Here is a 51,516-nt window from a genome sequence, read left to right as displayed (position 1 = left end):
CCCTACGAACAGCGATAACGTAGGGTGGGCACCCCGTGYCCACGATCACCGCATTAATACTCGACCGCCACGTCTTTCGCCCCCAGCTGCAGCTCGAGCGCATACTTCAACTCGTCCGACGGCGCCACCCGCCAGCCGTCGCCCAGCTGCACCACGCAGGGAATGCCCTGCGGCGACACGCGCAGGCTGACCGGCAGGCCGTCGTGCTGGCGGTAGGGCTGCAGGATCTCGGCCAGCTTGGCCGGGCTGACCGTGCAGGCGACGTCCATCTCCAGCTTGTGGCCGTACTGGATGCGCGCCTCGGCGATGCCGAAGGCCTTCTCGGCGGTGATGCGCAGGCCGCCGTTGAAGCGGTCTTCCGAGACCTTGCCGACCACCAGCAGGAATTCGTCTTCGCGGAAGATGTTCTTGTTGGCCTCGAACAGCTCGTTGTAGATCGTGACTTCGACCACCGAGGTCTTGTCGTCCAGGGTCACGATCAGGATCTTGCCGCGCTGGGTCAGCTGGGTGCGCACGCCGGTGATCACGCCGCACAGCATGCGCGGATCGCGCGACGGCTCCAGGTCCTTCAGCTTGGTCTTGGCGAAGCGCCGCACTTCGGCTTGGTACGAGTCGAACATATGGCCCGACAGGTAGTAGCCGAGCGCGGTCTTCTCTTCCGACAGCTTCTGGCGGTCGGTCCAGGGCGTGGCCTTCACATATTCCGGCGGGGCGACCAGGTCGGAGTCAATGCCGCCGAACAGGCTGACCTGGTTCGCCGCGGCCGCCGCCTGGCCGGCCGCTTCCATCGCGAAGCCGACGGAGGCCAGCAGCACCGCGCGGTCAACGCCGAAGCAGTCCATCGCGCCTGCCCGAATGAGGGATTCGATGGTACGGCGGTTGATCTGCTTGCGGTCCACGCGCAGGCAGAAGTCGAACAGGTCCTTGAACTTGCCGCCTTCGGTGCGCGCCGCGATGATGGCTTCGATCGCGCCCTGGCCGGCACCCTTCACGCCGCCCAGGCCGTAGCGGATGTTCGACACCTGCTTGCCGGTGACGGAGCGCGGCGGCCCTTCCGGGGTGAAGCGGAACTGCGATTCGTTGACGTCCGGCGGCAGGATGGTCAGCTTGCAGACGTCGATCGAATCCTCGACCAGGATCTTGATCTTGTCCGTGTCTTCCATGGCCAGCGACATGTTGGCTGCCATGAACGCGGCGGTGTGGTGGACCTTCAAATACGCCGTGTGATACGACAGCAGCGCATAGGCGGCGGCGTGCGACTTGTTGAAGCCGTAGCCCGCGAACTTCTCCATCAGGTCGAAGATCTCGTCGGCCTTCTCGGTCGACAGGCCGTCCTTGGCGGCGCCGGCGCGGAAGATCGCGCGGTGCTCCGCCATCTCCTCGGCCTTCTTCTTGCCCATCGCGCGGCGCAGCATGTCCGCGCCGCCCAGCGAGTAGCCGCCGACGATCTGCGCCATCTGCATCACCTGCTCCTGGTAGACCATGATGCCGTAGGTCTCGGACAGGATGGACTCGGTGCGCGGGTCCGGATAGTCGAATTTCTCGCCGTGTTTTCGCTTGCAGAAGTCCGGGATCAGGTCCATCGGGCCCGGACGGTAGAGCGCCACCAGCGCGATGATGTCCTCGAAGCGGTCGGGACGCGCATCCTTCAGCATGCCCTGCATGCCGCGCGATTCAAGCTGGAACACGGCGACGGTCTTCGCCTCGGTCAGCAGCTTGTACGAAGGCCGGTCGGTCAGCGGCAAGGATTCCAGGTTGAAGTTGGCGTCCTGCGGATCGAGCGCGCGGATGTAGTTCACGGCGCGGTCGAGGATGGTCAGGGTGGTCAGGCCCAGGAAGTCGAACTTCACCAGGCCGGCGGCTTCGACGTCGTCCTTGTCGTACTGCGAGACCACGCCGGCGTCGCCGCCCTGGGTGTACAGCGGGCAGAAGTCGGTCAGCTTGCCGGGGGCGATCAGCACGCCGCCGGCGTGCATGCCGATGTTACGGGTGATGCCCTCGACCTGCTGGGCAAGATCCAGCAGCTGCTTCACCTCTTCCTCGTTCTCGAGGCGCTCCTTGAGCAGCGGCTCCTCCTCGATCGCTTCGGCGATCGAGACCGGCTTGCCGGGCTTGAACGGAATCAGCTTCGAGATACCGTCGCAGAAGGTATAGCCGAAGTCCATCACACGGCCGACGTCGCGGATCGCGCCCTTCGCCGCCATGGTACCGAAGGTGGCGATCTGCGAGACCGCGTCGCGGCCGTACAGGTCCTTCACGTGCTGGATCACCAGCTCTCGCTTTTCCTGGCAAAAGTCGATGTCGAAGTCGGGCATCGAGACGCGTTCCGGGTTCAGGAAGCGCTCGAACAGCAGGTTGTATTTCAGCGGATCGAGGTCGGTGATCTTCAGCGCGTACGCCACCAGCGAACCCGCACCGGAGCCGCGGCCCGGGCCGATCGGCACGCCGTTGTTCTTGCCCCACTGGATGAACTCCGCCACGATCAGGAAGTAGCCCGGGAACTTCATCTTGATGATGGTGTTGTTCTCGAACTCCAGGCGCGCCTCGTAGCGCGGGCGTTCCTTTTCGCGCTGTTCCGGATCCGGGAACAACTGGATCAAGCGCTCTTCCAGGCCCTTCTTCGTTTCGGCGACCAGGAACTCGTCGATGGTCATGCCCGGGGTCGGGAAGTTCGGCAACTGCGGCTTGCCCAGCGTGAGCGTCACGTTGCAGCGCTTGGCGATTTCGACCGAATTGGCGAGCGCGCCCGGCAAGTCCTTGAACAGCTCGGCCATCTCGTCCTGGGACTTGAAGCACATGTTCTCGTTGAAGCGGCGCACGCGCTTGGCGTTGGCCAGCATCTCGCCCTCCGCGATACAGACGCGCGCTTCGTGGGCGATGAATTCTTCCTTCTTGATGAACTGCACCGGGTGGGTCGCCACCACCGGCAGCCCGAGGCGGTTGGCCAGCGCCACCGAATGGCGCACCTGCTGCTCCTGGTTGGGCTGGCCGGCGCGCTGGATCTCGACGTAGAAATGGCCGGGGAAGATGCGCGCCCAGCGCGTCGCTGCGGCTTCGGCCTTCTCGATGTCGCCGTTGTCGATGGCCTGGGCGACGTCGCCGAAGGGGCCGCCCGACAACACGATCAGGGCGTTCGACTGCGGCACCTCCGGCTCCAGGGTCGATACGGACGTTGCCAGCGCTTCCAGCCACTCGACGCGGATTTCCGCCCTGCCCTTGTACTGGTTGGTGAGCCAGGCCTTGGACAGCAACTCGCACAGCTGCAGGTAGCCGGTCTTGTTCTTGCAGAGGATCAGCAGGCGGAACGGCTTGTCGCGGTTCTCGTCATTGGTGATCCAGGCGTCGACCCCGACGATGGGCTTGAGACCCTTGCCGCGCGCGGCCTTGTAGAAGCGGACCAAGGCGAAGGCGTTGGCCAGGTCGGTCACCGCCAGCGCCGGCTGCTGGTCCTTCACGGCCGCAGCCACCAGGTCGTCGATGCGGACCAGGCCGTCGACGATCGAGTATTCGGAGTGTATGCGCAGGTGGGTAAAGGTCGGGGCAGTCATCCCATCATTTTACCGCGCCCTGACGAGTGACGGGATAGCTGACTTGCCTTTTGGAATGTCAGCGTAGCAATCGCGCACACTAAAAAGCCGGCCTTGCGGGCCGGCTCTTGACCAATTGAAAAGACCTCAGGCCTGCTTGCGGCGGCGCAGTAAACCGAGGCCGGCCATGCCCAAGCCCATCAGCGCCAGCGAGCCGGGTTCCGGCAGTGCGCGGGCATTGATGTCGCGCGCGGTGAGGACGACACCATTGTCGATATTGACCGTACGGAAGCCGACGGTGGTTAAGGAGGACAGACCGGTGGCTCCGGTAATGTGAGCATCGGCACCAGTCAGGGTGATCATTTCCTCATCGCTCGGATTCAACCAGAGGTCGAAAGCATTGTAGGTCTTGCTATTACCGGTCTTGTACAGGTAGCCCATCAGGTGATAGTCGGTGTTCGGCGATACGTTACTGTTCTGCAAAAAGGTGCCGCCGGTCCCGCTCATACGCAGGTAGATATCATTGGTGCAACCCGCTACATCGCCACCGCAATTGGCCTTCAGGCCAAAGCTGGGGCCGGTCGAGTTACCGAACCACAAAGCAAAGTAGTCATTGTTCTGCAGGGCGCCAGTGAAGGAAAAATTGAAGTCCAGGATCACACCCGACGTTTGCGCTGCTGGCAGGGAAAATGAGGTCACCTTGTCGCTTGCGCTGTTGACCTTATAAGTGGTTGAGCCGTCGACAAGCATTGTGGTGGCACTGGCCGAAGCGGTAGCGAAAATGAGTCCTGCGGCGATGGCGGAAAGTTTGAACATGTGTAGTAATTGAATTAATAAGATAGATTTCCATTAAGCAAAAAATGTGCCTGGAAGAAAATTTACTTATCTTTCAATCATTTGAAGATTCCCCACCGAAAAAGAATTTGTTCACTGTAAAGTTTTTCGACAGTAAAACAAACTAAAACGCTAACTTGAATTATTTTTTAAGAAACAAAATCTGGCATACGCATCAGCGGAAGAAATGACAAGCCTAAGGGCCACATACATAGCCGCGAAGAGCACTTGCCAGCCCGGCACTGGGCGGCAATTCAGGAATTTGTTGATTCGTCGCCTAATAAAATGTGGCGTGGCCATCCGCTCAGCTAGCTTGTGGCACCGGCGCCGGCTGCTGCATGCCATAACGGCGACGCATGCGCAGGAAGGGTTCTTCGATCGTGTTATAGCTCAGGGTTGCCAGCAGCCAGGTAGCGACATAGGTGATCAATATCATGATGGCTGCATCGATCCAGCCGTTGCCGACCAGCCTCACCATGCCGACCTGGGTGGCCAGCAAGTGCAGCAAAGCCATGTGCAAGAGGTAGAAGGAAAAGCTGACCTTGCCGCCATGGCAAAGCACGCGTTCGATGGGTGCCGGAAGGCGTGGCTGGAAGGATACCCAGGACAGGATGAATACCGCCCAACCGATGCTCTCGATCATCGACCAGAAGATCCAGAACACCGATTTCGGCGTCGCGCCGAAGGGTGCGTAACGGTGCAGCGCGGCGGTGTCGCAGACCACCAGCGCAAAGGAAATCAGCAGCAGCCAGGGCGAAAAAGCGTGCAGGCGTCCGCGGATCCGCGGCTGCTGGTACAGCATGGCGGCCAGCATGCCGATCAGGAACTGGTCGAAACGGCCGACGAAGGTACAGAAATACATCAGTGTGCTGTTTTCGTTGACGGTATAAGCGCTGAGTTTAAAAAAGAACATCAACAACAGCAGATTGAGCAGATAGCCCGGACCGCGTTCCATGGCAAAGCGCGCCAGGAAGGGGAACACCATATAAAACAGGAATTCCAGCGAAATGGTCCAGGCCGCGCCCGTGATCGGCGTACCCGAGGTCGGCGCGTGGCCGAGATTGGTCGCGAATAGATAAAGCAGATCCTGGGGCTGGAAATTGTCGCGCCCGATCGAGGTGGCGACCAGGAAGATGGTCAGGAATAAGGGAAAGATGCGCAGCACGCGGTTGCGCACGAAATCGCCGTAGACGATCGCGCGCTGGTGCAGGGCGATCTGCATGAACAGGAAGCCCGACAGGGTGAAGAACAAGCCGACCCCGGTATGCCCTTCCGTGATCAGGCCGGCCCACGGCGTTGCCAGCGCCGGGCCGCCGAGGCCCCGGTACTCGAGCTGGAAATGAAACAGGAAGACAATGGTCGCGGCCAGCCAGCGCAATTGATCGATGCGCGGGTTGTACTGCAGATTGAGCGAGTTCATAGGGCCGGCTGAGGTTGCGCAAAAAATAGCATTTTAATGCGAACTACCGCGAAACTACACCTTATCCACATCCCGGCTGACCTCACGGCGGCACTGTCTTATAATTGCTGGCTGTCTTCCTGTATTTGCTCCCCCAATGAACATGCACGTCAATATCGCCGCCTATAAATTCGTCACCCTCGACAACCTCGAAGAGATGCGCCAGCAATACCAGGCGCTGTGCAATGAGCTCGGCTTGAAAGGCACCGTGCTGCTGACGCCGGAAGGCATCAATATGTTCGTCTCCGGTCCGCGCGAGCACATCGACCAGTACCTGGCCTGGGTGCGCAGCGATGCCCGCCTGGCCGACCTGGAATGGAAGGAAAGCCTGTCGGCGGACCAGTCGCACCGCCGCATGCTGGTACGCATCAAGAAGGAAATCATCACGATGCGCATGCCCCTCATCAAGCCGGAACTGGGCCGCGCCCCGTCGGTGGAGCCGAAGACGCTCAAGCGCTGGCTCGACCAGGGACATGACGACGACGGCGTGCCGGTGGTGATGATGGAAACCCGCAACGCCTTCGAAGTGGACGTCGGCACCTTCGAAAACACGCTCGACTACCGTATCGAGAAGTTCAGCGAATTCCCGGACGTCGTCGCCAAACACAAGGATGAGCTGCAGGGCAAGACCGTGGTGACTTTCTGCACTGGCGGCATCCGTTGCGAAAAGGCCGCAATCCACATGCAGAACATCGGCTACGAGCGTGTCTACCAGCTCGACGGCGGGATCCTGAAGTACTTCGAGGAAGTCGGCGGCGATCACTACAAGGGCGACTGCTTCGTCTTCGATTACCGCACGGCGCTCAATCCAAAGCTGGAGCCGACCGAAACCGTGCAGTGCTTCGCCTGCCGCGCCGTGGTGACGCCACGCCAGCAACTGGCGCCCGAGTACGTGGTGGGCGTTTCCTGCCCGCATTGCTTCGGCCGCCAGGCCCAGGACCCGCAAGCGCAGGGCCAGGCACAGGTTTAAGGCTCCAGAATGACACACCGCCGGTATGTCCGGCGGTGATTTTTTATTTCATTCACGCGGCTTGCGTGCAATAAAATTTCATCTCTTGGGCGACTCGTCCTTCAGCCGAACAGCGGATGTGCGGGATCGGCAACGCCCACCAGGCCCACCGGATGGTCTGCCAGGCCGGTCGCGGCCTTGACCATGTTCTCGATGGTGATGTCGATATTGCCCGGGTCGACGGCAGCCGCGCCCGATCCGAGGTCATGGATGGCGGCAAGGTAATCCGATGCCATCTTGAGGCCGGCCGGGGTCGAATACGCCTGCTGTTCGGCGGGCTGGTCCAGGTGTGCCGTGAAGACGGTGGCGGTCGCCACCTTCCCGTTATAGGCGACACTGTCATTGCCCTGGGCCCCGCCGGCGATCTGGGTCACGACGTTATCGATGGTGATCGCATGCTTGTCCAGCAGATTGGCCCAGTAGTCGGCACCGGCAGTTTCCGCAGGGCGTCCGAACAGATGCTGGTAGACCGCATTGACGGTGGCGTGGCTGTCCATGCCCGCATAATTTGCCTTGTACTCCGCCGAAGCGGCAAAACTTGCCGAAATCAGCTGATAGCCGGTTGGATTATTCGCGAGGATATTGGTCCAATAAGCCAGGCCGGCAACGTCCGCCGGACGGCTGAAATAAGCAACATAAAGTTTCTGGACTTCTGTTTCGGTCGTAGTCGCCATCATGGCCTCCTTTTAGATAAGTGTAAAAAATATACCGTATCCGTTTTTTTGGAGGCGCACTCAACCGTGCTGCATACTTCGTAAGTTCTTGAAAGAAAAAGATTTTTTCCTAGAAATCCACTTCGCATAGGCTGAAGTGTTAAATATCTAACCCAACCGGTCTGCGCAAAAAAAGACCCCGGTGCTCGCGCAGCGGGGTCTTTTATCAGGAATGGCGCAGGATCAGTGGAAGTAAGCCGCCACCTCGCGCACGCTGGACGCATCCAGCGTACCGGCCGCGGCGCGCAGGCGCAGCAGGCCGATCAGGTAGGAATAGCGGGCCTGGGCCAGGTCGCGCTGGCTGGTGTACAGCTGTTGCTGGGCATTGAGCAGGTCGAGGTTGATGCGGACACCCCCCTTGATGCTCTGCTCCGTCGCCTTCATCAGCTCCTTGCCGGAGGCAACCGCCTTTTCCAGTGCTTCGATCTTGCGCACGCTGGACAGCACGATGCTGTGGGCTTTGCGCAACTCGACCATGACTTTGCTGGTGCGCGCGTCGTAATCCGACTGGGCGCGTCCATAGGCGTCGGCGGCCTGGCGCGCGCTGGCGCTGATCGCCCCGCCCTGGTAGATCGGGAGACTCACCTGCAGGCCGATCGCGCGGTCGACCGTTTTCTGGTTGTAGGTGTTGATCGATGCGGCATCGCTCTTGTCGTAGACGGCAGTGAGGTCGACGCGCGGATAATGCCCGGCCTTCTGCTTGCCGATTTCCAGGCGCGCTGACTCGATCGCCAGGCGCGCAGCCGCCAACTCATGGTTGTGCTCGCGTGCGATTCTGGCCCAGTCCTCGTAGCCGGCGGTCGGCAGCGCGGCCGGATTGAAACCGTCGCGCAGCTTGTCCAGTTGGCCCGGGTCCACGCCAATGATGCCGATCAAGGTTTCGCGCGCGGCGACCACATTGTCTTCGGCCTCGGTCACCTGGGCTTCGGCGATATCGAGCCGGGCCTGGGTTTCCAGCATGTCGGTCTTGGTGCCCTCGCCCTTCTCGAACAGGCGATTATTGACGTGCATCTGCTCCTTGTACATGTCGCGCGACACCCTGGACAGCGCCAACTGGTCCTCGGCAAACAAGGCGTCCATGTAGGCGCTGGCCACGCGCACCGCGACGTCGTCGCCGGCCGCCTCGTAGGCGGCTTCGCCCTGCTTCGCCTGCACCTTGCCCTGGCGGTAACGCGCCACGCCGTCCAGGTTCAGGATCGGCTGGCGCAGCTGTACCGCGCTGGTGCGGCTGATGTAGCGCGGCTGCGTCGGCGTCCAGGTTGCCGGAACCGATTGGCCGAAGATATTCGTATAGCCGGGCTGCCAAGTGTTGACGTCGGTGATGTTGCGGCTGGCCGAAAAACTCGCCGACACCTGCGGCAGCAGGTAGGAACGGCCGATCACGCGGTTTTCCTTGGCCGACTCCTTCTCGTAGAAGCTCATCTTGTACGTCGGGTCGTTCTTCAGGGCCGCCTCGTAGGCCTGCTGCAGCGTGATCGCATTGGCCTGGCCGGCGGCCAGCAGGGCCGATATTGCCGCGGCGAGCGCGGCAGCCGTGCGGCGCACGCCGCTCATATTGACTGGTCGCGCCACGCTTACTCCTCGCTCAGCGCCGAGCTGGCACGATCGAATACCGGCTTGAGCAGGTAGTTCATCATCGTACGTTCACCGGTCTTGACGAACAGCGACACCGGCATGCCGGGACGGATCGCCAGCTTGTGCTTGGCGATCAGCCTGGCGCCTTCCGGCGTCACCTTCACGCGCACCTTGTAGTAGGCATTGCCGGTACGCTCGTCCACGGTGCGGTCGGCCGCCACCTGGTCGACCTCGCCCGGGATGTGCGGCGTGCGGTTGGTGTTGAAGGCGGCGAACTGCAGCTCGGTCGGCAGGCCCGGATGCACGCGGTCGACCAGGTTGACCGGCAGCTGGCCTTCGACCACCAGCGGATCGTTGGTCGGTACGATGTCCATCATCTTGAAGCCGGGCTGGACCACGCCGCCCGGCGTGAACACGGCCAGGTTGACCACGGTACCGTCGGCCGGCGCCTTGACCTCGACGTTGGACAGTTCGAACTTCTGGGCCTGCAGGCGCGCCTGCTCGGTCTCGGCCTGCTTCTGCACCTCGGTCAGCTGGGTACGCACTTCCTTCTGGTAGTCCTCGACACGCTGCGATTTGCGCAGCATGAGTTCGGCAACCTGGCGCTGTGCGCGGCCGATGTTGCCGATGTCTTCCGAAATCGAGCCGGTCAGCTGGGCATAGGTGCGCTCGAGGTCGAGCAGGCGGTTGCGCGCCACATAGCCTTCCTTGGCCAGGTCGCGCATGCCGGACAGTTGCTCCTTGAGGAACTCGACCTGCTCTTTCTTGCTCTGGCGCGATTCCTGCAGACCCTGGATCTGGATCTTCAGGCCGGCGATGCTCTCATCGGCGCCTGCCAGTTCGTTCTTCAGCGACCCCTGGCGCGAGGCCAGCAGCTGGGTCTGCAATGCCATGATGTCCGCCACGCGCGGGTCGCTGCGGCGCTGCTCGAGCTCGGCCGGGAACTTGATCGCATGCGCGCCGTCGCGCTCGGCGCTCAGGCGGGCCATGATCGCCAGATCGGTCAGGTAGCCCGAATCGGTCATCTCGACCGCGGCCTTGGCGGTGATCGAATTCATGCGCACCAGCACCTGGCCGGCCTTGACGACGTCGCCGTCGCGTACCAGGATTTCCTGGATGGTACCGCCGCTCAGGTGCTGCACGGCCTGGCGGTTCGACTCTTTCGCCACGGTGCCGCTCAGCGGCACACCCTTGTCGAGCGGGGCGAACAATGCCCACAACAGGAAGCCGCCGAATCCCAGCAGGACGATCAGCCAGCCCACGCGCGCGAACGGGCGCGCATCGGTATTTACTTCCAGCGGCGTGACGTCGTGCGAGACGACTTCTTGCGGCTTATTGGAAATCAACTTCATCGATTACTTTCCTTCTTCGGTGGTAGCGTCGGCCGGGGTATTTCCCTGGGCCGCCGCGGCTTCCTGTGCGCGCTGGGCCGCGGCCTGGGCGGCGGCCATCTGGGCCTGGGCCGCAGCCACCTGGGCCTGGGCCGCGGCCTGGGCCTCGGCCGCCTTCTTGCTCGCCTCCTGCAGGGCGGCGAGTACCTGCGGGGTCGGCCCGAACATGTGGACCGCGCCGTCGCGCAGCAGCAGCAGCTTGGTGGTCACGTTCACGACACCCGGGCGGTGGCTGATCATGACGATGGTCTTGCCGCGCTGGCGCAGGTCGAGCACGGCTGCCAGCAAGGCTTGCTCGCCGACGTCGTCCAGGTTCGAATTCGGTTCGTCGAGCACGATCAGCGAAGGGTCGCCGTACATCGCGCGCGCCAGGCCGATACGCTGTTTCTGGCCGCCGGACAGGCCGGCGCCGCCGTCGCCCAGCTTCGTGTCATAGCCTTCCGGGAACTGCAGAATCATCTCATGGACGCCGGCGCGCTTGGCCGCCTGCACCACCTGCTCGGCAATCACTTCGCCGAAGCGCGCGATGTTTTCGCTGATCGTCCCCGCGAACAGCTCGACGTCCTGCGGCAGGTAGCCGACATGCGGCCCCAGTTCGGCCTTGTTCCATTGATAGATATCGGCGCCATCCAGGCGCACCTTGCCCATCATGGTCGGCCACACGCCGACCAGCAGGCGTGCCAGCGTCGACTTGCCCGAGCCGCTCGGGCCGAGGACGCCGAGCACGTCGCCCGGCGCGATCGCGAACGATACGCCCCTGACGACCGGCATCTTCGCGCCCGGGGGCGAGGCGGTAACACCGTCCAGGGTCAGGACACCCTGCGGCTTGGGCAGGGCCATGCCGGCCGGACGGGACGGATTCGCTTCGAGCAGGGCATCGAGGCGCTCGTAGGCGCTGCGGGTGCTGCTGAACGACTTCCAGACGGCGATCACCTGTTGCACCGGCTGCAGAGTACGGCCGAGCAGGATCGAGGCCGCGATCATCATGCCGGGGGTAATCTTGTTGTCCAGTACCAACAATGCGCCCAGGCCCAGCACCAGCGAGGACATCGACATCTGCACGAATTTGGTCAGCGCGGAAATCAGCCCCGCCTTCTGGCTGGCGTTGGCCTGCAGGCCGAGGAACTTGCCGTGCAGCTTGAACCAGCGGCTCATCAGGTTCGGCAGCATGCCCATCGACTCGATGACTTCGGCGTTGCGCAGGTTGTTCGTGGCCAGGGTATTGGCCTGGATCGACATCGAGTTCGCTTCCGCCAGCGGCTCCTTGGTGACGCGCTCGTTGACCACCGCCAGGATGATCAGCAGGATGGTGCCGCCCAGTGCAAAGAAGCCGAGAACCGGTTCGAAGACGAAAATGACGATCAGGTAGATCGGGAACCAGGGCGCATCGAAAAATGCGAACAAGGCATTTCCCGTCAAGAACTGGCGGAGATTGGTCAGGTCCGCCAGCGCCTGGCCGGCATTGCCGCCGGCCTGCTTCAGGTTCTGCTCGAATGCCGCCGTATAGATACGTTTGTTGAGCACCATGTCGAACTGCGCGCCGACGCGCACCAGTACGAAGGAGCGGATCAGTTCGAGGCCACCCATGAAGAGGTAGGCGCCGACAATCAGCAGGCTCAGCATCAGCAGCGTGATTTCGTTGCGGCTACCCAGCACACGGTCATACACCTGCAGCATGTAGAGCGAAGGCGCCAACATCAAAAGATTGATGATCGCGCTGAACGCGCCAACCGTGAAGAAGGTGCTCTTGAAAGACCGCAGCACCAGATCGATTTCGTTGCGTTTTTCTAGCAGTTTTTTCATAGGGCCTTGCGCACTTCAATCATTCCCGATCGCAGCACGCCATGATTCGAAGAAATTTGTCCGGGCACATTATGTACCAGATCTGTTCAAAAATGTGACGTGTATCACACTTTTTACGATATTCGGTCGCGTACTGGTCACAAAACCAGTCAGCCCTGCAGTTACAGGCAACAAAAGAAAAACCCCACTGCCTTGCGGCAGCGGGGTTTCGAAGACAGGCCGGTTGCCCGGCCCGGCATTCGACTGAATTACGACACGGTGATGATGCCGTTGTTCAGGTGCACTTTGGTCAGGTCAGTCACGCCGGTCAGGGTGATGGTGACCAGGTCGGTACCGCTGCTCGAACCGTAAGCCTTCTGCTCCAGAGTGATGAGAGCGTTGCCACCGGCATCCTTGGTAAGGAACGCTTCCAGCACAGCCGGGTCGCCCTTCGTCAGATCGGAACCCAGAGTGGTGTACTTGCTGCCGACGTACAGAGCGTCGTTGCCCAGCAGACCGAAGTTGGTGATGGTCGCGTTGGCGGTGCTTGCCACGTAGATGTCGGCGCCAGCGGTAGCCAGCGGAGCAATGCTGTGATAAGCGTCGACCTTGGTGGTGTCCAGGGTCACCGGCTGCAGCAGGTTATTGGCGGTGAACGCGTCGGTAGCGGCCTTGATCTGGCCGTTGACGGCATCCAGTTGAGCCTTGCTTGCGTTGGCAGTGGTCAGGTCAGCCAGGGCCTTGGTCATTGCCGAGATGGCATCGCTGTCGAGCTTGATATTGGCGGTAGCGTCAGCTTGTGCTTTCACCAGCGGATCGGCGTTGTCGTCGGTCTTGAAGGTGGTGACCAGTGCGTTGAAGCTATCGTACGCGGTCTTGGCAGTCGCGGTAGCGGTTGCCTTGGCGGTGTTGGTCGGGTCAGCGTCCGAGATCGCCTTGTTCGAAGTGTAGATCGCTTGCAGGCTCGACAGCTCGGTGGTGATCTGAGCCGAAGTCGGGGTTGCACCGGCGTCCAGCTTGACGATGGTCATTGCCGACGCGATGGCCTTCAGGTCGGCCTTGGCTTGGGTGGTCAGGTCGAGGCCGCTGACAGTTGCCTGGACGGTGGTTTGCGCGGTGGTTGCCGAGGTCAGGGACGCATCAGCAGCTTCCTTAGCGACGCTCGACGCCAGCAGAGCGGTCACGCCCGGGTTGGTGGTGTCGGTCACGCCGGTTGCCAGCACCAGGTTGCCCTTGCTGTCCAGGGTGATCAGGCCGGTCACGGTGCCGTTGTCGGCAACGGTCACAGCGGCGTTCTGCGCATTGAAGGCGCCCAGCTTGGCAGCCAGGTCGACGCCTGCAGCCTTGACTGCGGCGTTGGCGTTGTCCACGGCGGTCTTGGCAGCGGTCAGTTGTGCCAGAGCGTCGGTCAGGCCCGGAACCTTGGCGATAGCGGTGTTGGCATCGCTCAGGGCTTTCTGGTCGGCGGTCAGCTTGGCAGCCAGGTCAGCCTGGGCTTCTGCCAGCACGGCGGCCTTGACGGAAGCCGAGGTGGTGGAGTTGGCGTACAGGCCTGCTTCCGGGCTGGTGGTGGGGACGCCGTTGTTAGCAGCGGTGGCTGCGGCGTTCAGAGCAGCGTCGACCAGGCCAGCAACCTTGGTGGTAGCGGTGGTGACAGCGCCGGTCACGTCAGCGTCGGTCTTGGTGATCTTGCCGTCGGCCTTGCCGTCGAATGCGTCCAGGAAGTTGTTGTGCGCGGTGTTGGCGGCGTCCATGGCAGCCAGGCCGCTCTGCAGCGTGAACGGGGTGCCGGCAGCGTTGACCTTGGCGACGGTTGCGCCCAGGGCGTAGGTGTCGGTCGCGGCAGCGAACGAAGCGTTATCGGTAACGCCCGACAGGAATGCCTTGGCAGCAGCGTTGGCCTTGTCGCCCGAGTAGGCGTTGGTGGTGCCCAGCGCGTTGGTGAATGCCAGCGAAGCGGCAACCTTGTTGTTGTAGGCGGTCAGGTCCGAACCTTGCGCGCCGCCAGCAACTTGGGTCACGACTGCGTCGATGGTGATTTTCTTGGCATCCAGCAGGCCAGCCCAGTATGCCTTGCCTGCGTCTTCTGCAGGACGGCCGAACAGGTTCTGGTAGACGGCGTTGACGACGTCGGCGTTCGACATGTTGGCGTAAGCAGCCTTGTACTCGGCGGAAGCAGCGAAGCTGGCCGAGATCGCGGCCATGGTAGCTGCGACAGCTTTAGCGTCGCCCTTGGCGCCTTCCAGGACGCCTTCGTAGTATGCCAGACCAGCGGTGTCAGCCGGACGGTTGAAGTATGCGACGTACAGCTTTTGCAGATCGTTGTAGTAGGTGGTTGCCATTTATTGCTCCAAGTGGATCGATCGATCGATTATTGTCTCTATTGTTCAGCTGCAGGATGCCCTTGCTGTCCAACGGGCCGAATAATGACATGCGGAACATTCAAGCTGATGTGATGGCCATCACAAAACTTCAAAACTGCTTCAAAATTACGACAATTTTTTACATTGCCAGCAGTTTTTAACAATGCATATCTGCTTTTTTACTATGAGAGGAAAGACTTGCCCAAAAATTGGGCGCGCATTCCATCGCAGTCGATGTAACAATTGGTGAGAATTCAAAATGCCATCAGGGAAGAAAAACACTCACAATATTGCAGCTAAAAAAATGCCCCAGAAAACCGGGGCATTCTTTTCTGTGCCTTTAATTAATTCCTTAATTAATTCTTCAACCAGTAGGTCGCGCCGTTGATCGTGCGCTGGGAATCGATACGGCCATCGAAGATGTACGATGCGCTGCCCCCCTTGTCATTACTCAGCAAGCCTTGCACGTTCAGGAAGCCTGGGCGATCGTTGGCTTGGTCGCCGGCAAGGCGACCGTCGTCGCGAACCGTGCCGACCGCGCGGAAAGGAATCGATTCGCTGCCGCTGACGATGTCGAAGCCGGTCGCGAAGCTGCGGTTGCCGAAATCCACGGTCAGTGTCCCGTTGGCCACCGTGGCGCTGACGGCGGTACGAATGCCGTAGCCATAATTCGTATTGATGATGGCGTCGCTGTCGCGCAATGCGAAGCCGACGCTGCCGTTGTTCGGCGCGACGAACTCGGCGCCCTGGCTGCGCAGCAGCGCATAATCGCCGTTCTGCGCGATCAAGGTTCCCTTGTCCATCTCCTGCGCCAGGTAGATTTTTGGATTGAAGGCTTCGAAGCGCACCCAGCGTCCCCAGACGAGGCCACTGGGCGGCTGCTGCGGCGTACCCGGCAGCTGCGGCTGCTCGGGAACGACCGGTGGCGGCGCCGGCACCTCGGGCAGCGGCAATACCGGCGGCTTGACGGCCGGCTGGTCGACGTTCGCCGCCAGGGCCCCTACTTTCTTGACTTCCAGGCTGGGTCCTGCCGCGGCCCCGCCATCGACCTTGGCCACCGGCTCATCGTTACGCGGCGGCGACACCAGGTCGGGCGACAGCGGGCTGCCGCTCAACAGCTGCGGCGCAGCCTGGCCGCGCGTCACCTGCAGCAACTGGCCACGCTGGGCCGCCGACAATTCACGGCTGGCCGCACCCTGGCAGGGGCCGATTCCTTCCCGGCTGCAGGCATCGGCAAAACCGCTGACGACCACGGCGCCGGTCAGCACGGCCACGCGCGAGGTCTGCTCATCGGTGAAGACGGTAAAGTCGGTGCCGCGTACGCCAATCGCCGCCACCGGCGTATTGAAGCGGAAATTCTGGCGCGCCTGCTTGACGGCTTCGCCCGACTTGCTGCGCGCCACCCCATGCAGCAGCTCGAACTTGACCTGGGTATTGGCCGGGTTCGCTTTATCGATGCGATAGGTGGCGATGCGCGCCTCGCTGCCCGGGCGCAGGATGAACAAGCCGTTGTCGGCTGTCTTTATATAGATGTAGCCGTCGCTGCCTGTGGCCAGCAGCTGGCCTTCCTGCACCGTGCCGCCTTCTACCGCCGGCTGCTCGCCGACGCTTGCCTTGCCGGCGGCAAAAATGATGCGGCCGGCATCGGCTGCGCTGGCGGACTGGCCCAGGCAGGTAATTGCAACAAGGACAGTGGGAAATAGGTAACGCGGCATAGTAGGCTCTCTCCTGCCCGCGAGCTTAGCGGGTCTGGCAAGAAATTGGATGTGACAGCGATCACAATTATAATTGAACGCTTGAGTCCTCTTGTCACTAAATTGTCTTAACCCATTCTCACAGTGCACATAAGCAACTTTTCAGAGTTATAATTTTTCTTTAGTTACAATTCACAACGAACCGTTCATCCGCGTGGCAGCCCCTTTTAAACAATCCACTGCTACGCCGCAGTCATCCCGCCGTGCCGCTCTCGTTCGCTGGCTGATCGCGGCGGTGGCGGTGCTGTTGACGGCGGGGCTGGAATGGTTCCCGCCATCCCACTTCTCTTTCGTCGCCAACGAATGGATGCGAGACGGCTTCGTGCGCCTGCAGGTCAGCGAGGCGCCCGAACCGCGTGTGCTGGTGGTCGATATCGACGAAACCAGCCTGGCCCGGCTGGGCCCATGGCCCTGGCCGCGCGAGCGCCTGGCCGATATGGTCGAGATCCTGCTGTCGCATTACCAGGCGCGCGGTGTCGGTCTCGACATCCTGCTGCCCAAGGAAGCCGGCCAGCTGGGCGACATGCGCCTGGCCCTGCTCGCGCGGCATGGCCCCGTGGTACCGGCCCAGGCCTTCGACTTCGACCTGGCCCGCCTCCGCCCCGAAGCTGTACGCGACGGGGTGCTGGGCGGCGCCATCGACGGCTACACGGGCGGCGTCGAGGCCACCGGCTACATCGCCAACTATGCGGCCCTGGCGCAGGCGCCGAACATCGGCGCGATCGGCTTCATCCCGGATCCCGACGGCACGCTGCGCCGCGTGCCGATGATCACCCGCTACGAGGGACGCGCCTACCCGGCGCTGGCGCTGGCCCTGGTCAACTGCTGCACCGGCAAAGGCAGGCTGGCGCTGGCCGATACCGGTTTGATGCGCGTCGGTTTCAAGCGCGACTGGAAGGCCTATACCGTGGTCTCCGCCGCCGATATCCTCGACCAGGCGATCGATCCGGCCGGGGTGCGCGGGCGCCTGGTGCTGGTCGGCTCCTCGTCGCTCGGCACCGGCGACCGGGTGGCGACGCCGCTGGCGGCCAGCCGGCCCGGCCTCGGCGTCCAGGCGGCGATGCTGTCGACCCTGCTCGATCGCCAGGCCGGCGACACGCCGGCGCGCTGGCCGGGCGCCTCGCTGGCGCTGGGCTGGACCCTGCTCACCGCCCTGCTGGTGCCGCTGGCCTTCCCCTACCTGTCGGCCATGGCCAGTGTCGCGCTGCTCGGCGTGAGTTCGCTTGCCTGGATCGGCCTGGCCTGGCTCGCCTGCAGCCATGACCCGGACTTCAATACCGTCGCGCCTTTCGCCGCCAACCTGCTGCTGCTGGCGGTGGCCGTGCCCTACCAGTGGCAGCAGACCCAGCGCCGTTCGCGCTACCTGCTCAGTACGCTGCGCCAGTATGTCGCGCCGGCCGTGGTGACCGAACTGCTGCGCAGCGACCTCGAAGATCCGCTGCTGCCGCGCCAGCTCGAGGTCACCACCCTGATCGCCGACATGGAAGGCTATACCGCCCAGGTCGAGACCCTGCCGATCGAGGACGCGGCACGCCTCACGCGCGACTTCCTCGATTGCCTGACCGGTCCCGTGATCGAGCGCCAGGGCACCCTCGACAAGTACACCGGCGACGGCCTGGTCGCCTTCTTCGGCGCGCCGCTGCCGCTCGAGCACCATGCGGACCTGGCGCTGGACGCCGCCCGCATGATCGTCGAGCGCGTCGCCAGGTTCAGCGCCGCGCGCGAGCGGGACGGCCATCTGCCGCTGCGGGTGCGCATCGGCATCGAGAGCGGTCCTGCCATGGCCGGCGATTTCGGCACCAGCTTCCGCAGTATCTACACCGCGGTCGGCGACAGCGTGAACACCGCCTCGCGCCTGGAGCAGGCCGCGCGCGATTATCCGCACGACATCATCGTCGGCCCCGGCACCGTCGCACGCGCACGCGCACACCGCTTCCTGCAGCTGGGCGAACGCCGCCTGCGGGGCAAGGAACAACTTACCACCGTATTCACTCTCCAGGACAGCATGAAGCAAGCGGGCATTACCACCAGTACCCCGATCACCGGCGCCGCCGCGGAGGGGCCCGTCGCATGACCAGGCGTTTTCCCTTGCCGGCGCTGTTCGCCGTCCTGCTCGCATGTTCGGGCACGGCGGCGCGCGCGGACACCCCCGAGCAGCAGGCCTACCGCGAAGCCGTGGAGGCGCGCATGTACCAGGAAGCGATGGAAGCGCTGGCCGAAGGCCGCCGCAACGACGCCTCGGCGATCCTGCGCCGCCTGGTCGCCAACCCCCAGCAGGCAGGCGCCCTGCTCGACCTGGCGCTGACCCAGTGCGGACTGGGCAACGCCGACGAGGCCGAACGGCTGTTCGCGATGCTCGAGACGCGCGTCCAGCTCAAGCCCGACATGCTGATCCTGATCGCCGAGACCCGCGAAGCCGGCTGCAAGCCCTGGAAGCCGGCCGCCACCACGACCCTGACCGTGGGCCGCGGCATCGACCAGAATGTCAACCAGGGCGCCAGCGTGTCGTCGCTGGTGGTGGATGCCGGCGTACCGGTCGAGCTGCCCCTGCTGCCGGACTTCCTGCCGCACCACGACCAGTACAGTCTGCTCGGCATGGAACACATGCGCGAGCTGACGCCCAACGGCAGCATCGCCTACCTGCAGTACCAATGGCGCCGCAACGACAGCCTGCGCCAGTACGACACGGCAGTCCTGTTCGGCGGCGTCGAACTCCCCTGGCGCGTGCTGCGCACGACGGTCAGGACCAGCGTCAACCTGGGCGCGGTCAAGCTGGGCGGGCGTCTGTACCAGCGCCAGGGCCAGCTGCAGGCACGCGTCTCGCCCCAGATACCGCTGCCCGCGAATACCCAGCTCAGCCTGATCGCCAGCGCGTCCTGGTACGACTATCCGACGCTCACGCACTTCAACTCGGCCACGCTCGAAGGCCGCGCCCTGTTGTCCTACCGCGACGGCCCGTGGTATGCCGGCGCCAGCGCCGCCCTGCTGGACGACCATGCGCACACGGGAAGGCCGGGCGGCGACCGCCACGGCAACTACGCCAGCCTGCTGGTACGGCGCGCACTGCCGGCCGGCTTCACCGGCGAGCTGGCCGTCACGCGCCAGAGCTGGAACAGTGCCCGCCCCTACTCTCCGGAACTGCTGATCCCCGCGGTTCGCGCGCAGCGGACCGTGGTCGCGCGCGCTGCCTTGTCTTATCAGTTTGCCAAGGGGCAAACGCTACAGCTGGAAGCACGCGCCGTTCAAAATAAAGAAAACATACCGATCTTTCAGTACAATGACCGGGTTTTGCAGCTGAGCTGGCAATGGCAGCTGCCTTGAAGCAGGAAACCCATCGATGACCTCCGCGAGCAAGCTCTCCGCCCGGACCGACGCCGCGACGGCGGCCGAGGCGCAGGCACAGATCCAGATCAACCTGCGCAAGATCCCGCTGCTGTCCGAGCTGAACGAAGAGGACATGCGGCGCGTAAACATGGAAATCCGCATCCGCCACTTCAACCGGCGTGAAGTGGTACTGCACAAGGGCGGCAGCGGCGACGCCCTGCTGTTCCTGCTCTCCGGCCAGCTGCAGGTGATCGACATCACCGAGGACGGCCGCGCGATCGGCCTGCGCATGCTGGCGCCGGGCGATTTCTTTGGCGAAATTGCACTGATTAACGAATCGACCCGTTCCGCCTCCGTGGTGGCGACCAGCGACGTGCTGGTGGCCTTCCTGCCGGCGGCCACCGCGATGCACCTGTTTTCGCATTCGCCCAGCGTGGCCAAGCAGATGCTCAAGCACCTGGCGCAGAAGATCCAGCGCGACTCGGAATTCCGCGCCCTGCTCAGCATTAACAATACGGCGCGCCGCATCTATACCTATCTGTCGCTGCTGCAGAAGAAGCCGGAAGACGGCGGCTCGCCGGCCGTCGTCGAAAACCTGCCGACCCACCAGGACATTGCCAACATGATCAATACGAGCCGCGAAACGGTCACCCGCGCCCTGCTGACCCTGGTCCAGCAGGGGATCGTGCAAAAGGAGGCGAACCGCCTGGTGATCCTCGATCCGCAAGCCTTGCAAAAGCTGATCCAGGCGCCCTGATTGGCGACATCCTTGCCAAACTTGCTTACAACTGTACCAATTGTGTGGCAATACCGTAGAGTATAATTTTGCGCTCTGACGGCCTTGCCACTATATGAAGAAACACCTCACGCACATTTCCGTGCCTGCCGCGACATGATCGCGCCGCCGATGCTGCGGGGCCTGTGGGCCTACCGCGGCTTCGTACTGGGCAGCGTCAAGCGCGAATTCCAGTCGAAATACATGAATGCGATGCTGGGGGCGCTGTGGTCGCTCCTGTCGCCGCTCGCCATGATCGTGGTATATACCGTGATCTTCTCCGAAGTCATGCACAACAAGCTGCCCGGCGCCGCCGCCGGCGCGCGCTTCGCCTACAGCATCTACCTGTGCGCCGGCATCCTGACCTGGGGCCTGTTCGCGGAAATCATCGCGCGCGGCCAGAACATGTTCATCGAGCAGGCCAACCTGATCAAGAAGATCAGTTTCCCGCGCATCTGCCTGCCGCTGATCGTGGTGCTCAACGCGCTGGTCAACTTCGGCATCATCTTCGGCCTGTTCACGGTGTTCCTGCTTGCATCCGGCACCTTCCCGGGCGCGGTCTTCCTGGCCATCGTTCCGGTGCTGCTGATCCAGCTGCTGCTGGCGATCGGCATCGGCATGATCGCCGGCGTGCTCAATGTATTCTTCCGCGACGTCGGCCAGTTCGTGACGATCGCGATGCAGTTCTGGTTCTGGTTCACGCCGGTGGTCTATCCGGTCACGATCCTGCCGCCCGAGGTGCGCGCCCTGCTCGGCTGGAATCCGATGGCGCGCCTGATCGAGGCCTACCAGCAGGTGCTGGTGAAAGGCGTGGCGCCCGACTGGACCGCGCTGCTGCCGGTGCTGCTGCTGTCGCTGCTGCTGTGCGCGCTCGGCCTGCGCCTGTTCCGCCGCCGCGCCGGCGAAATGGTGGATGAACTCTGATGGGCCGGATCGTCGTTTCCAACCTGGGCAAGGCCTATCGCCAGTACCCGACGCGCTGGTCGCGCCTGGCGGAATGGGTGCTGCCCGGCGCCGGGCCGCGTCACAAGCTCAAGTGGGTGCTGCGCGACATCGGCTTCACGGTGGAGCCGGGCGAAGCCGTGGGCCTGATCGGCATCAACGGCGCCGGCAAGAGCACCCTGCTCAAGCTGATCACCGGCACTACGCTGCCGACCACCGGCGCCGTCCACATGGAAGGCCGCGTGGCCGCCCTGCTGGAACTCGGCATGGGCTTCCATCCCGACTTCACGGGGCGCCAGAACGTCTTCATGGCGGGCCAGCTGCTCGGCATGACGGTCGACGAGATCCAGCAGCTGATGCCGGAAATCGAAGCCTTCGCCGAGATCGGCGACTACATGGACCAGCCGGTGCGCGTCTACTCGAGCGGCATGCAGATGCGGGTCGCCTTCAGCGTCGCCACCGCGCGCCGTCCGGACATCCTGATCGTCGACGAAGCGCTGTCGGTGGGCGACGCCTATTTCCAGCACAAGAGCTTCGACCGCATCCGCAGCTTCCGCCGGCACGGCACCACGCTGCTGCTGGTCTCCCACGACAAGCAGGCGATCCAGTCGCTGTGCGACCGCGCCATCCTGCTCGACGGCGGCCGCCTGGCCAAGGAAGGCCCGCCGGAAGAGATCATGGATTACTACAACGCCATGATCGCCGAGCGCGAGAACGAGACCGTGCGCCTGAATGCGACCCCGGAGGGCAAGGTGCAGACCGTGTCCGGCACCGGCGAGGCGACCGTCGCCGACATCGCCCTGCTGGACGAGCACGGCGAGCGGATCGAAGTGGTCGACGTCGGCGCGCCGGTCACGCTGGAGGTGCGGGTGCTGGCCAAGGCCCCGATCCCGCGCATGGTGCTGGGCTATATGATCAAGGACCGCCTGGGCCAGCCCATGTACGGCACCAACACCCACCTGAAGGAACTGCCGCTCGAGAACGTCGGCGCCGGCGAGGAAGTCGTCTTCCGCTTCCGCTTCCCGATGAACCTGGGGGCGGGCACCTATTCCGTCGCCACGGCGATCGTCAGCACCGAGACCCACCTCGTCAACAACTACGAATGGCGCGACCTGGCGCTGGTGTTCACGGTGATGAACATGCGCCGGCCGCATTTCGAGGGCTCGGCCTGGCTCGACCCCGACATCGACATCCAACGCCCATGAGATTCATTTCCTACGCCCAGAACAACGAAGACGTCCTGCTGTGGCGCGCCCTCGGCCACGTGCAGAACGGCTTCTACATCGACGTCGGCGCCAGCGACCCCGAGGAGCATTCGGTCACCCGGGCCTTCTACGACGCCGGCTGGCACGGCATCAACATCGAGCCGCTGCCGGCCCATATCGAGGCCTTCCGCGAACAGCGCCCGCGCGACATCAACCTGGCGCTTGCCGCCGGCAGCAGCGAAGGCAGCCTGACGCTGTACGACGTGCCGGCGGTGCGCGGCTGGGCCTCGCCCGAAGCGGCGATCGCCGAACTGCACCGCGCCGAAGGCCACACGGTTGCCGAGCTGACGGTGCAGGTGCGCACCCTGGCGTCGATCTGCGCCGAGCACGTGGGCGGCGACATCCACTTCCTGAAGATCGACGTCGAGGGCTTCGAGGGCGAGGTCCTGCGCGGCATGGATTTCGCGCGCTGGCGCCCATGGGTGCTGGTGATCGAAGCGACCCTGCCGAACAGCCGCGAGACCAACCACGAGGCCTGGGAGCAGCTGGTCACCAGCCAGCGTTACCGCTACGCCTGGTTCGATGGCCTGAACCGCTACTACGTGGCCGAGGAACACCAGGAACTGATGCGCCACTTCGGCATCCAGCCGAACGTGTTCGACGACTACATCTCCTGGCACCTGGACCGCGCCTGGATCGCCAACGCCGCCGCCGGGCGCGCGCTGCACGAGCGGGAGCAGGAGATCGACGCCGTGCGCGCCGAACTGCACGACATGATCCAGTTCGCCGACGCGCTGGAACTGGAAAAACAGGATGCGCACGCCGAGATCGCCCGCCTGAGCGGCGAGCTGGCGCAGGCCCATGCCAGCGGCCAGCAGGCCACGGAGTGGGCGCGCGACCTGGAGCAGCGCCTGATCGCAACCCTGAACAGCACCTCGTGGCGCATCACCGCGCCGCTGCGCTTCCTCGCGCGCCGCGGTCCGAACAGCATGGCGGGGATCGCCCGCCGCAAGGCCAAGGGCGCCGCGCGCCGCGGCCTGCGCTGGCTGACCTCGCGCGAGGCGCTGCGCCGCGCCGTGCTGCCGCTGGTGATGCGTTCGCCCCGCCTGCAAGCGCTGGTGGCGCGCACCCTGGCCGCCGCCAAGCGCGCCTCCGCCGACGCCGCGGCGCCGGCCAGCGCCGTGCCGGCCGCCCTGCGTGAACTGCCGCAATCGGCGCGCGAGGCACTCGACCAACTGCGCAGCGCCTACGCACCGCGCAAGGAATGACAATGCGTCTGATTATCGATTTCAACGCGCCGCAGACGGCGCCTTCGTCCGACACGGCCGCCCTGCGCGCGCTGGCCCACACCCTGCTGCGCGACAGCGGCCCCCATGAGGTGCACGTGAGCGTCTGCGGCCGCGATCCGGCCGACGCCGACGCCCTGCGCCATGCGCTGGACGGCCTGCTGCCGCCGGGCCGCTTCCACATCTACGCCCAGCCGGCCGCCTCCGACCCGTGGCGCCGCCATGCCGCCGCCGCGCTGCGCGCCGGCTTCCTGGCTTCGCTGGCGCCGGATGTCGTCGTCGACACGGCGCAAGCCGCCGGCCTGCAGGCCGCAGGCAGCGACGATGCGGCCGCGCTGTGGCGCGCTATCGAGCGGCTGCCGAGGACGGCCGCCACCGCGCTGCCGCCGGCCGCGGGCGCTGCCGCCAAGCCGACGCTGGCCCTGGTGTCGCCGCTGCCGCCCGAGCACTCGGGCATTGCCGACTACAGCGCCGAACTGCTGCTCGAACTGGAGCGCCATTACGAGGTCGAACTGGTGCTGACCCCGGGTGCGACACCCGACGGATCGCTGCAGCGCTTCGTGCAGCGCGACGTCGCGTATTTCGAACGCCATGGCGCGTCCTACGACCGGGTGCTCTACCACTTCGGCAATTCGAATGCGCACAAGCACATGTTCGCGCTGCTGAGGCGCCATCCCGGCACCGTGGTGCTGCACGACTTCTTCCTCAGCGGCGTGCTGGACAACATGGAGCGCGATGGCGACGTGCCCGAAGCCTTCCTGCAGGCGCTGTACGCGTCGCACGGCCATACCGGCCTGCGCGACCACCGCGAGCAGGGCCGCAACCCCACGATCTGGCAATACCCCTGCAACAAGGAGGTGCTGGACCGTGCCGCCGGCGTCATCGTCCACAGCGACTTTTCGCGCCGCCTGGCGGAGCAGTGGTACGGCCCCGGCAGCGCCGACGGCTGGCGCACCATTCCGCTGCTGCGCGGCCAGGTGGCGCCCGGCGCCGACCGGGACGCCGCGCGCCGCGCCGCCCGCGAACGCCTGGGCATCGAGGCCGGCGACTACGTCGTCAGCAGCTTCGGCATGCTCGGCCAGACCAAGCTCAACCATCGCCTGCTGGATGCCTTCCTGGCCTCGCCGCTGGCGGCGGATCCGCGCTGCCGCCTGGTGTTCGTCGGCGCCAACGACCCCGGCACCTACGGCATCGAACTGCAGCGCAGGATCGCCGGCAGCGGCGCCGCCGCGCGCATCCGCATCACCGGCTTCGTCAGCGCCGCCGACTACCAGGACTGGCTGGCCGCCAGCGACTGCGCGGTGCAGCTGCGCGCCCAGACCCGCGGCGAGACCTCGGCCTCGGTGCTCGATTGCCTGATGCACGGCCTGCCGGCCATCGTGAATGCCCACGGCGCCGCCGCCGACCTGCCGCCCGACACCCTGTGCATGCTGCCCGACCAGTTCGAGGACGCCGAGTTGAGCGAGGCCCTGGCCTCGCTGCACGCCGAGCCGGGCCGCCGCGCCGGGCTGGCCGCGGCCGGCCGCGATCACATCGCGCGCCAGCATGCGCCGGCCGCGGTGGGCGCGCTCTACCATGAGGCGATCGAAGCCTTCGCCCGCGACAGCGCGCCCGCGCAGCGGCGCCGGCTGATCGCCGCGCTGAGCGCGCCCGGCACCCCGCGTCCGCCCGACGAAGCGGCGCTGGTCGAGACCGCCGCCATGATGGCCGCGAACGCCCTGCCTGCCGCGCCGCGCCAGCTGCTGGTCGACATCTCGGCACTGGTCCAGGCCGACTACAAGACCGGCATCCAGCGCGTGGTGCGCAGCATCGTGCTGGCACTGATCAAGGAGCCGCCGCCCGGCTACCGGATCGAACCGGTGTACAGCGAAGGCGGCAACCACTGCTACCGCTATGCGCGCCGCTTCACCTGCGGCATGCTGGACGTGCCGCCGCTGGCGCTCGAGGATGCGCCGATCGAGGCGCGTGCCGGCGACCTGTTCCTGGGCCTGGACCTGGCCTCCAGCCTGACCACCCAGAACCAGCCGCAGCTGCAGGCCCTGCGCGGCAAGGGCGTAAAAATCTGGTTCACGGTGTACGACCTGCTGCCGCTGCTGCGGCCGGACTGCTTCCCCTTCGGCTCCCAGAAATACTACGGCGACTTCATCGACACGATCGCGCTGGTGGCCGACGGCATCGTGACGATCTCGCGCGCCGTGGCGGACGAGCTGGCCGCCTGGCTGGCGCAGCGTCCGAACCGCCGGGTGGCGCCGCTCAAGCTGGCCCATTTCCACCTGGGCGCCGACATCGACGCCAGCGCGCCGACCAGCGGCCTGCCCGAGAATGCCACCCACACGCTGCAGGCGCTGCAGGCCGCGCCGAGCCTCCTCATGGTCGGCACCCTCGAACCGCGCAAGGGCCAGGCCCAGGCGCTGGCCGCCTGCGAGCTGCTGTGGGCCAAGGGCGTGGCGGTCAATCTCGTCATCGTCGGCAAGAACGGCTGGCTGGTCGACGCCCTGGCCGAGCGCCTGGCGTCGCATCCCGAGCGTGAAAAGCAGCTGTTCTGGTTCAACGGCGTCTCCGACGAGATGCTGCTGAAGCTCTACGAACACAGCTCCGCGCTGCTGGCCGCGTCCGAAGGCGAGGGCTTCGGCCTGCCGCTGATCGAGGCGGCCCAGAAAGGCCTGCCGATCATCGCGCGCGGCATCCCCGTGTTCCGCGAAGTGGCCGGCGAACACGCCTTCTACTTCGAGGGCACCCAGGCCCAGGACCTGGCCGCGGCCATCGAAGCATGGCTGGCACTGCACGCGGCCGGCAAGGCGCCGGCCTCCACCGGCATGCCGTGGCTGACCTGGCGGCAGAGCGCCCGCCAGCTGATGGACGCCGTCGTCCACGACCGCCATCACGCCAGCGTGGCCGCCGACCGGATGGCGGCGCAGCTGCTGGTGGACATTTCGGCGATGGTGCGCGAAGACCTCAAGACCGGCATCCAGCGCGTGGTGCGGGCCCAGCTGCTCGCGCTGCTGAAGCTGCAGAACCGGGAGCGCCAGGTGCTGCCGGTCTACCTCAGCGACGAAGGCGGCCGCTGGCATTACCGCTACGCGCGCCGCTACCTGCACGAGCTGGGCGGCACCGACGGCTACGGCGTGCTCGACGACGAAGTCCGGGTCGCCCGCGGCGACGTGTTCTACTGCCCCGACCTGTTCCCGGGCGCGGTCAACGAGGCCGCGAGGATCGGGCTGTACGCGCGCTGGCGCGACATCGGCGTGCGCATCTGCTTCATGGTGCACGACATCCTGCCGGTGCTGCGCCCGAACTTCTTCCCGCCCCGCGTCGAGAAGGTATTCGGCGACTGGCTGCGCACCGTCGGCAAGGAAGCCGACTGCCTGGTCTGCATCAGCGCCGCCGTGGCCGAGGAAACCCGCGGCTGGCTGGCCGCCAAGACGTCGGCCCGCGCCCTGCCGCAGTTCGCCGTGCTGCACCACGGTGCCGACATCGATGCCTCCAAGCCGAGCACCGGCCTGCCGGACGATGCCGATGCCGTGCTGGCCGCCATCGCGGCCGCGCCGACCTTCGCCATGATCGGCACCATCGAGCCGCGCAAGGGCCATGCCCAGGCGCTGGACGCCTTCGAACGGCTGTGGGCGCAAGGCCTGGACGTCCGCCTGGCGATCGTCGGCTCGGAAGGCTGGAAAGGCTTGCCGGACAACCAGCGCCGCTCCATCCCGGCGCTGATGGCGCGCCTGCGCGAACATCCGGAGCTGAACCGCCGCCTGTTCGTGCTGCACGGCGCCAGCGACGAATACCTCGACCGCATCTACGCCGCCGCTACCGCCCTGCTGGTGGCCAGCGAAGGCGAAGGCTTCGGCCTGCCGCTGATCGAGGCCGCGCGCCATGGCGTGCCGCTGCTGGTGCGCGAGCTGCCGGTGTTCCGCGAAGTCGCCGGCGAGCATGCCAGCTACTTCAGCGGCGACGGCGGCGCGGCCCTGGCGGCAGCCATCCAGGACTGGCTGCGCCTGCAGGCCGCCGGCCAGGCCCCGGCGTCGACCGGCATCGCCTCGCGCACCTGGGCCGACAACGCCGCCGAGCTGATGGAGATCCTGTTCCCGCCGCGGCAACCCTGAGGCGACCTGACGTATCCTGTCCACTATGAACGCACCCGCAGACCCCACCATGAATACGCTCGACACCCCGGTTGCCGGCACCCCGGCAGTGCTGGCCGCGCCGATCGCGGTCGTGATTCCGAGTTACCGCGTCACCCGCCACATCCTCGGCGTCATCGCCGGCATCGGTCCGGAGGTCGCGCGCATCTATGTGGTCGACGACAAATGCCCTGACGGCTCGGGCGCCTTCGTGCGCGCCAACTGCCGCGACCCGCGCGTGACGGTCGTCGAGCACGAACAGAACCAGGGCGTGGGCGGCGCCGTCATGACCGGCTACCGCGCCGCCATCGCCGATGGCGCCGCCGTGATCGTCAAGGTCGACGGCGACGGCCAGATGGACGCCAGCCTGATCCCGCAATTCGTCGCGCCCATCCTGGCCGGCGAGGCCGACTATACCAAGGGCAATCGCTTCTTCAACCTGGAGCGGATCGGCTCGATGCCGCCGATGCGCCTGTTCGGCAATGCGGTGCTGTCCTTCCTCACCAAGCTGTCGTCCGGCTACTGGGACCTGTTCGATCCGACCAACGGCTATACGGCGATTCACGCCGATGCCGCGCGTTACCTGCCCTTCGACAAGATCAGCCGCCGCTACTTCTTCGAGACCGACATGCTGTTCCGCCTGAACACGCTGGGCGCGGTGGTGACGGACGTGCCGATGGACGCCGTCTACGGCGACGAGGTCAGCAACCTGAAGATCTCGCGCATCGTCACCGAGTTCGCGGCCAAGCACGTACGCAATTTCTTCAAGCGCCTGTTCTATAACTATTACCTGCGCAATATGTCGCTGGCCTCGATCGAGCTGCCGCTGGGCGTCGCCAGCCTGCTGTTCGGCCTGATCTTCGGCATCGTCCACTGGATCGGCGCCGAGCGCCACAACCTGGCCACGCCGGCCGGCACCGTGATGCTGGCCGCCTTGCCGGTCATCATGGGCGTGCAGCTGATCCTGGCCTTCCTGGCCTACGACATCGCCTCGGTGCCGCGCAATCCGCTGCACAAGAAGATCCTGTTCCGCAAGCCGCAAGCCGCATGCGCAAGCTCATGAGCCATTCGCGCCAGTTCGGTACCTTCGTCGCCGGCGGCCTGTTGTGCGCCCTGGTCGACATCGGCATCATGCAATTATTGCTGCGGGCCGGCGCGCATTTCACCGGCGCCACCACCGCCGGCTTCCTGGCCGGCCTGCTGGTCAACTACGCCTTCCACAGCCGCGTGACCTTCGAGGCCGCGGCCAGCGCCTCCAGCTTCGCGCGCTACCTGTGCGTGGTCGGCCTGAACTACCTGCTGACCATGGGCTGCGTGTCGCTGGCGGTGTCGCTGGCCGGCATGCCGCTGCTGGGCAAGATCGTGTCGCTGCCGCTGGTCTCGATCAACGGTTACCTGCTGAGCAAGTTCTGGATTTTCAGGAAGAGCACGCCATGAGCACGAACGAACTGCGTTTTGCCCCGGTCCGGACGGACGCCGACGCCATGGCGCGCTACGGCGAGCTGTTCAGCGCCTGTTTCCCGATGACCGACAAGTTCACGCCGCGCTACCTGGCGTGGCTGTACGTCGAAAATCCGGACGGCCGCGCGGTCGGCTACGACGCCTGGGACGGCGACCGCCTGGCCGCCCACTACGTCTGCATCCCGGCCCGCGCCTGGGTCGAGGGCAGCGAGGTGCCGGTGCTGCTGTCGCTGAACACCTCCACCCATCCGGACTACCAGGGCAAGGGCCTGTTCACGAAACTGGCGGCGAAGACCTTCGAGGCGGGCGCCGCCCAGGGCTACGACGGCGTCTACGGCGTGGCGAATGCCAACAGCACCCCCGGCTTCGTGCGCAAGCTGGGCTTCCAGCTGGTGCGCCCGCTGGAGGCGCGCATCGGCATCGGCGGCCTGCGCCATGGTGTGCAAGCTCCCGCGTCCGCGCTGTCCTTCGAGCGCAGCTGGAGCCCGGCCGCCCTGCGCTGGCGCTGCGCCAATCCGCACAATCCGGTGTACCTGAAGAACGGTGGCGGCAAGCTGCGCTTCCACGCGGCGGCCAGCGGCAACAAGCTGCCGGCCTATGCCGAACTGGCTGCGGACTGCATCGCGCTGTCCGGTCTGGAACAGGCACGGCCGGCGCCGCCGCTGTCGCCGCTGCGCCTGTTCATCGGCCTGGCGCCGGACGCTTCCAGCAGCTACTGGAACTACGCCAGCATCCCGATGTCGCTGCGCCCGTCGCCGCTGAACCTGATCTACCGCTCGTTCGCACCGCGCGTGTCCGGTCTGGATCCGGCCAGGATCGCCTTCTCCTTCCTCGACTTCGATGCCTACTGAGCGCGCGCGGCCGGCCGCCCTGTTCCTGTTCGCCCACCAGGACGACGAATTCGGCGTGTTCCAGCGCATCGCCGACTGCCGTGCCCAGGGCCTGCGGGTCGCCTGCGCCTACTTCACCGACGGCGCCACGCCGACCGCCACGGCGGCCCAGCGCAACCTGGAATCGCTGGCGGTGCTGGCGCGCCTGGGCGTCGAGCGCGAGGACGTGGTTTTCGCCGGCCAGCAGCTCGGCATCGGCGATGCCCAGCTGCCGCAGCACCTGGAGCGCGCCGCGCGCTGGCTCGCCGGCTGGCTCGACGGCTTCGACGACATCGAGTCYCTGCACGTCACCGCCTGGGAGGGCGGCCACCACGACCACGACGCCCTGCATGCGCTGGCGGTGACGCTGGCGGCGCGGCGCGGCCTGCTGGCGCGCACCTGGCAGTATTCGCTGTACCAGGCCGCCGGCCTGCCCGGGCCGCTGTTCCGCGTGCTGGCGCCGCTGCCGCAGAACGGTCCGGTTCGAAGCACGTCAATTCCCTGGCGCGCGCGCCGAACCTACCTGGGCCATTGCCTGTCCTACCCCTCGCAGCGCGGCACCTGGATCGGCCTGTTTCCCTTCGTGCTGCTGCACTATCTGCTGCGCGGTACCCAGTCCCTGCAGCCGGTCGATCCGGCACGCCTGGACCAGCGCCCGCATCCGGGTCCCTTGTACTACGAAAAACGCAGGTTCTTTACCTGGGACCGCATGACCGGCGCATTCGACGCCTGGCGTAACAACCATCCTGAAGAGGCAAAATGAAGAGAGAGAACATCGTTGTGACGAGCTCGCCCGCCGTGCGCCGGCATGTGTTCCCGCTGGCTTTCGGCCTGGCGCTGGCGTTCATCGGCTGCTGGCTGGTGCTGCGCACCCAGGGCATCAATCCGACGGTGTTTGCCGATGAGTGGTACTACAGCAAGATGGCGCGCCTGCAGCCGCTGGCCGAGGCCATCGTTCCCTCCTACCTCTACCTCTGGCTGTTCGGCGCCACCAATGCCTGCGGCACCGAGTTCCTGCAATGCGCGCGCGCCGGCAACGCGCTGGCCTTCGTCGCCGCCGCGCCCTTCGTCTACCTGATCGCGCGCACGGTCACCACGCGCACCATCGCCGCCGCGATCGCGCTCCTGGCCACCCTGGCGCCGCTGAACCTGCATACCGCCTACTTCATGCCGGAGTCGCTCTACTACTTCGGCTTCTGCGTGCTGAGCTGGGTGGCGCTGACCCGCGGCCACTGGCACTGGGCCCTGCATGCGCTGGCCTGCGGCCTCCTGCTCGGCCTGATGAGCCTGGTGAAAGTCCACGCCGTCTTCCTGCTGCCGGCCCTGCTGCCCTTCCTGGCCTACGCCCGCTGGATGAACGGCAAGGCCTGGCTCGGCAGCGCCGCGCTGTCGATGGCGATCGCCACCGCCGCCATGTTCGCGGTCAAGTTCGGCCTCGGCTACCTGCTCGCCGGAGAAGCCGGCCTCAGCCTGTTCGGCCCCTTCTATGGCGGCGGCGCCAACGCCGCCAGCGCCCGCGACAAGTTGCAATTATTGAAGCCGGCCTTCGTCATCGGCCGCGCCCACCTGATGCTGCTGGTGCTGGCCTTCGGGCTGCCGCTGGCGCTGCTGGTCCAGGGCGTGCTGCGTCCCAGCAAGCGCGCCGAGGCCGGCCAGGCAGACCTGGTCGGCATCTACACGCTGCTGATGCTGGGCGCGGGCGCCGGCATGACCATCTTCTATACCGCCACCCTGGCCGCCCCCGGCAGCACCGAAGGCCTGCGCGTGCACGCACGCTACTACAGCTTCGTGTTCCCGCTGCTGTGGGTGGTCGCCGCGGCCGCGCTGGAACGCCGCAGGGAAGCGCCGGCGGCGCTGCGCTGGACGCTCGCGCTGCTGATGTCCGCCGTGCTGGCGATCGCCATCGTCAAGCTGCCGTCCTACACCATCCATGCGGTCGACGGCGCGGAAACCTACGCCCTGCGCCTGACGCTTCCCGGCGGCCAGATCGTGCTCGCGCTGCAAGTGCTCGCGCTGCTGCTGTGGGCGGCCGGCCATGGCTCGGCGCTGCGCCTGTTCCTGTTCGTCCTCACGCCGCTGTACATCGCCAGCGGCATCGCCACCAACGACAGGCAGCTGGCTGCGTTCAGGGACGACCGCGAAGCCGACATGGCCGGCAAGGCGGCCGCCCGCCTGGTGCCGCCGGCGGAACGCGGCCTGGTCACGGTTGCCGGCGCGGACGTGGGCCAGATCATGCGCGCCCAGTTCTATGTCGACAGCAAGGATTCAGCGATGCTGGAGCTGATGCCCAACGCCCCGATCGAGCCCTACCAGGTGCCAGTACACAACAAATGGCTGCTGGTGTTCGGCAAGCACGCCTTGCCACCAGGCCTGACGCCGGTCGCCCAGAATGATTCTTACAAGCTGATACGCATAAACAACGAGCGCCGCATCATCGGCAACGCGCACCTGAACCAGCCGCCCGGTCCGGGCAGCCTGTTGGCCGGGGTCGAAGGCTTGTCCAGCATCGAAGAATTCGGACGCTGGTCCGATGCCAAGCAGGTCGTGCTGCACTTCAATGCGCCCTTGCCGAAGCGCGCCGTCGTCGTGTTCAAGGCCTGGGCCTATGGCGACAATACCGAGCGTCCGTTCACCATGCGCATCGGCGACGGCAGCGTGCCATTCCGCCTGAGCGGTTCGCCGCAGGAAATCGGCCTGCACTTCGAGACCGACGGCACCCAGCGCAGCCTGACGATCGAGGTGCCGCACCCGGTATCGCCGCAGGAATACGGCGATCCGCGCGATCCGCGCAAGCTCGGCATCGCGCTGGCCGACATCGAAATCTCGACGCCGGCGAACTGATCATGGACAGATTCCCGACCGCGCCGCCGGCCGCCACGGCCCCGCTCCACCGCCGCCTGCTCCCGGCCGCCGGCCTGCTGGCCCTGTGCTGCGCCGTCTTCGTCTGGCTGCTGCTGCGCAACCAGGGCCTGAATCCGGCGATCTTTTCCGACGAGTGGTACTACAGCAAGATGTCGCGCCTGCAGCCGCTCGCCGACGCCATCGTGCCCTCGTATCTCTACCTCTGGCTGTTCCGCGCCACCAATGCCTGCGGCAACGGCTTCCTCGATTGCGTGCGCATCGGCAACGAGCTGTTCTTCGTCGCCGCGGCGCCCTTCATCTACGCGGTGACGCGCCGGGTGGCATCCAGGCCGCTGGCACTGCTGGTCGCCACGGTGGCGCTGCTGACGCCCCTCAACATCTACACCTCCTTCTTCATGCCGGAGGCAACGTATTACTTCGGCTTCGCCGTGCTGAGCTGGGTGGTCCTCGCCTGGCGCGACCGCGATACGCCCGGCAACGCGGCGCTGCAGGGCCTGGCGGCGGGCGCCGTGCTCGGCCTGATGAGCCTGGTAAAAGTGCATGCCCTGTTCCTGCTGCCGGCGCTCTGCCTCTACCTCGCCGCCGCCGGCTGGCCGGCGGGCCGGGCGCGCTGGCTGGCCAGGGGCGCGCTGGCCGCGCTGCTGGCCGCGGCCATGACCTTGGCGATCAAGTTCGGCCTCGGCTATCTGTTCGCCGGCAACGAAGCCCTGAGCGTGTTCGGCAGCTTCTATACCGGCACCGCCAACGCGCACGCGCGCCGGCCGCTGCCCGAGCTGCTGCGGGCGGCATGGACCAGCGGATCCGGCCACCTGATGGCGCTCACGGTGTTGCTGGCGCTGCCGCTGGCCCTGCTCATCCAGGCCGTGGCCAGCCGCAAGACCCGCCTGCAAGCCAGCCCTTCGCTCCTGCAGCTCCAGCTGTACGCCCTGCTGATGCTGGGCGCAGCGGCCGGCATGACGGTGATGTTCACCGCGTCGATCTCGGACGTCGCCCCGACCGAAGTGCTGCGCCTGCACCTGCGCTACTACAGCTTCGTGTTCCCGCTGCTGCTGGCGGTCGCCGCCGCCGCCGTCGGCGCGCCCCGCGCGGAGGCGCCGCCCGCGCGTGCCTGGCCGGTGGCCCTGCTGCTGGCTGGCGTGCTCGCCTGCGCCGTCTGGAAGCTGCCGGGCTATGCCACCAATGCCGTCGACGGCCCGGAGATCCACGCGGTCGGCATCGACCGCCTGCCCGGCCGCATCGCGGTCGGCATCGAACTGCTGGTGCTCCTGCTGTGGGCGCGCGGCAGCCGCCTGGCCGCGCCGCTGTTCCTGTTCGTCGCCGTGCCCTGGATGACGGTGCAGGGCGTGCTCGGTACCGGCGCCTATCTGCGCAACATCGATCCGAATTCGCTGCCGGATGCGGCCGGCAAGTTCGCCCATCATTATGTGCCGGCGGCGGAGCGCAACCAGATCACGGTGGTCGGCAACGACGTCCTGCAGGTGATGCGCGCCCAATTCCATGTCGACGCCCCGGACACCGGCATGGTCGACCTGCCGCCGGATACCCCTCTGCAGCCTTACCATATGCCTCTGCGCAACAAATGGCTGCTGGTGATCGGCCACCATCCGCTGCCGCCCGGCGTGCAGCCGGAGGTCGCCACGGCCGGCTACACGCTGGCGCGGATGGACACGCGCCGCCGGGTGATCGGCGTCACCCGTTTCAAGCAGCCGCTTCCCTCCGGCCCGGTGGAGGCCGCCGAGGGCCTGTCCCACCTCGAGTCCTGGGGACGCTGGTCGGAAGCCAAGCGCATCGTGCTGCATTTTTCCCGGCCCTTGCCCGAACACGTCAACGTCGTGATCAAGGCCCAGGCCTTCGGCCCGAACACCGGCCTGCCGTTCACGATGCGCATCGGCGGCGAAGAACAGAGCTTCCGCGTCCACGACCTGCCCCAGGACGTGACCTTGCGCTTCAGCACCGACGGCAGGCAGCGCAGCCTGGAAATCGAGGTCCCGAAGCCGACCGCGCCGCACGACGTCAGCCCTTCGATCGACACCCGACTGCTGGGCCTGGGCCTGACCGACATCGAGATTTCGACGCCCGACGCCTAGTGCCGGCAAAGCGCCGCGTGGGTGCGTCGGCTAACAGTGGGTGCCGCCCGGCTTCTCTAGAATTGCCATGGTCAATGTATTAACGGCCGGGCGCCTTGTCTCCACAACGCCATGGCGACCACAAGGACTCTGCGATGACGACCGGAAGCAGCAAGGAAGAAGGGCTGGAGAAACCACTCGACCGGCAGGGCGGCCAGAGCGTCGGCGTGCCGGCCGAGGGCGAAGTCGAAGGCAATGCCTACAGCCCGCTCGGCACCGCCGGCGTCAAGCACTGGCAGGCGACCTACATCACCGAGGACGGCATACAGGACCGCGGCAACATCTTCTTTGCCGCCGTCGAGATGACGCGCATGCCGATGGTCGTCACCGATCCGCGCCAGACCGACAATCCGATCGTGTTCGCCAACGGCGCCTTCTTCGACCTTACCGGCTACACGAATGAGGAAACGGTGGGCCGCAACTGCCGCTTCCTGCAGGGCCCGCAGACCGATCGCGGCACCGTGGAAGAGGTGCGCAACGCGCTCCGGGAAGAGCGCGCGGTCGCGGTCGACATCCTGAACTACAAGAAGGATGGCAAGGCATTCTGGAACGCCCTGTTCATCGGACCGATCTTCGACCAGGACGGCAAGCTGCTGTACTTCTTCGCCTCCCAGATGGACATCACCGAGCGCCGCACCACGCAGGAAGCCTATCTGCAGGCGCAGAAGATGGAAGCGATCGGCCAGCTGACGGCCGGCATGGCCCACGACTTCAACAACCTGCTGCAGGTCATCAACGGCAACCTCGAAGTCGCCATGATCAGCCTCGACCGCCCGGACGTGGCGCGTGCGCAGCTCGGACGCGCCCAGCGCGCCGCCATGCGCGCCGGTAAGCTGACCCAGCAGCTATTGACCTTCGCGCGCAAGCAGCGCCTCGAACCGAAGCCGGTCAACATCAACAACCTGGTGGTGGACTTCTCCGAAATGCTGGTACGCACCCTGGGCGGCAAGATCGAGCTGCGCCTCGACCTGCGTCCGGGGCTGCCGATCTGCATGCTGGACCCGACCCACCTCGAAATGGCCCTGCTCAACGTCCTGATCAATGCGCGGGACGCCATGCCGGACGGCGGCGAGGTCACGGTCGCCACCGCGATCGTGCGCGGCGAGGACCGCCTGAAAGTGCATGGCCTGCCGCATGGCACCTATATTTCCCTGTGCGTGATCGACCACGGCCCCGGCATGGCGCCCGAGGTACTGCGCCGCGCGACCGAGCCCTTCTTCACCACCAAGGGTCCCGGCACCGGGCTCGGCCTGGCCATGGTGCACGGCTTCGTCCAGCAGTCGCACGGCCGCCTCGAGATCGACAGCCATCCCGGCGAAGGCACCAAGGTCACGATGATCTTCCCGATCGCCGACAGTGCCGGCGGCCGCGCCGACGCCGCGGCGGGAACGGGCCATGCCGCCGCCGCGGACCAGGCCGCGGCCGCCCATAGCAAGCCCTGCGTGCTGGTGGTCGAGGACAACGACGACGTGCGCGAGCTGGCCGAGCAGGTATTGGGAATGGAAGGCTATGCGCTGCAGTCGGCGGGCAGCGGCGAACAGGCAATGCACCTGCTGCGTGAAGGCGCCAGGGTGGACCTGCTGTTCACGGACGTGATCATGCCGGGCGGGATGAATGGACTGGAACTGGTCGAACAGGCCCGCGCCCTGCGCCCGGGCCTGCCGGTGCTGGTCACGACCGGCTACATGGACGAACTGCCGCCAGGCGGGCGCGGCGGCGGACTGGATATCCTGGCGAAGCCTTACCGGCAGAATGATTTACTGGAGCGGGTCAGGAAGGCGCTGGAGCGCGACCGTTGAACCGTCATTCCGGGCATTGCCCGAAATGACGGCTTCTCTTACTGCTTCGGCAACCCACCCAACAAAGCCGCCAGCTTCTGCTTCGGCTTGGCCGAAGTCACCGACACCGCTTCGACCGGATCCTTGCGTGGAGCGGCTGCGGGCTCGTAGGGCTTGAGGAACCACGGATCGATCTTCTCGCGGCGCGGGGCGCCCGGGCCGCGCGGGCCGCGTTCGCTGCGCTCGGGGCGCTCGCCACGGTCGCTGCGCTCGAAGCTGCGGCCATCGCTCTCGCGGCGGCCGCCGCGAGCCGCGCGTTCGCCGAAGCGCTCGCCGCTGCTCGAACGGCCCGGCGCGAAGCCGCTCAGTTCGCCGCGCGTGATGGTCTGCTTGATCAGCTTTTCGATGTCGACCAGCAGGCGCTCGTCCTTGTCCGAGTAGACCGACAGCGCATCGCCGGTGGCGCCGGCGCGGCCGGTGCGGCCGATGCGGTGCACGTAGTCCTCGGCGTTGTACGGCAGGTCGTAGTTGATCACGCAAGGCAGGTCGGTGATGTCGAGGCCGCGCGCGGCGACGTCGGTGGCGACCAGCACGTCGATCTCGCCCTTCTTGAAGGCGTCGAGCGCGGCGATGCGTTCCTGCTGAGTCTTGTCGCCGTGGATGGCCGAGGCCTTGATGCCGGCCTGCTCCAGGTAGCGCGCCAGGCGCGAGGCGCCGATCTTGGTGTTCGAGAACACCAGCACCTGCTTCAGGTCGCGCGAGCGGATCAGGTGCTCGACGACGTCGCGCTTCTGCTCTTCCGCCACCTTGTACAGCACCTGGGTGATCGAGGTATTCGTGGCATTGCTGCGCGCGACCTCGATGGTCAGCGGATCGGTCAGAAAACTGGCAGCCAGCTTCTTGATCTCGGGCGAGAAGGTGGCCGAGAACATCAGGTTCTGGCGCTTCTTCGGCAGCAGGTTGATGATGCGCTGCAGGTCGGGCAGGAAGCCCATGTCGAGCATGCGGTCGGCTTCGTCCATCACCAGCATCTGCACCTGGGCCAGGCTGATGTTCTTCTGTTCGACGTGGTCGAGCAGGCGGCCCGGGGTCGCGATCACGATCTCGACGCCTTTGCGCAGGATCTCGGTCTGCGGCTTCATGTCCATGCCGCCGAAGACGACGGTGGAGCGCAGCGGCGTGTGCTGGGCGTAGGCCTTGACGTTCTCGGCAACCTGGATCGCCAGTTCGCGGGTCGGGGTCAGGACCAGCGCACGCACGGCGTGACGCGCCGGCGACATGCTGGTATTCGCATGCGGCAGCAGGTTCTGGATGATGGGCAGCGAGAAGCTCGCGGTCTTGCCGGTGCCGGTCTGGGCTGCGCCCATGACGTCGCGGCCCTGCAGGACGACAGGAATGGCCTGGGCCTGGATCGGGGTCGGGTGGACATAGCCCTGGTCCGACAGCGCGCGCTGGATCTCAGGCGCCAGACCGAAATCGGCGAAGCGCACGGTCGGCGCGCCGCCAGCATCATTGGTGGTCGTTTCAGACATTTCTTCTTTCGGGCGTTAACAATTGCGCTCTACGCCGGGCTGCGACCTGGCATGGCCAACGCGGGAAACTCCGGGGTGACGGGACGCGCCTGGTACGGCGGTGGCGGCTTGGACGGACGTAGAGATACTAAACCGCGCTCAATTTACCTCAAATCCACCCCTCTGTATATGAAATCCTGTACTTTTGGCCCCGGATTAGGGCGCATTTGCGCAAGTTTCCCTTTACATTCCTATACCAGGCTTTACCTTTTCAACCCTCCTCCACTAGAGCTTGCGTTCGATAATCGATGCAATGCATTAACAGAGGACATGACATGGTGGCAAGCATCAGCAGCAACGGCAGCGTCGGCATCGAAGCCTGATATCAGCGGCGCTGCCAGCCGTGTTCGCGCGCCGCGCGCTCGGCGGCGGCATCGAGCGACGCGCCGGCGATCCGCTGGTCGATCGCATCCAGCACCGCGGCCGGCATGTCGCTGCCGGCCTGGCGGTAGCCGGCCTGTTCCGGCGCCTGGTCCTGCGCCAGCACCGGAATCCGCCAGCTTCCGTCCTCCCGGCACGCCAGTCCGGCAGTCGTCCCCAGCTTGAAGCTGCGGCAGTATTCGCCTTCTTTCGTCCGGAAGCTGAGGCCCAGGCGCAGCTGTCCCGCCGGTGCATCCGACGCCAGGCGCTGCGACAGGGCATCCGCCAGCTCGCCGCGGGCCAGGAGTTCGCCGCCCTGCTGGACGATGGGCGATGCCCCGCCGCTGCGCAGCTGTTGCCAGCCCAGCGCCCCGGCCAGTACCCCGGCCGCCAGCGAGGCCGCGATCGCCCCCCACTTGGGCCAGGCCCAGCGCGCCGGCAGCGGACGCGCGTTCGCCTGCGCCAGCACGTCCACGCGCACGGGGCTGCGTGGCGCGAGCGCAGCCGGTTGCAGGCGCTCGGGCACCGGCTCGTCGAGCACGCCGGCAAACGCGGCAAAGACATCGGCGCGCAAGGCCCGATGCCGCTCGACCGCCGCCGCCACCCGGGGATCGTCGCGCATGGCCTGCTCGACGCGCGCGCGCTGCTCCGGCGCCAGTTCGCCGTCGGCATAGGCCATCAGGGTTTCGTCATCAACATTCATGTCGGTTTCCTTGCCCGGTCGGACAACAGTTCCTGCAGGGCTTCCCGGGCGCGGGCCAGCCGGCTGGTCAGGGTGCCGATCGGTATATCCAGAACTTCCGCCGCTTCCTTGTACGGCAAGCCATCGACCAGCACCAGGCCGATGACCATCCGGTGATCGTCGGACAGCAGGCTCATCGCCTTCTCGACGGCCATCCGCTGCTGGTGCGCGGCCGCGTAATCGTCACCCACGTGTTCGCCTTCCTCTTCCGGTGCGAACAACTCGCTGCGGCGCGCACGCGAACGGACTTCGTCGATCCAGGCATTCTTCACGATACGAAACATCCAGCTGTCCAGGCGCGTGCCCGGCTGCCATTGCTCGGCGCGGGTCAGCGCGCGCTCGACCGCAATCTGCACCAGGTCGTCCGCGTCTTCACGGTGGAAGGTAATGGAACGCGCGAACCGGCGCAGGCGCGGCAACAGCGCGGCGATGTCGTTTTGCAGGTCGGCGCTCATGGTCTTCATGATAGAACGGTTCAGGCAGGGATTTTCTTCCCTGCCCCGTTCGTTTTATTTTTCAGGACAACTCATGCATATTATCATCGGCCCATGAAGCCTATCTATCTTCTGCTCGCAAGCTGCATCGTTTGCAATGCCGCCTCCGCACAACTGCGCCTGCCGTCACTGGGGCTGCCGCCCGGCCTTGGCCAGCTCGACCAGCTGCGCGCGCCGGTGCAGCGGCTCGCCGACCGCGTCGATCTTCCCGACCTGCGCGCGCTGCGCCTCGACACGGTCGGCAAGCTGCTGCGCGAGCATCCCGACGTGCTGGAAGCCGATCCGCATGGGGAGCCGGCGGTCCGGGCACAGATCCTGGCGTGGTCGCCTTCCGCGGCCGGTCTCGAGGCGGCGCGCCAGGCGGGCTTGCAAGTGCTGGGCGAAGAGCGTTTCGAAGAACTCGGGCAAAGCCTCGTCGTGCTGGGCGTGCCGGCGGGGAGCGCCACCGCGGCACTGCTGGAACGCCTGCGCGCGCTCGACCCCGAAGGGCACTACGACTTCAACCACGTCTATACAGGCAGCGGCGCGGCGCCCGCGGCGGAGATTCCGCGCGCGGCCATGCCGTCCTCCACCGCCGGCAGCCCGGCAAGCGAGGTCCGGGTCGGGCTGGTCGACAGCGGCATCGATACCGGCCACCGCGCCTTGCGCGATGCCAGGATCCGCCCCTGGGGCTGCGATGGCGTGGCGCATCCCGATGCGCATGGCACGGCCGTGGCCGCGCTGATAATCGGGCGCGACGAGCGCTTCCGCGGGGCCGTGGCCGGCGCCCAGCTGTTCGCCGCGGACATCTATTGCGCCAGCCCCAGCGGCGGCTCGGCGGGACAGATCGCGGCGGCGCTCGGGTGGCTGGCGCGCGAGCAGGTCGGCGTGATCAACCTGAGCCTGGTCGGCCCGCCCAACCAGGCGCTTGAGCGCATGGTGGCGGCGATGGTCGCGCGCGGACACCTGCTGGTCGCCGCGGTCGGCAACGACGGTCCGGCCGCGCCGCCGCTCTACCCGGCCAGCTATCCGGGCGTGGTCGGGGTGACGGGAGTCGACCGCCGCGGCCGGCCGCTGCCGGAAGCGGCGCGCGGTCCGCAGGTGCTGTTCGCGGCGCCCGGCAACAACATGGCCAGCGCCAGCCCGGGCGAACCGCCTTACCGTCCGGTGCGCGGCACCTCGTTTGCGGCGCCCATCGTCGCCGGACTGCTGGCGCCGGCACTGCCCCGGCCGGACCGCCGGAAGGCGCGCGATGCCGTCACCGCGCTCGCGCACCTGGCCGGCGACGGCACGACCGTCAGCAATACCATCGGCTACGGCATCGTCGGCGCCGACTTGCGCACCGATCCGGCGCAGCTGCGCTAGCGGCAAAAAATTTTTTGGATTTTTTTTGGGAGCGATGGAATAAACGGCTGAGCAGCATCGTTTTCCTGATAACGGCGGCGGACAGTCCGCGCCAACTCAAGGAGAACAGACATGCATACCAAAACGATCGCCCGCCACATCGCCCTCATCGCTTCCATCGGCTTTGCCGCCTCGGCGCACGCCCAACTGCTCGGCGGCGGCCACCTCGGCGGTTCGATCGGCGGCATGCTGGGCGGTGGCGGACAGTTCGGCTCCATGGGCGTGCCGGTCACGCGCGTCGACAGCCTGGCGGAAGCGCGCCGCGCCGTCCGCGCGCCGGATACCGACAGCGTGCGCAACGGCGCCGCGCTTGATGGGAGTGCATCGGGCAATACCTCGGGCAAGGCGGCCGGCAACGCCGGCGCCGGCGCACTCGGCAAGAGCGTCGCCGGCGAAGCGTCCGGCGCCCTGGGCGGCGCGGTCTCCACGGCTGCCGGCCAGAACGCCACCGCGGCACCGGCCGCGGGCAGCACCCTGCCCGCCAGGGCGATCGCCGGCGAAGCTTCCGGGACCTTGTCCGGCAGCGCCGCGGCGGCACTGAACCAGACCGCTTCGGCCGCCGCGGGCGCGGGCAATCCGGCGGCGGTGCCGCAGCCCGGCGTGCCGGCGGCGCCCAGGCTTCCGGCCATGCCTGCCATGCCTGCCGTCTCCGCCGCATCCGCCGCACAGGACGCACACCAGGGCGGCGCAAGCCTCGGCAGCCTGTCGTCCGCTGCCGGCAAGGCGCAGGCCGGCCAGCTCGCCGCCATGGGACACGGCAGCCAGGACGGCAACGGCGACGTGGCGCTCGGCGGCCATGGAGCGGGTGCCGCGAAGAACGCCGCCGCCCAGGGCGCGAAAACCCAGCTGGCCGCCACCCGCGGCTACGGCGCCGCCAGCACCGCGAACGCGAAACAAACCTTCCATGCCGCTCACCAGGGCACGACCAGCGGCAGCAAGCAGGCGCAGGCGCCGGCAAGCGGCACCGGCGCTACGCACAGCGGCGGCGCCAAGCATGCGCCTGGCCTGGTCAGCGGCGGCAACGGCAGCGCAAACGGAAACGGAAACGGAAACGGCAGCGGCAGCGGCAGCGGCAGCGGCAGCGGCAGCGTGGCCGGCAATGGCGGCGCGGGCAAGGGTGGCGCCGTGAACGCCAGCCTGTCGATCGGGGGCAGCGCTTCGGCGAACGCCGGCGCCGGGCAGTAAGCGGGAAGGCCCGGCCAGGCCGGTTCAGGACGTGATCAGGCCGTGCTCGTCGAGCACGTCGTGCAGCAGCTCGAGCCGGATCATCGGATTGTCCAGCATCAGCATGTTCTGCTTCTGCTGGTTCGGCAGCGGCAGCAATTCGCACCAGCGGTTGGCGACCCAGCCGCAGTCGTCCAGACGGAACGGCGGCTGCACCGGCCAGCGGCTTTGCGGCACGTCGTGCAGCGAGGCCAGCACGCGGTCGAGGGCGTCGGCCGCGCCCTTCAGGTCGGACGGGATGCGCACCGCGTGGTCGTCGTCCAGCAGCTCGGCCTCGGCCATCCACAGGCCGTTGCTGCGGCGCTCGCTGGAGAGCAGCTGGAAGCGCGAGCCGCCGCGGCATACCACCTGCAGCAGGCCCGGGGTCGAGGCCGTGGTGTCCTGCACCGACGCCAGCGTACCCGAGGCCACGAAGCGTTCCAGTCCTTCCGGCGTGCGCACCTCCTGGCCCTGGGTCAGCAGCACGACGCCGAAGGGCGCATCCTCCGTCAGGCAATGGCTGATCATGTCGAGGTAGCGGACCTCGAAGATCTGCAGCGGCAGCACGCCATCCGGAAACAGGACCGTGCTGAGCGGGAACAGCGGTAAGGAGATCGTGGCCATGCGCGCATCATGACAGATTCGCTTCGCGGGACGGAGCACGATTCAATCGTCCGGACCTCGCAAGGGAAGATCGCGGACGGCGTCGAGCAGGGCCGCCAGGCGCCAGCGCAGGCGGGCCCAGCCGGGGTCCGGCTGGGGCAGCACTTTCACCGTCACCTTCGAGGCCGGCGCGACGTCGCAGGCGAAGGGATAGTCGCCGGCCTGCTCGAACGGCAGGCGCACCTCGTGGCCCGGCAGCACCAGCACCTGGCCGAACACGTGCGGCGCGAGGTCGCGGTTACGCAGCAGCAGGACGTCGCGCACGCCCAGCGTCAGGCGCAGCTCCGCGGGCACCAGCACGGGGCCGGCCTGGCCGCGCAGGACCGCCGCCCCGTGCGGAAATTCCAGCAGGCGTTCGCGCGTCGGATAATGCAGCGGCGCCAGCGCGGCCCACAGCAGCACGGCGAACAGGACCGCGGCCAGGGCCCACTGCAGGCGGCGCGGCAGGCTGGCATGGGAGAGGAAGGGCAAGGCAGGCATGGGCGTCGTCGAATGGTGCCGACATTGTAGCCGGAGCAACATCGGCACGCCATCGGCGGCCACTGTTGTGCGCCTTGCCACAGCATGGGCGGGTATTCTCTTGCCACCATGCCGCTTTTCGATCAGTCAACCAATGCAGCCTCGCCGCGCAGCCCGGCTTCCGTCCCGCTGCTCCTGGCCGCGCTGGTCTTCCTGGCGGCGCTGATCGTCACCTATGTGGTGGCCGGCAATGTCGAACACAGCGCCGAGAACGAACTCGAGGCCACCTTCAACTACCGCGCCCGCGACCTCACCGCCAGCGTGGTGCGCCGCATGGCGGTCTACGAACAGGTGCTGCAGGGCACGCGCGGTTTCCTGCGCGGCTCGGTCGACGTCAGCCAGCGCGATTTCGCCGACTACTACACCATCCTCAGGCTCAACGAACGCTTTCCCGGCATCGAGGCGCTGGGCATCGCCGCCATCATTCCGCCGGCCCGGCTCGAGGCCCACGTCGCCGCCATGCGCGCCGCCGGCTTCACGGACTACGAGGTCAAGCCGCCCGGGCCGCGTCCGCTGTACACCTCCGTCACCCACATCCAGCCCTTCGAAGGCCGCAACCTGCGTGCCTTCGGCTACGACATGTTCAGCGAGCCGGTGCGTCGCGCGGCGATGGAGGCGGCGCGCGACAGCGGCGCGGCGGTCGCCACCGGCCGCGTCACGCTGGTGCAGGAGGGCGCGAACAGCGCGCAGCCGGGCTTCCTGATGTACGTGGCGGTCTACCGCCGCGGCGAGCCGCGCGCAACCCTGGAAGAACGGCGCGCCGCCATCGCCGGCTGGGTCTATGCGCCCTTCCGCATGAGCGACCTGATGCGCGGCCTGGGCGGCGAGCATGCGAGCGACCTCGACGTCGATATCTACGACGGCCGGCAAGCCGTCGACACCGCCCTGCTCTACCGCTCGCCGGGCGCGCGGCCCGCGCAAGCGCGCGCGATGTTCACCCACACCGACGTGGTCGATACCGCCGGCCGCACCTGGACCCTGGCGATCCGCTCCGCGCCGCGGCTCGAAGCCACCCTCGACAAGCGCCCCACGGCGGCGATCACGGCGACCGGCATCGGCCTCGGCCTGCTGCTCAGCCTCGTGGTGTGGCTGCTGGCGACCGAGCGCCGCCGCGCCCTGCAGCTGGCCGGCGGCATGACGCTCGAACTGCGCGAATCGCGCGACCGCATCGATGCCGACCGCCGGCGCGTCCGCCTGATCCTGCAGAACGCCTACGACGCCTTCCTCGCGGTGGGACCGGACGGCCGCGTCACCGACTGGAATGCCCAGGCCAGCAAGCTGTTCGGCTGGAGCGAAGAAGAAGCGCTCGGCCGCGAAGCCCTCGAGCTGATCACGGCGCCCGAGTGGCGCGAGCGCTGGCGCGCCCATTTTGCCGCCTTCACCGCGCGCGGCGAATGCGCGCTGCTGGCCGGCCCCACCGAGATCACGCTGGCGGACCGCCACGGCCGCAGCTTCCCGGTCGAGATCGCGGTGACCGCCCTGCCCTCGGGCGGCGGCTTCGGCGCGATCGCCTTCGTGCGCGACATCCGGCCACGCAAGGAGCAGGAGGAACGCGAGCGCGAGCGCCAGCAGCGCCTGGTCGATGCGCGCGCGGCGCTGCAGCGCTCGCAGAAGCTGGAGGCAGTGGGCAAGCTCACCGGCGGCGTCGCCCACGACTTCAACAACATCCTCCACATCATCAGCGCCAACGTGCAGCTCATGATGCGCAACGAGGAGAGCAGCCGCAAGCGCCTGCTCGGCATCATGGACGCGGTCGAACGCGGAAAGAAGCTGACCGCGCAGCTGCTGGCCTTCGCCCGCCGCCAGCCGCTGCACCCGAGCGTGGTCGCCCCGGCGCAGCTGATCGACCGCATGGACAGCCTGCTGCACCGCGCGGCCGGCGACGCCATCGAAATCCGCTTCGACATCTCGCCCGAATTATGGAACACCCTGGTCGATCCGAACCAGCTCGAGAACGTGCTGCTCAACCTGGTGATCAATGCGCGCGACGCCATGAACAACCAGGGCCGCATCACGATCACCCTCGACAACATCCGTGTCGAGGAAGGCAGCGCGCTGGCCGTCAACAACATCCGGCCGGGCGAGTACGTGAGGATCGCCGTCGCCGACACCGGCAGCGGCATGCCGCCGGACGTGATGGAACGCGCCTTCGAGCCCTTCTTCACCACCAAGCCCGAGGGCAAGGGCACCGGCCTGGGACTGTCGATGGCGCACGGCTTCGTCAAGCAGAGCGGCGGCCATATCCGCCTCGCCAGCGTGCCGGACCAGGGCACCACGGTCACCGTCTTCCTGCCGCGCGCGCTGCAGGACAAGCCGGACCCGCTGTACATCCCGACCCCGCACTGAAAGGAAGGAAGCGATGCGCCCCAACAGCCCGATCCCTGCGGACGGCGGCTTCGACCACACGCTGACCACGATGGCGCTGCTGCAGGACTACGGCAGCGTGATGGCGCTGGACGGCGAGGCCCACCGCAGCACCTGGGTCCTGCTGGACCTGTACGGCACCGACATGCATCCGGCCATCTGGGGCGACCCCGGCGTGTTCCGGCCCGAGCGCTTCGAGCGCCACGAGAGCAGCGGTTTCGACCTGGTGCCGCAAGGGGGAGGAGGTCACTACGCAGGCCACCGCTGCCCCGGCGAGGCGGCCACGGTCGACCTGCTGAAATCGGCGGCGAAGCTGTTCGCCACCGAGATTGTTTACGAAGTACCGCCCCAGGACCTGACGATCGATCTGGGGCGGATTCCGACCCTGCCGGCCTGCGGCATGGTCATCGGGAAGGCAAGGCCGCGAGCCTAGCCGCGGACTCAGTCGCGGATCAGGCGGTTCTGCTGCACGCGCACGCGGTCGCCGTTGCCGAAGCGCGGACGGCCCTGCTCGGTGAAGGTGCGGTAGCCGCCGGCGGCCATCTTGACGCGGACGTCGGTGTAGGTGACCTTGTTCATGTTGCGCTCGACGCGGTTGCCGGCATAGGCGCCGCCGACGGCACCGGCGATGGTGGCCAGGGTGCGGCCATTGCCGCTGCCGACCTGGTTGCCCAGCAGGCCGCCGACCACGGCGCCGCCGCCGGCACCGAGGCCGCTGCCACGCTCGGCCGCGCGTTCATAAGTATGGGTCGAGACCACGGTGCCGCAGTTATGGCATTGCGCGGAAGAGTGATGGTTCGGTGCGGCCTGGGCGGCCAGCGGCGCTGCGCCGGCAGCGGCGAAAGCGGCGATCATGGCCAGGCGGGTGCCGAATGCAGAGATGTTTTTCATGATGTTCCCCTTTTTGTATGTTGTGTTACGCATGGGCACAGATTAACGGCGGCGGGCTGTTCCGAAAAGAGCAAAACAGTATCAAATGCAAGCGGTTGTAACCGGGCCATTACCTGACCGGCATCATTCATTCGGCCGGATAGATGCCCACTACCTTGCCGATCACCTGGTCGGCGCGCAGGAAACCGAAGTAGCGGCTGTCCTGGCTGAGGTCGCGATGGTCGCCCAGCACGAACAGATGACCGGGCGGCACCGTGCAATGCAGGGCGTCGCGCGAAAAATCGCAGCGCTCGCGCATGGCAAAATTCAGCGGCGCCTCCAGCGGCGCCGGCCCCGCCTTCTGCACCAGGGTGTCGAACACCGCGCCGTCCAGCCGCTCGCGCATCCGCAGGTAGTCCACCTGGGCCCCCTGGCCGCCGGCGCCGCGGTAAGCACCCAGTTCGGCGATGCGGGTATCGCGGCCATTCACCCACAGGCGGCCGTCGCGCAGCAGGATGTCGTCGTTGCCGACGCCGGCGACGCGCTTGAAGCCGATCTGCTTGCGCTTGAGCGGGTCGTCGAACACCACCAGGTCGCCGCGCGCGACCGGTGTCGACGCCGGCAGGCGGCCCAGCAGCATGGTGTTGACGCTCAGGTGGCCATAGCCGAGCTTGCGTACCAGCAGGCGGTCGCCGCGGCCGGCGGTCGGCAGCATCGCGCTCGAGGGCACCAGGAAGGGTTCGTAGAAGAACAGGCGCGAGACATACACGCAGCCCGCCATCGCCAGCGCCACCCCGAGCATGCCGTACCAGCGGCTGGTCCAGTGCGGCTCGCGCGCGGCGCCGGACCGCGCCTGGCGCCAGGCCAGCACGGCGGCGCCCACCCAGCACGCGATCTCGGCGAGGCTGGCGGCCAGCGAGACTGCGCCGCCGGTCACGTAGGCCAGCATGCGGCAGCCGAGAGGAAGGACGAAGAACAGGAGCGCGAGCTTCAGGCGGCGCGCGTACAGCAAGCCGAGCGGGCTGAAAAAGAGGCTGAGGATGGCCGCGATCCAGGGCCTGGGATATTGGGTCGGCATGTGCAGGAGTGTATGCGAAATGCATGACGAGGTCGGCACTGTTGGGGCTGGCCGTGCCACCGTTAGATGCGCAACGGATCGAGCGCAGCATCAGGCTTAAGCTGGCGCCATCTGGCGTTGCCGACGGGAGGTTCGGGCTCATGGAAAAACTGGCATTCGATGTCGGCGTCGCATTCGAACGCATCGAAGAGGCGGTACGGCCCTGGCCGAAGGCGGCGCTGTTCCAGCTGGCCGAGGAAGGCTATACCTCGGTCTTCGAGCAGCTGCTGGCCTGCATGATCTCGATCCGCACCTACGACGAGGTGACCCTGCCGGTATCGCGCAAGCTGTTCGCGCAGGCCCGCACGCCTGCGGAGGTTTGCCGCTTGTCCTGGGAAGAACTGGACGCCTTGATCAGTCCCAGCACCTTTCACGAGCGCAAGGCGCAGCAGATCCTGGCCATCGCGCGCGAAGTGGACGAACAATTCGGCGGCATCCTGCCCGGCGACCGCGAGGTGCTGCTGTCCTTTGCCGGTGTCGGCCCCAAGTGCGCGAACCTGGTGCTGGGCGTGGCCTGCGGCACGCCAGTGATCAGCGTCGACATCCACGTGCACCGGGTAACCGGGCGCTGGGGCTATGTTTCCGCCTCGACGTCGGAGAAGACTTTATTGGCGCTTGAAAAGAAGCTGCCTCAGGAATACTGGATCGACATCAACCGCCTGCTGGTGCCGTTCGGGAAGCACATCTGCACCGGGAATCGCCCGCATTGTTCGACCTGCCCTGTGCTGGACATGTGCCGGCAGGTAGGGGTGACCGAGCATCGGTAGCGTCGGCAAGACGAGGCGGCCACGCCCGGAGGCGCGGCCGCATGTACGGAAGAATGACGGTTAATGGACAGCCGGACGCGTTGCGCCCTTGCCGGCAGCGGCGCCGGTAGCGGTACCCCGCGGCTGGAAGGCCAGTGCGGCCTTGTTGGTATCGCTGTATTCCTTGAAGCTCGCGATCTTGCCGCCGGCAATGTTGAAGACGTGGCACCACTCATCGCTGTACTCGGCGCCGGTTGACCTGACGGTAAAGGTGGCGTGGCCGAGCACGACCACCTGGTCGCCCTGCCCGATGAAGCGGTCCGGCTTGAATTCGCGCGGCTCCTGGCACTCGGCCAGGATGCGGAAGAAGTCGGACACCTGGGCCAGGCCGTGGCGTTTGCCGGTGAACGGGATGCCTTCCACTTCCGGAAGTTCCCATTCGATGTCCTGCGCAAGCAGTCCCAGCAACGTCTGGATGTCGCCCTTGTCGTAGGCGGCGTACGCCTGTTTGAGCAGGCTGATGTTTGCTTGCTCGCTCATGATCCCCTCCATGGATGTCGGATGATCGGACTTTCAGTATCGGTTTTTTGGAGGGGAATGCAATGGTGGGCGGGTAATTCGGGGACGGGAAACTGTGTTCAGCCTGCCGCAGGCAAGGACGTGGATACTGGAAATGCCTGATGAGTCTGCCTGTACGACCTTGAGCGTATCGACCGCCGGCATGTCCCTCCTCCGGTACCGCCGTCATCGAAGGGCCTTCGAACAGAGAATCCGTCGCCTGGACAGGGAAGCCTCGGCTTCGACACGAAGAATGCTTGCTGGCTCGCACTTCTCCTAGTGGCGGGCGGCATCCTTGGGGGACTCATACTATTGGGCTCAACCTTTCTCCCTTTCTCGCGCGTGCCTTCCTATCAACCGTAACAAACCTTGTACTTTTCCCGCTGCCCCAAGTGACCGACTCTCCCGAGCTTGTTTAGCCGCAATCGTGAAGCCGGACGATTTATTAGAATCGTTCAGCTAGCCAATATTTCCTTAGATATGACGTAGAGAATTGATGAGGAAACCCATGGGACCTAAGCGGCTTAGCGAAAGCCGCAGCCTTGGCCGCGGCCCAGGAATTAAACGGCACAAGCCAAGGAATCATTTCAGCCCAACAAAAAGCGGAGGAAATTGCAAAGAGTTTCAAGTATCAATATGGTATTCCCGTTCCGTGGGACAATGCCGCGCTCAAATTCTCAACCACGCCGGACCGGGCTGGAGCTTGGAAGTCCGCATCGGAAATCACTAATCCATCGCAGTACTATTTCGCCAGAGTAGACACGTCCGTGCTGGGATCAGCGGTTGGCACGGTGAAGACCATATTTATGGCGGCTTTCTCGGACAGCTTGCGCACCGTGAAGGTCAACGAAATTGCGGTGGCAGGACGAGCAAGCATCAATATAGTTCCAATTGCAATCTGTGCAATGTCCGAAGATGCTGTCGCCGAGCGGACGAATACTGGCCTTGCCGCGACCGAGCTTGTGCAATATGGTTTCCGCCGCGGCGTCAGTTATGACCTCATGCAACTGAATCCGAAAGCGACCGACCCGGCTCGCTTCGTAATCAACCCGGTGGTTGCGCCGGACATGTCGAGCTCGTCATTTGATGTTTCCATCATGGGGCCGTTCATGTGCGCTGGCACGATGTGGATACCCCGTGTGACTGACGGCTCTCTTCACGTTACCTCGCTCCTTCCGACATCGCCGCTCGAATCCCTCTACAAACAACTCAATTCGCGATTCGATGACTACACCGGCAACCTTTGCAGTCCTAGCAATGCACCGCCCGATACCAACATCAAGGCGTACCCATACGACACGGCGGGCGGTGCGCCATGGATGGTACCCGCGACTGGATCTCTTTCGGCAAAGCGTACAACTGAACGCGGTCGGCTTGAAACGGTGGCGGACATTCCGTCCCCGGGCAGTACCCTCCCAGGCTTGACGGCTGGCTCATATGGTCCCTTATGGGCCTATGCCAAGGCCGTGAAGTACAGTTCCACCGAACCAAACACCGGTTATGCGCCTTTTGCCACTACCGATTGGGAGAAACTATATGCGACAGGCTTGTCCGCGACCGGTTACCCCGGCTGCACAGAACGGAACGCCTTACAACCCTGTCGGCGTTTCTTTCCCTAACACTATCGCCTCGACAACTAATACAGCACGGAAAGAATTCGCGGCATCTTCCAGGCGCGTAATCAACATTCCGCTACTTTCCTGCGAAACCGTCCCATCCGGCTCCAATGTATTGGCGACCGTAAAGGGAATAGGCAGGTTCTTCATGACT

General features: G+C 66.0%; 39 protein-coding genes. 21 read left to right on the top strand and 18 right to left on the bottom strand.

Annotation, left to right across the window (positions count from 1 at the left end; all coding sequences use genetic code 11):
- Positions 1-53: 53 nt before the first annotated feature.
- The 3 genes from dnaE to AC1DOQ_RS20955 form a co-directional block, all read right to left on the bottom strand.
- On the bottom strand, positions 54-3,548 hold the full coding sequence (gene dnaE, locus AC1DOQ_RS20965; protein WP_477368744.1) for a DNA polymerase III subunit alpha: 3,495 nt from the start codon (positions 3,546-3,548) through the stop codon (positions 54-56).
- Between the two features lie 126 nt (positions 3,549-3,674).
- The gene (locus AC1DOQ_RS20960; protein WP_477368741.1) at positions 3,675-4,343 is read right to left on the bottom strand and encodes a PEP-CTERM sorting domain-containing protein; all 669 of its coding nucleotides are present in this window, start codon (positions 4,341-4,343) and stop codon (positions 3,675-3,677) included.
- 322 nt (positions 4,344-4,665) lie between these two features.
- Positions 4,666-5,781 carry an acyltransferase family protein gene (locus tag AC1DOQ_RS20955; protein ID WP_477368738.1) on the bottom strand — a complete coding sequence of 372 codons (1,116 nt, stop codon included), beginning with the start codon at positions 5,779-5,781 and terminating at the stop codon, positions 4,666-4,668.
- Positions 5,782-5,917: 136 nt separating this feature from the next.
- Between AC1DOQ_RS20955 and AC1DOQ_RS20950 the strand changes: the two genes are divergently transcribed.
- A complete protein-coding gene (locus tag AC1DOQ_RS20950; protein ID WP_477368735.1) occupies positions 5,918-6,790 on the top strand; it encodes a sulfurtransferase in 873 nt (290 codons plus the stop codon).
- A 101-nt stretch (positions 6,791-6,891) separates the two neighbouring features.
- Here AC1DOQ_RS20950 and AC1DOQ_RS20945 read toward each other — a convergent pair whose 3' ends face one another.
- The 6 genes from AC1DOQ_RS20945 to AC1DOQ_RS20920 all read right to left on the bottom strand — a co-directional run bounded on the left by AC1DOQ_RS20945 (position 6,892) and on the right by AC1DOQ_RS20920 (position 16,368).
- On the bottom strand, positions 6,892-7,503 hold the full coding sequence (locus tag AC1DOQ_RS20945; protein ID WP_477368732.1) for a DUF4214 domain-containing protein: 612 nt from the start codon (positions 7,501-7,503) through the stop codon (positions 6,892-6,894).
- A 222-nt stretch (positions 7,504-7,725) separates the two neighbouring features.
- Positions 7,726-9,114, bottom strand: a complete 1,389-nt coding sequence (locus tag AC1DOQ_RS20940; protein WP_477368729.1) for a TolC family outer membrane protein — start codon at positions 9,112-9,114, stop codon at positions 7,726-7,728.
- A gap of 2 nt (positions 9,115-9,116) precedes the next feature.
- A complete protein-coding gene (locus AC1DOQ_RS20935; RefSeq protein ID WP_477368726.1) occupies positions 9,117-10,469 on the bottom strand; it encodes an HlyD family type I secretion periplasmic adaptor subunit in 1,353 nt (450 codons plus the stop codon).
- Positions 10,470-10,472: 3 nt separating this feature from the next.
- Positions 10,473-12,311, bottom strand: coding sequence for a type I secretion system permease/ATPase (locus tag AC1DOQ_RS20930; RefSeq protein ID WP_477368724.1), 1,839 nt, complete (start codon positions 12,309-12,311; stop codon positions 10,473-10,475).
- Positions 12,312-12,559: 248 nt separating this feature from the next.
- Complete coding sequence (locus AC1DOQ_RS20925; RefSeq protein WP_477368721.1) at positions 12,560-14,632, bottom strand: DUF4214 domain-containing protein; 2,073 nt, start codon at positions 14,630-14,632, stop codon at positions 12,560-12,562.
- A gap of 377 nt (positions 14,633-15,009) precedes the next feature.
- Positions 15,010-16,368 carry a FecR family protein gene (locus AC1DOQ_RS20920; RefSeq protein WP_477368718.1) on the bottom strand — a complete coding sequence of 453 codons (1,359 nt, stop codon included), beginning with the start codon at positions 16,366-16,368 and terminating at the stop codon, positions 15,010-15,012.
- Positions 16,369-16,561: 193 nt separating this feature from the next.
- Between AC1DOQ_RS20920 and AC1DOQ_RS20915 the strand changes: the two genes are divergently transcribed.
- The 14 genes from AC1DOQ_RS20915 (at position 16,562) to AC1DOQ_RS20850 (ending at position 37,177) form a co-directional block, all read left to right on the top strand.
- Positions 16,562-18,481 (top strand): CHASE2 domain-containing protein, encoded by a 1,920-nt coding sequence (locus AC1DOQ_RS20915; RefSeq protein WP_477368715.1) that lies wholly within the window; start codon positions 16,562-16,564, stop codon positions 18,479-18,481.
- The gene (locus tag AC1DOQ_RS20910; RefSeq protein ID WP_477368712.1) at positions 18,478-19,728 is read left to right on the top strand and encodes a tetratricopeptide repeat protein; all 1,251 of its coding nucleotides are present in this window, start codon (positions 18,478-18,480) and stop codon (positions 19,726-19,728) included. Before AC1DOQ_RS20915 ends, AC1DOQ_RS20910 begins: the two co-directional genes overlap by 4 nt.
- Positions 19,729-19,744: 16 nt before the next feature.
- Positions 19,745-20,488, top strand: a complete 744-nt coding sequence (locus AC1DOQ_RS20905) for a Crp/Fnr family transcriptional regulator (RefSeq protein WP_477368709.1) — start codon at positions 19,745-19,747, stop codon at positions 20,486-20,488.
- Positions 20,489-20,623: 135 nt separating this feature from the next.
- On the top strand, positions 20,624-21,430 hold the full coding sequence (locus AC1DOQ_RS20900) for an ABC transporter permease (protein ID WP_477368705.1): 807 nt from the start codon (positions 20,624-20,626) through the stop codon (positions 21,428-21,430).
- Positions 21,430-22,653, top strand: coding sequence for an ABC transporter ATP-binding protein (locus AC1DOQ_RS20895; protein ID WP_477250764.1), 1,224 nt, complete (start codon positions 21,430-21,432; stop codon positions 22,651-22,653). The genes AC1DOQ_RS20900 and AC1DOQ_RS20895 overlap by 1 nt, the downstream gene beginning before the upstream one ends.
- A complete protein-coding gene (locus AC1DOQ_RS20890; RefSeq protein ID WP_477368702.1) occupies positions 22,650-23,921 on the top strand; it encodes an FkbM family methyltransferase in 1,272 nt (423 codons plus the stop codon). Before AC1DOQ_RS20895 ends, AC1DOQ_RS20890 begins: the two co-directional genes overlap by 4 nt.
- Positions 23,922-23,923: 2 nt before the next feature.
- A complete protein-coding gene (locus tag AC1DOQ_RS20885; RefSeq protein WP_477368699.1) occupies positions 23,924-28,042 on the top strand; it encodes a glycosyltransferase in 4,119 nt (1,372 codons plus the stop codon).
- 49 nt (positions 28,043-28,091) lie between these two features.
- A complete protein-coding gene (locus AC1DOQ_RS20880; RefSeq protein WP_477368696.1) occupies positions 28,092-29,123 on the top strand; it encodes a glycosyltransferase family 2 protein in 1,032 nt (343 codons plus the stop codon).
- Positions 29,108-29,497 carry a GtrA family protein gene (locus AC1DOQ_RS20875; protein WP_477368693.1) on the top strand — a complete coding sequence of 130 codons (390 nt, stop codon included), beginning with the start codon at positions 29,108-29,110 and terminating at the stop codon, positions 29,495-29,497. The genes AC1DOQ_RS20880 and AC1DOQ_RS20875 overlap by 16 nt, the downstream gene beginning before the upstream one ends.
- Positions 29,494-30,372: a GNAT family N-acetyltransferase gene (locus tag AC1DOQ_RS20870; RefSeq protein WP_477368690.1), complete on the top strand. Its 879-nt coding sequence runs from the start codon at positions 29,494-29,496 to the stop codon at positions 30,370-30,372. Before AC1DOQ_RS20875 ends, AC1DOQ_RS20870 begins: the two co-directional genes overlap by 4 nt.
- Positions 30,362-31,153 (top strand): PIG-L deacetylase family protein, encoded by a 792-nt coding sequence (locus AC1DOQ_RS20865; protein WP_477368687.1) that lies wholly within the window; start codon positions 30,362-30,364, stop codon positions 31,151-31,153. The genes AC1DOQ_RS20870 and AC1DOQ_RS20865 overlap by 11 nt, the downstream gene beginning before the upstream one ends.
- Entirely contained in the window at positions 31,150-33,231 is a 2,082-nt protein-coding gene (locus tag AC1DOQ_RS20860; RefSeq protein ID WP_477368684.1) for a DUF7024 domain-containing protein, read from the top strand. The genes AC1DOQ_RS20865 and AC1DOQ_RS20860 overlap by 4 nt, the downstream gene beginning before the upstream one ends.
- A 2-nt stretch (positions 33,232-33,233) precedes the next feature.
- The gene (locus AC1DOQ_RS20855) at positions 33,234-35,339 is read left to right on the top strand and encodes a DUF7024 domain-containing protein (protein ID WP_477368681.1); all 2,106 of its coding nucleotides are present in this window, start codon (positions 33,234-33,236) and stop codon (positions 35,337-35,339) included.
- A gap of 134 nt (positions 35,340-35,473) precedes the next feature.
- Positions 35,474-37,177, top strand: coding sequence for a histidine kinase famiy protein (locus tag AC1DOQ_RS20850; protein ID WP_477368678.1), 1,704 nt, complete (start codon positions 35,474-35,476; stop codon positions 37,175-37,177).
- A 38-nt stretch (positions 37,178-37,215) separates the two neighbouring features.
- On the opposite strand, the gene AC1DOQ_RS20845 is transcribed toward AC1DOQ_RS20850, so the two are convergent.
- The 3 genes from AC1DOQ_RS20845 to AC1DOQ_RS20835 all read right to left on the bottom strand — a co-directional run bounded on the left by AC1DOQ_RS20845 (position 37,216) and on the right by AC1DOQ_RS20835 (position 40,293).
- On the bottom strand, positions 37,216-38,688 hold the full coding sequence (locus tag AC1DOQ_RS20845; RefSeq protein ID WP_477368676.1) for a DEAD/DEAH box helicase: 1,473 nt from the start codon (positions 38,686-38,688) through the stop codon (positions 37,216-37,218).
- Positions 38,689-39,052: 364 nt separating this feature from the next.
- On the bottom strand, positions 39,053-39,790 hold the full coding sequence (locus AC1DOQ_RS20840) for an anti-sigma factor family protein (RefSeq protein ID WP_477368672.1): 738 nt from the start codon (positions 39,788-39,790) through the stop codon (positions 39,053-39,055).
- Entirely contained in the window at positions 39,787-40,293 is a 507-nt protein-coding gene (locus AC1DOQ_RS20835) for an RNA polymerase sigma factor (protein WP_477368669.1), read from the bottom strand. Before AC1DOQ_RS20835 ends, AC1DOQ_RS20840 begins: the two co-directional genes overlap by 4 nt.
- Before the next feature lie 84 nt (positions 40,294-40,377).
- Between AC1DOQ_RS20835 and AC1DOQ_RS20830 the strand changes: the two genes are divergently transcribed.
- Positions 40,378-41,667: a S8 family serine peptidase gene (locus AC1DOQ_RS20830; protein ID WP_477368666.1), complete on the top strand. Its 1,290-nt coding sequence runs from the start codon at positions 40,378-40,380 to the stop codon at positions 41,665-41,667.
- Between the two features lie 111 nt (positions 41,668-41,778).
- A complete protein-coding gene (locus AC1DOQ_RS20825) occupies positions 41,779-42,891 on the top strand; it encodes a hypothetical protein (RefSeq protein WP_477368663.1) in 1,113 nt (370 codons plus the stop codon).
- Positions 42,892-42,915: 24 nt separating this feature from the next.
- Here the strand turns inward: AC1DOQ_RS20825 and AC1DOQ_RS20820 are convergent, their stop codons facing one another.
- Both AC1DOQ_RS20820 and AC1DOQ_RS20815 read right to left on the bottom strand, forming a co-directional pair.
- Positions 42,916-43,533, bottom strand: a complete 618-nt coding sequence (locus tag AC1DOQ_RS20820; RefSeq protein WP_477368660.1) for an LON peptidase substrate-binding domain-containing protein — start codon at positions 43,531-43,533, stop codon at positions 42,916-42,918.
- A 42-nt stretch (positions 43,534-43,575) separates the two neighbouring features.
- Complete coding sequence (locus AC1DOQ_RS20815; protein WP_477368657.1) at positions 43,576-44,052, bottom strand: cupredoxin domain-containing protein; 477 nt, start codon at positions 44,050-44,052, stop codon at positions 43,576-43,578.
- A 108-nt stretch (positions 44,053-44,160) separates the two neighbouring features.
- Between AC1DOQ_RS20815 and AC1DOQ_RS20810 the strand changes: the two genes are divergently transcribed.
- Together AC1DOQ_RS20810 and AC1DOQ_RS20805 are read left to right on the top strand one after the other, a co-directional pair.
- Positions 44,161-46,437, top strand: a complete 2,277-nt coding sequence (locus tag AC1DOQ_RS20810; RefSeq protein WP_477368654.1) for a CHASE domain-containing protein — start codon at positions 44,161-44,163, stop codon at positions 46,435-46,437.
- A gap of 13 nt (positions 46,438-46,450) precedes the next feature.
- Positions 46,451-46,888 (top strand): hypothetical protein, encoded by a 438-nt coding sequence (locus AC1DOQ_RS20805; RefSeq protein WP_477368651.1) that lies wholly within the window; start codon positions 46,451-46,453, stop codon positions 46,886-46,888.
- Between the two features lie 8 nt (positions 46,889-46,896).
- Here the strand turns inward: AC1DOQ_RS20805 and AC1DOQ_RS20800 are convergent, their stop codons facing one another.
- Entirely contained in the window at positions 46,897-47,346 is a 450-nt protein-coding gene (locus AC1DOQ_RS20800; protein ID WP_477368648.1) for a glycine zipper 2TM domain-containing protein, read from the bottom strand.
- Positions 47,347-47,473: 127 nt separating this feature from the next.
- Complete coding sequence (gene lepB, locus AC1DOQ_RS20795; RefSeq protein WP_477368645.1) at positions 47,474-48,403, bottom strand: signal peptidase I; 930 nt, start codon at positions 48,401-48,403, stop codon at positions 47,474-47,476.
- Between the two features lie 140 nt (positions 48,404-48,543).
- On the opposite strand from lepB, the gene AC1DOQ_RS20790 reads away from it, so the two are divergent.
- Positions 48,544-49,209, top strand: coding sequence for an endonuclease III domain-containing protein (locus tag AC1DOQ_RS20790; RefSeq protein ID WP_477368642.1), 666 nt, complete (start codon positions 48,544-48,546; stop codon positions 49,207-49,209).
- Positions 49,210-49,269: 60 nt separating this feature from the next.
- Here AC1DOQ_RS20790 and AC1DOQ_RS20785 read toward each other — a convergent pair whose 3' ends face one another.
- A complete protein-coding gene (locus AC1DOQ_RS20785; RefSeq protein ID WP_477368639.1) occupies positions 49,270-49,728 on the bottom strand; it encodes a nuclear transport factor 2 family protein in 459 nt (152 codons plus the stop codon).
- A 560-nt stretch (positions 49,729-50,288) separates the two neighbouring features.
- Between AC1DOQ_RS20785 and AC1DOQ_RS20780 the strand changes: the two genes are divergently transcribed.
- Positions 50,289-51,365, top strand: coding sequence for a hypothetical protein (locus AC1DOQ_RS20780; RefSeq protein WP_477368636.1), 1,077 nt, complete (start codon positions 50,289-50,291; stop codon positions 51,363-51,365).
- On the opposite strand, the gene AC1DOQ_RS20775 is transcribed toward AC1DOQ_RS20780, so the two are convergent.
- Positions 51,336-51,512: a hypothetical protein gene (locus AC1DOQ_RS20775; protein WP_477368633.1), complete on the bottom strand. Its 177-nt coding sequence runs from the start codon at positions 51,510-51,512 to the stop codon at positions 51,336-51,338. The genes AC1DOQ_RS20780 and AC1DOQ_RS20775 overlap by 30 nt on opposite strands.
- Positions 51,513-51,516: the final 4 nt, after the last annotated feature.

The organism is Massilia sp. 01N417, from assembly GCF_056399645.1.
The sequence above is the reverse complement of the archived record's forward strand: the minus strand, read 5'-3'. Positions and strand labels throughout refer to the sequence as shown.

Coding starts and splice junctions, on each gene's coding strand:
- dnaE (WP_477368744.1), bottom strand. CDS start 3,548: ATGACTGCCCCGACCTTTACCCACCTGCGCATACACTCCGAATACTCG.
- AC1DOQ_RS20960 (WP_477368741.1), bottom strand. CDS start 4,343: ATGTTCAAACTTTCCGCCATCGCCGCAGGACTCATTTTCGCTACCGCT.
- AC1DOQ_RS20955 (WP_477368738.1), bottom strand. CDS start 5,781: ATGAACTCGCTCAATCTGCAGTACAACCCGCGCATCGATCAATTGCGC.
- AC1DOQ_RS20950 (WP_477368735.1), top strand. CDS start 5,918: ATGAACATGCACGTCAATATCGCCGCCTATAAATTCGTCACCCTCGAC.
- AC1DOQ_RS20945 (WP_477368732.1), bottom strand. CDS start 7,503: ATGGCGACTACGACCGAAACAGAAGTCCAGAAACTTTATGTTGCTTAT.
- AC1DOQ_RS20935 (WP_477368726.1), bottom strand. CDS start 10,469: ATGAAGTTGATTTCCAATAAGCCGCAAGAAGTCGTCTCGCACGACGTC.
- AC1DOQ_RS20930 (WP_477368724.1), bottom strand. CDS start 12,311: ATGAAAAAACTGCTAGAAAAACGCAACGAAATCGATCTGGTGCTGCGG.
- AC1DOQ_RS20925 (WP_477368721.1), bottom strand. CDS start 14,632: ATGGCAACCACCTACTACAACGATCTGCAAAAGCTGTACGTCGCATAC.
- AC1DOQ_RS20920 (WP_477368718.1), bottom strand. CDS start 16,368: ATGCCGCGTTACCTATTTCCCACTGTCCTTGTTGCAATTACCTGCCTG.
- AC1DOQ_RS20910 (WP_477368712.1), top strand. CDS start 18,478: ATGACCAGGCGTTTTCCCTTGCCGGCGCTGTTCGCCGTCCTGCTCGCA.
- AC1DOQ_RS20905 (WP_477368709.1), top strand. CDS start 19,745: ATGACCTCCGCGAGCAAGCTCTCCGCCCGGACCGACGCCGCGACGGCG.
- AC1DOQ_RS20900 (WP_477368705.1), top strand. CDS start 20,624: ATGATCGCGCCGCCGATGCTGCGGGGCCTGTGGGCCTACCGCGGCTTC.
- AC1DOQ_RS20895 (WP_477250764.1), top strand. CDS start 21,430: ATGGGCCGGATCGTCGTTTCCAACCTGGGCAAGGCCTATCGCCAGTAC.
- AC1DOQ_RS20890 (WP_477368702.1), top strand. CDS start 22,650: ATGAGATTCATTTCCTACGCCCAGAACAACGAAGACGTCCTGCTGTGG.
- AC1DOQ_RS20885 (WP_477368699.1), top strand. CDS start 23,924: ATGCGTCTGATTATCGATTTCAACGCGCCGCAGACGGCGCCTTCGTCC.
- AC1DOQ_RS20880 (WP_477368696.1), top strand. CDS start 28,092: ATGAATACGCTCGACACCCCGGTTGCCGGCACCCCGGCAGTGCTGGCC.
- AC1DOQ_RS20875 (WP_477368693.1), top strand. CDS start 29,108: ATGCGCAAGCTCATGAGCCATTCGCGCCAGTTCGGTACCTTCGTCGCC.
- AC1DOQ_RS20870 (WP_477368690.1), top strand. CDS start 29,494: ATGAGCACGAACGAACTGCGTTTTGCCCCGGTCCGGACGGACGCCGAC.
- AC1DOQ_RS20860 (WP_477368684.1), top strand. CDS start 31,150: ATGAAGAGAGAGAACATCGTTGTGACGAGCTCGCCCGCCGTGCGCCGG.
- AC1DOQ_RS20855 (WP_477368681.1), top strand. CDS start 33,234: ATGGACAGATTCCCGACCGCGCCGCCGGCCGCCACGGCCCCGCTCCAC.
- AC1DOQ_RS20850 (WP_477368678.1), top strand. CDS start 35,474: ATGACGACCGGAAGCAGCAAGGAAGAAGGGCTGGAGAAACCACTCGAC.
- AC1DOQ_RS20845 (WP_477368676.1), bottom strand. CDS start 38,688: ATGTCTGAAACGACCACCAATGATGCTGGCGGCGCGCCGACCGTGCGC.
- AC1DOQ_RS20840 (WP_477368672.1), bottom strand. CDS start 39,790: ATGAATGTTGATGACGAAACCCTGATGGCCTATGCCGACGGCGAACTG.
- AC1DOQ_RS20835 (WP_477368669.1), bottom strand. CDS start 40,293: ATGAAGACCATGAGCGCCGACCTGCAAAACGACATCGCCGCGCTGTTG.
- AC1DOQ_RS20830 (WP_477368666.1), top strand. CDS start 40,378: ATGAAGCCTATCTATCTTCTGCTCGCAAGCTGCATCGTTTGCAATGCC.
- AC1DOQ_RS20825 (WP_477368663.1), top strand. CDS start 41,779: ATGCATACCAAAACGATCGCCCGCCACATCGCCCTCATCGCTTCCATC.
- AC1DOQ_RS20820 (WP_477368660.1), bottom strand. CDS start 43,533: ATGGCCACGATCTCCTTACCGCTGTTCCCGCTCAGCACGGTCCTGTTT.
- AC1DOQ_RS20815 (WP_477368657.1), bottom strand. CDS start 44,052: ATGCCTGCCTTGCCCTTCCTCTCCCATGCCAGCCTGCCGCGCCGCCTG.
- AC1DOQ_RS20810 (WP_477368654.1), top strand. CDS start 44,161: ATGCCGCTTTTCGATCAGTCAACCAATGCAGCCTCGCCGCGCAGCCCG.
- AC1DOQ_RS20805 (WP_477368651.1), top strand. CDS start 46,451: ATGCGCCCCAACAGCCCGATCCCTGCGGACGGCGGCTTCGACCACACG.
- AC1DOQ_RS20800 (WP_477368648.1), bottom strand. CDS start 47,346: ATGAAAAACATCTCTGCATTCGGCACCCGCCTGGCCATGATCGCCGCT.
- lepB (WP_477368645.1), bottom strand. CDS start 48,403: ATGCCGACCCAATATCCCAGGCCCTGGATCGCGGCCATCCTCAGCCTC.
- AC1DOQ_RS20790 (WP_477368642.1), top strand. CDS start 48,544: ATGGAAAAACTGGCATTCGATGTCGGCGTCGCATTCGAACGCATCGAA.
- AC1DOQ_RS20785 (WP_477368639.1), bottom strand. CDS start 49,728: ATGAGCGAGCAAGCAAACATCAGCCTGCTCAAACAGGCGTACGCCGCC.
- AC1DOQ_RS20775 (WP_477368633.1), bottom strand. CDS start 51,512: ATGAAGAACCTGCCTATTCCCTTTACGGTCGCCAATACATTGGAGCCG.